This is a genomic window from Streptosporangium sp. NPDC004379 (assembly GCF_042873875.1).
In the GTDB taxonomy this organism is placed as follows: Bacteria; Actinomycetota; Actinomycetes; order Streptosporangiales; family Streptosporangiaceae; genus Streptosporangium.
Map to the genome: position 1 here is coordinate 115189 of NZ_JBIAMC010000012.1, position 57671 is coordinate 172859.

49 protein-coding genes and 1 riboswitch (2 of these 50 only partly in view) are annotated in these 57671 nt (G+C 73.5%); of the genes, 30 read left to right on the forward strand and 19 right to left on the reverse strand.

The features are described 5' to 3' along the window. The 3 genes from ACFYSC_RS25015 to ACFYSC_RS25025 form a co-directional block, all read right to left on the reverse strand. Positions 1-348: the 5' end (the start) of a glycosyltransferase family 39 protein gene (locus tag ACFYSC_RS25015; protein ID WP_389966148.1), read on the reverse strand. It extends 1110 nt beyond the left edge of the window; only the first 348 of its 1458 coding nucleotides appear in the window; its start codon is at positions 346-348; the stop codon falls past the left edge of the window. Positions 349-446: 98 nt separating this feature from the next. Continuing rightward, on the reverse strand, positions 447-1127 hold the full coding sequence (locus ACFYSC_RS25020; protein WP_389966151.1) for a TenA family protein: 681 nt from the start codon (positions 1125-1127) through the stop codon (positions 447-449). Between the two features lie 90 nt (positions 1128-1217). Beyond that, positions 1218-1313: riboswitch (TPP riboswitch) on the reverse strand. 15 nt (positions 1314-1328) lie between these two features. Then, entirely contained in the window at positions 1329-2234 is a 906-nt protein-coding gene (locus tag ACFYSC_RS25025; RefSeq protein ID WP_389966154.1) for a nitroreductase/quinone reductase family protein, read from the reverse strand. 584 nt (positions 2235-2818) lie between these two features. On the opposite strand from ACFYSC_RS25025, the gene ACFYSC_RS25030 reads away from it, so the two are divergent. Both ACFYSC_RS25030 and ACFYSC_RS25035 read left to right on the forward strand, forming a co-directional pair. Continuing rightward, on the forward strand, positions 2819-3310 hold the full coding sequence (locus ACFYSC_RS25030) for an NUDIX domain-containing protein (RefSeq protein ID WP_389966157.1): 492 nt from the start codon (positions 2819-2821) through the stop codon (positions 3308-3310). A gap of 207 nt (positions 3311-3517) precedes the next feature. Further along, positions 3518-4336 (forward strand): NAD-dependent protein deacetylase, encoded by an 819-nt coding sequence (locus ACFYSC_RS25035; RefSeq protein ID WP_362930330.1) that lies wholly within the window; start codon positions 3518-3520, stop codon positions 4334-4336. Positions 4337-4493: 157 nt separating this feature from the next. On the opposite strand, the gene ACFYSC_RS25040 is transcribed toward ACFYSC_RS25035, so the two are convergent. Next, the gene (locus ACFYSC_RS25040; RefSeq protein WP_389966160.1) at positions 4494-5543 is read right to left on the reverse strand and encodes a LacI family DNA-binding transcriptional regulator; all 1050 of its coding nucleotides are present in this window, start codon (positions 5541-5543) and stop codon (positions 4494-4496) included. Positions 5544-5804: 261 nt separating this feature from the next. On the opposite strand from ACFYSC_RS25040, the gene ACFYSC_RS25045 reads away from it, so the two are divergent. Then, on the forward strand, positions 5805-6716 hold the full coding sequence (locus tag ACFYSC_RS25045) for a phytanoyl-CoA dioxygenase family protein (protein WP_389966163.1): 912 nt from the start codon (positions 5805-5807) through the stop codon (positions 6714-6716). A 238-nt stretch (positions 6717-6954) separates the two neighbouring features. Here the strand turns inward: ACFYSC_RS25045 and ACFYSC_RS25050 are convergent, their stop codons facing one another. Together ACFYSC_RS25050 and ACFYSC_RS25055 are read right to left on the reverse strand one after the other, a co-directional pair. Next, entirely contained in the window at positions 6955-8289 is a 1335-nt protein-coding gene (locus tag ACFYSC_RS25050) for an acyltransferase (protein ID WP_389966166.1), read from the reverse strand. A 41-nt stretch (positions 8290-8330) separates the two neighbouring features. After that, a complete protein-coding gene (locus tag ACFYSC_RS25055; RefSeq protein WP_389966169.1) occupies positions 8331-10067 on the reverse strand; it encodes a serine/threonine protein kinase in 1737 nt (578 codons plus the stop codon). Positions 10068-10641: 574 nt separating this feature from the next. Between ACFYSC_RS25055 and ACFYSC_RS25060 the strand changes: the two genes are divergently transcribed. The 5 genes from ACFYSC_RS25060 to ACFYSC_RS25080 all read left to right on the forward strand — a co-directional run bounded on the left by ACFYSC_RS25060 (position 10642) and on the right by ACFYSC_RS25080 (position 22061). Beyond that, complete coding sequence (locus tag ACFYSC_RS25060) at positions 10642-11214, forward strand: EF-hand domain-containing protein (protein ID WP_362930181.1); 573 nt, start codon at positions 10642-10644, stop codon at positions 11212-11214. 247 nt (positions 11215-11461) lie between these two features. Further along, positions 11462-17791, forward strand: a complete 6330-nt coding sequence (locus ACFYSC_RS25065; protein ID WP_389966173.1) for a type I polyketide synthase — start codon at positions 11462-11464, stop codon at positions 17789-17791. 21 nt (positions 17792-17812) lie between these two features. After that, on the forward strand, positions 17813-19207 hold the full coding sequence (locus tag ACFYSC_RS25070; protein ID WP_389966176.1) for a hypothetical protein: 1395 nt from the start codon (positions 17813-17815) through the stop codon (positions 19205-19207). Next, positions 19207-20685 (forward strand): acyl-CoA reductase, encoded by a 1479-nt coding sequence (locus tag ACFYSC_RS25075; protein ID WP_389966179.1) that lies wholly within the window; start codon positions 19207-19209, stop codon positions 20683-20685. Before ACFYSC_RS25070 ends, ACFYSC_RS25075 begins: the two co-directional genes overlap by 1 nt. A 53-nt stretch (positions 20686-20738) precedes the next feature. Then, a complete protein-coding gene (locus ACFYSC_RS25080; protein WP_389966182.1) occupies positions 20739-22061 on the forward strand; it encodes a cytochrome P450 in 1323 nt (440 codons plus the stop codon). A gap of 138 nt (positions 22062-22199) precedes the next feature. Here the strand turns inward: ACFYSC_RS25080 and glpK are convergent, their stop codons facing one another. Both glpK and ACFYSC_RS25090 read right to left on the reverse strand, forming a co-directional pair. Continuing rightward, on the reverse strand, positions 22200-23717 hold the full coding sequence (gene glpK / locus ACFYSC_RS25085; RefSeq protein WP_389966185.1) for a glycerol kinase GlpK: 1518 nt from the start codon (positions 23715-23717) through the stop codon (positions 22200-22202). Between the two features lie 135 nt (positions 23718-23852). Beyond that, positions 23853-24710, reverse strand: coding sequence for an MIP/aquaporin family protein (locus ACFYSC_RS25090; RefSeq protein ID WP_389966188.1), 858 nt, complete (start codon positions 24708-24710; stop codon positions 23853-23855). 347 nt (positions 24711-25057) lie between these two features. On the opposite strand from ACFYSC_RS25090, the gene ACFYSC_RS25095 reads away from it, so the two are divergent. Then, complete coding sequence (locus ACFYSC_RS25095; protein WP_389966191.1) at positions 25058-26215, forward strand: cytochrome P450; 1158 nt, start codon at positions 25058-25060, stop codon at positions 26213-26215. A gap of 42 nt (positions 26216-26257) precedes the next feature. On the opposite strand, the gene ACFYSC_RS25100 is transcribed toward ACFYSC_RS25095, so the two are convergent. Next, positions 26258-26773: a 2'-5' RNA ligase family protein gene (locus ACFYSC_RS25100; protein ID WP_362930163.1), complete on the reverse strand. Its 516-nt coding sequence runs from the start codon at positions 26771-26773 to the stop codon at positions 26258-26260. Between the two features lie 105 nt (positions 26774-26878). Between ACFYSC_RS25100 and ACFYSC_RS25105 the strand changes: the two genes are divergently transcribed. Beyond that, entirely contained in the window at positions 26879-28102 is a 1224-nt protein-coding gene (locus tag ACFYSC_RS25105; protein WP_389966195.1) for an alpha/beta hydrolase family protein, read from the forward strand. A gap of 118 nt (positions 28103-28220) precedes the next feature. Here the strand turns inward: ACFYSC_RS25105 and ACFYSC_RS25110 are convergent, their stop codons facing one another. Beyond that, entirely contained in the window at positions 28221-29048 is an 828-nt protein-coding gene (locus ACFYSC_RS25110) for an SGNH/GDSL hydrolase family protein (RefSeq protein WP_362930159.1), read from the reverse strand. Positions 29049-29457: 409 nt separating this feature from the next. Here ACFYSC_RS25110 and ACFYSC_RS25115 point away from each other — a divergent pair, with 409 nt between their 5' ends. Further along, positions 29458-30720, forward strand: a complete 1263-nt coding sequence (locus tag ACFYSC_RS25115) for a hypothetical protein (RefSeq protein WP_389966198.1) — start codon at positions 29458-29460, stop codon at positions 30718-30720. A 112-nt stretch (positions 30721-30832) separates the two neighbouring features. Here ACFYSC_RS25115 and ACFYSC_RS25120 read toward each other — a convergent pair whose 3' ends face one another. Next, positions 30833-31471: a TetR/AcrR family transcriptional regulator gene (locus tag ACFYSC_RS25120; RefSeq protein ID WP_389966201.1), complete on the reverse strand. Its 639-nt coding sequence runs from the start codon at positions 31469-31471 to the stop codon at positions 30833-30835. 167 nt (positions 31472-31638) lie between these two features. Here ACFYSC_RS25120 and ACFYSC_RS25125 point away from each other — a divergent pair, with 167 nt between their 5' ends. From ACFYSC_RS25125 to ACFYSC_RS25140, 4 genes are all read left to right on the forward strand, one after another. Beyond that, positions 31639-33297 carry an ABC-F family ATP-binding cassette domain-containing protein gene (locus ACFYSC_RS25125; RefSeq protein ID WP_389966510.1) on the forward strand — a complete coding sequence of 553 codons (1659 nt, stop codon included), beginning with the start codon at positions 31639-31641 and terminating at the stop codon, positions 33295-33297. Between the two features lie 129 nt (positions 33298-33426). Further along, positions 33427-34335 (forward strand): virginiamycin B lyase, encoded by a 909-nt coding sequence (locus ACFYSC_RS25130; protein WP_389966204.1) that lies wholly within the window; start codon positions 33427-33429, stop codon positions 34333-34335. Positions 34336-34420: 85 nt separating this feature from the next. Next, positions 34421-34657 carry a hypothetical protein gene (locus ACFYSC_RS25135; protein ID WP_389966207.1) on the forward strand — a complete coding sequence of 79 codons (237 nt, stop codon included), beginning with the start codon at positions 34421-34423 and terminating at the stop codon, positions 34655-34657. Positions 34658-34796: 139 nt separating this feature from the next. Next, positions 34797-35090: a hypothetical protein gene (locus ACFYSC_RS25140; protein WP_362930149.1), complete on the forward strand. Its 294-nt coding sequence runs from the start codon at positions 34797-34799 to the stop codon at positions 35088-35090. A gap of 206 nt (positions 35091-35296) precedes the next feature. On the opposite strand, the gene ACFYSC_RS25145 is transcribed toward ACFYSC_RS25140, so the two are convergent. Further along, a complete protein-coding gene (locus ACFYSC_RS25145; RefSeq protein WP_389966210.1) occupies positions 35297-35926 on the reverse strand; it encodes a uridine kinase in 630 nt (209 codons plus the stop codon). A gap of 405 nt (positions 35927-36331) precedes the next feature. Here ACFYSC_RS25145 and ACFYSC_RS25150 point away from each other — a divergent pair, with 405 nt between their 5' ends. Beyond that, positions 36332-36649, forward strand: a complete 318-nt coding sequence (locus ACFYSC_RS25150; protein WP_362930145.1) for an isoamylase early set domain-containing protein — start codon at positions 36332-36334, stop codon at positions 36647-36649. 76 nt (positions 36650-36725) lie between these two features. On the opposite strand, the gene ACFYSC_RS25155 is transcribed toward ACFYSC_RS25150, so the two are convergent. Both ACFYSC_RS25155 and ACFYSC_RS25160 read right to left on the reverse strand, forming a co-directional pair. Beyond that, entirely contained in the window at positions 36726-37178 is a 453-nt protein-coding gene (locus ACFYSC_RS25155) for a DUF6789 family protein (protein ID WP_389966513.1), read from the reverse strand. A 2-nt stretch (positions 37179-37180) separates the two neighbouring features. Further along, positions 37181-38386 (reverse strand): acetate/propionate family kinase, encoded by a 1206-nt coding sequence (locus ACFYSC_RS25160; protein WP_389966213.1) that lies wholly within the window; start codon positions 38384-38386, stop codon positions 37181-37183. A 334-nt stretch (positions 38387-38720) separates the two neighbouring features. Between ACFYSC_RS25160 and ACFYSC_RS25165 the strand changes: the two genes are divergently transcribed. From ACFYSC_RS25165 to ACFYSC_RS25180, 4 genes are all read left to right on the forward strand, one after another. Further along, positions 38721-39089 (forward strand): STAS domain-containing protein, encoded by a 369-nt coding sequence (locus tag ACFYSC_RS25165; protein ID WP_389966216.1) that lies wholly within the window; start codon positions 38721-38723, stop codon positions 39087-39089. A gap of 262 nt (positions 39090-39351) precedes the next feature. Next, on the forward strand, positions 39352-40710 hold the full coding sequence (locus ACFYSC_RS25170) for an extracellular solute-binding protein (protein ID WP_389966219.1): 1359 nt from the start codon (positions 39352-39354) through the stop codon (positions 40708-40710). Between the two features lie 67 nt (positions 40711-40777). After that, positions 40778-41689, forward strand: coding sequence for a carbohydrate ABC transporter permease (locus ACFYSC_RS25175; protein WP_389966222.1), 912 nt, complete (start codon positions 40778-40780; stop codon positions 41687-41689). Continuing rightward, positions 41686-42579 carry a carbohydrate ABC transporter permease gene (locus ACFYSC_RS25180; RefSeq protein ID WP_389966225.1) on the forward strand — a complete coding sequence of 298 codons (894 nt, stop codon included), beginning with the start codon at positions 41686-41688 and terminating at the stop codon, positions 42577-42579. The genes ACFYSC_RS25175 and ACFYSC_RS25180 overlap by 4 nt, the downstream gene beginning before the upstream one ends. 206 nt (positions 42580-42785) lie before the next feature. Here the strand turns inward: ACFYSC_RS25180 and ACFYSC_RS25185 are convergent, their stop codons facing one another. The 3 genes from ACFYSC_RS25185 to ACFYSC_RS25195 form a co-directional block, all read right to left on the reverse strand. Continuing rightward, on the reverse strand, positions 42786-43367 hold the full coding sequence (locus ACFYSC_RS25185) for an HAD family hydrolase (RefSeq protein WP_389966228.1): 582 nt from the start codon (positions 43365-43367) through the stop codon (positions 42786-42788). A gap of 397 nt (positions 43368-43764) precedes the next feature. Further along, positions 43765-44163: an ATP-binding protein gene (locus tag ACFYSC_RS25190; protein WP_389966231.1), complete on the reverse strand. Its 399-nt coding sequence runs from the start codon at positions 44161-44163 to the stop codon at positions 43765-43767. Beyond that, positions 44153-44485, reverse strand: coding sequence for an STAS domain-containing protein (locus ACFYSC_RS25195; protein WP_389966234.1), 333 nt, complete (start codon positions 44483-44485; stop codon positions 44153-44155). Before ACFYSC_RS25195 ends, ACFYSC_RS25190 begins: the two co-directional genes overlap by 11 nt. A gap of 74 nt (positions 44486-44559) precedes the next feature. Here ACFYSC_RS25195 and ACFYSC_RS25200 point away from each other — a divergent pair, with 74 nt between their 5' ends. The 4 genes from ACFYSC_RS25200 (at position 44560) to ACFYSC_RS25215 (ending at position 50447) form a co-directional block, all read left to right on the forward strand. After that, complete coding sequence (locus ACFYSC_RS25200) at positions 44560-47877, forward strand: SpoIIE family protein phosphatase (RefSeq protein WP_389966237.1); 3318 nt, start codon at positions 44560-44562, stop codon at positions 47875-47877. A gap of 73 nt (positions 47878-47950) precedes the next feature. Beyond that, complete coding sequence (locus ACFYSC_RS25205; protein WP_389966240.1) at positions 47951-48436, forward strand: GNAT family N-acetyltransferase; 486 nt, start codon at positions 47951-47953, stop codon at positions 48434-48436. 235 nt (positions 48437-48671) lie between these two features. Then, on the forward strand, positions 48672-49778 hold the full coding sequence (locus ACFYSC_RS25210; RefSeq protein ID WP_389966243.1) for a lytic polysaccharide monooxygenase: 1107 nt from the start codon (positions 48672-48674) through the stop codon (positions 49776-49778). A gap of 138 nt (positions 49779-49916) precedes the next feature. Further along, on the forward strand, positions 49917-50447 hold the full coding sequence (locus ACFYSC_RS25215) for a cellulose binding domain-containing protein (RefSeq protein WP_389966246.1): 531 nt from the start codon (positions 49917-49919) through the stop codon (positions 50445-50447). Here the strand turns inward: ACFYSC_RS25215 and ACFYSC_RS25220 are convergent. After that, a complete protein-coding gene (locus ACFYSC_RS25220; RefSeq protein ID WP_389966249.1) occupies positions 50434-51744 on the reverse strand; it encodes an alpha-amylase family protein in 1311 nt (436 codons plus the stop codon). The genes ACFYSC_RS25215 and ACFYSC_RS25220 overlap by 14 nt on opposite strands. 233 nt (positions 51745-51977) lie before the next feature. Here ACFYSC_RS25220 and ACFYSC_RS25225 point away from each other — a divergent pair, with 233 nt between their 5' ends. Then, on the forward strand, positions 51978-52547 hold the full coding sequence (locus ACFYSC_RS25225) for a TetR/AcrR family transcriptional regulator (protein ID WP_389966252.1): 570 nt from the start codon (positions 51978-51980) through the stop codon (positions 52545-52547). A 106-nt stretch (positions 52548-52653) separates the two neighbouring features. On the opposite strand, the gene rpmG is transcribed toward ACFYSC_RS25225, so the two are convergent. Further along, positions 52654-52818 (reverse strand): 50S ribosomal protein L33, encoded by a 165-nt coding sequence (gene rpmG, locus ACFYSC_RS25230; RefSeq protein WP_355638788.1) that lies wholly within the window; start codon positions 52816-52818, stop codon positions 52654-52656. Between the two features lie 203 nt (positions 52819-53021). On the opposite strand from rpmG, the gene ACFYSC_RS25235 reads away from it, so the two are divergent. The 5 genes from ACFYSC_RS25235 to ACFYSC_RS25255 form a co-directional block, all read left to right on the forward strand. Next, on the forward strand, positions 53022-53564 hold the full coding sequence (locus tag ACFYSC_RS25235; RefSeq protein WP_389966256.1) for a GNAT family N-acetyltransferase: 543 nt from the start codon (positions 53022-53024) through the stop codon (positions 53562-53564). A 159-nt stretch (positions 53565-53723) separates the two neighbouring features. After that, positions 53724-54302 carry a toxin-antitoxin system HicB family antitoxin gene (locus ACFYSC_RS25240; protein WP_389966259.1) on the forward strand — a complete coding sequence of 193 codons (579 nt, stop codon included), beginning with the start codon at positions 53724-53726 and terminating at the stop codon, positions 54300-54302. Positions 54303-54466: 164 nt separating this feature from the next. After that, positions 54467-55372 carry a DUF4097 domain-containing protein gene (locus tag ACFYSC_RS25245; protein ID WP_389966262.1) on the forward strand — a complete coding sequence of 302 codons (906 nt, stop codon included), beginning with the start codon at positions 54467-54469 and terminating at the stop codon, positions 55370-55372. A 62-nt stretch (positions 55373-55434) separates the two neighbouring features. Beyond that, on the forward strand, positions 55435-55644 hold the full coding sequence (locus ACFYSC_RS25250; RefSeq protein ID WP_389966265.1) for a hypothetical protein: 210 nt from the start codon (positions 55435-55437) through the stop codon (positions 55642-55644). A gap of 294 nt (positions 55645-55938) precedes the next feature. Continuing rightward, on the forward strand, positions 55939-57671 hold the 5' portion of the coding sequence (locus tag ACFYSC_RS25255) for a Tex family protein (protein ID WP_389966268.1). It continues 658 nt past the right edge of the window; the window shows 1733 of its 2391 coding nt (coding positions 1-1733); the start codon lies at positions 55939-55941; its stop codon lies off the right edge, out of view.

Below are 57671 nucleotides of genomic sequence, written 5' to 3' on the forward strand. Positions count from 1 at the left end.
CGCGACCACTCCGGCGCGGACGCCTCCGAGCCGGCGGCCCAGATCGGCGAGCAGCCCGGTGGCGGCGGCCACCGCCAGCGCGGAGGGCAGCCGCAGCCACCAGTCGGCCGTGCCCGCCCGGGACCAGACGTACATCAGCAGGTAGTACGGCAGGAACACCGCGTCCCGTTCGCGGAGCGTCTCCCACAGCGTGTCCCAGGAGGTCACGGTCTGCGCGGTCGCCAGCTCGTCGGCCCACATCGAGGGGGCCCAGGAACCCGCGACCGTCAGCGCCAGCGCCACCGCCGCGAGGAGCAGCGGCAGCCACACCGGGGAGGCGGCCCGCCCGGCGCGGCCCCGGCGACCCACGCGATCCGCACTGTGCCCGCCGTCCGGACGGACCCGGTCTCCGGGGCGGGCGGGGTGACCCGTTCGGGGCTCGCCGTCCGGGCGAGGCTCCCGGCCGGCTATCCGAGCCACTGCCGGGTGGGCCAGGTCTCAAGCCGCCACGCGCTGTCCCAGAACATCCACTCGTACTCCGTCGCGCGGCGGAACGCCTCGTCCATGGCCTGGCGCGTCTCGGGGCCGGCGGCCCCGGCGAGCCGGTCGGTGATCGCCCTGATCTGCTCGACCGAGGCGGCGAAAGACTCGTCGGAGTAGGTGTCGATCCACGCCCGGTACGGGTGGCCGGCCACGCCCGCCGTACGGGCGAGGAGCGCGGTGCCGACGTCCTGGTACACCCAGAAGCACGGCAGCACCGCGGCGGCGAGCACGGGCAGGGGCTCCGCGAGGGCGGTCGCCTGGAGGAACGACGCGTAGGCCAGGCACGTCGGCGAGGTGGGGACCGCCGCCTCCTCCTCGGCGCTCACCCCGAACTCCTCCAGGTAGGAGGCGTGCAGGCCGCGCTCGACGGCCAGCGCCGTGTGCGCGCTCCGCGCGAAGAACATCGCGTCGCCGGGGTCGGCGGACCGCACCGAGGCCGCCGCCAGCGCCTTGGAGAACGCCGCCAGGTAACGGGCGTCCTGGACCATGTAGAACGCGAAACGCTCCCGGTCGAGGGTGCCGTCGCCGAGGGCGGCGTTGAACGGGTGGTCGTGGATCGCCTTGAGCAGCGTGGCGGTACGCGCCCAGATCTCCTCGCAGAACATCGTGTCCCCTCACTCACCGGGTCTCGGGGAGGGCGGGAGCCCGCGGGAGACCCGCGGGCGCCGCGCGCCGCGGCCGGCCGCGCCCGGGGACACGACCGGCGGTGACGTCCCTCCGCTAGTACGAACTAGGTCAGGTTCAACGGGTGTGATCTCAGCCCGGCGCACCGGGCACCCCGCGTCGCGGTAAACCGTAACAGAGCCTCAGGAGGCGGGCGGGACGGGAGGGAACGGCATCTCGGCCAGGACGGGGAGCAACGACTCCTCCTCATGGTCGAGGTGCGCGCTCAGCTCCTCCGACAGCCGGTCCAGCTCGGCGCGGAAACGGTCCGGGTCGTCGGCGGCGATGCCGTCCAGCAGGACGACCAGCTCGGCCTGGATGCGGGCGACCGTACGGTGCTCCTCGCGGAGCCGGTCGACGACGTCGCGCAGACGGGGGTGCCGGGCGGCGAGCATGGGGAGCATGTGCGCGTCCTCGTGGCCGTGGTGGGCCTCCAGGGACTGGCAGAACGCCAGGCAGTGCTGCCGCAGTTGCAGCCCCAGCCCCGGCGCGGGCGGCTCGCCCGGCCCCCGGTGGGCCGCCCGCGCGGCGAAGTGGGCGTCGGCCTCGGCGCGCACGTGCCGCAGCTGCGAGCGCAGCCAGGCGTGGATCCGCAGGAGCACGGCGGCGAGGTCGGTGACGTCGTGCGGGTCCTCGTCGGGCCCGGAGCGCCGCAGCATGACGACCGGCAGGGACCGCTCGACGCGGGCCTGGTAGTCGGCGTAGCCGGGGGCCGCGCGCACGGCGTGCTCGAACAACCGGTCCCGCTCCTCGCCCTCGGCGGGGACGGCGATCGCCCACTGCGTCTCGGTGCCGATCTCCACCCGCACCATGGGGTGGGCGAGCAGGTTGTGGTACCAGGCGGGGTGGCGGGGCGCGCCGCCGGCGGACGCGACGACCAGCAGCAGGTCGTCGTGGCGGACGTAGGCCAAGGGGACGGTGTGCTCGGCGCCGGACCGCGCGCCGGTGGTGGTCAGCAGGAGGAGGTCGCCACCCTCGAAGGGGCCGCCGACCTTCCCGCCGTTGGCCCGGAACTCCTCGATGATCGACTGGTTGAAGGACATGGGCATGCGGCGTGGGGGCCTTTCTCTCATGAGAACGCGAAGGTCGGGAACGCTGGGGTACTGCTGGGGTGCTGAGGACGCGCGGGTACGCGTGAGGAGACATGCGGAACCGCCCCGGACGACGTACGGGACCACCCCGGACGACATGCGGGACCTCGGCGGTCGCGGCGACGGCGTGCGGTGGAGGCCGGGGACGGCCGGAGTCACAGAGGCCGGAGGCGACCGGCGCACGGCAGGTGGCGCGCGGGGACGTCCGGTACGGCGCGGCGACGCCCGGTACGGCGCGCGGCGACGGTTACGTCAGATGCGGGACGCGGAGTGTGACCTCATGGCGGGATCCCTTCTGGAAGGTGCTCACCCGGCAGCCGACCGGCCCATCGCTCTTGGCCGGCGCCACGTGGCACGCCGACCATTACAACCATTCGGCGGTCGCCTGTCAACGGGACGATCACCTGAGCGGACTCCGGGTTCCCCGTGTCCGGGCGGCGGTCGTACGGCATCGGGCTCCCGGTCCGGCGACCGTGTCCGGGCGCGGCCGCACGGCATCGGGCTCCCGGTCCGGCGGCGGGACGGCCCGGTAGCCTCACCGCGTGACGACGACCAGGAACTCGCACTGCTCCTTCTGCGGCGCGGCCTACGCCCCCGGCCAGCCGTGGCCGCGGACCTGCCCGGCCTGCGGGAACACGAGCTACCTCAACCCGCTGCCGGTGGCGGTGATGCTGCTGCCGGTGGACGACGGACTCCTCGTGGTCCGCCGCGGCGTCGAGCCGCGCCTCGGGAGCCTCGCGCTGCCCGGCGGTTTCATCGACCTGGGCGAGTCGTGGCAGCAGGCGGCCGTCCGGGAGCTGCGGGAGGAGACGGGAGTCGTCGTCGACGCGGCCGATGTCCGGCTGTTCGACGTGCACAGCGCCCCGGACGGCACCGTGCTGGTCTTCGCCCTGGGGCCGCGGATCGGCGCGGCCGGGCTTCCGCCGGTCACACCCACCGCCGAGACCACGGAGTGGCTGGTCGCCGACGGCCCCCGGGAGCTGGCGTTCCCCCTGCACACGCGGGTCATGGCCGAGTACTTCGCCACCGGGTGACGCGCCGCCGGGCGATCCTGGCGGGTGCCGGGTGTGGTCCGGGCAGCCACGGGCGTGAGGCACCATGAAGGGGTGACGTGGAAGGTGGACGAGGGCCCCGGCGTCCCGACCGACGCCCTGCCCGGCACTCCGGGCGAGGCACCGGACGGCGACCGTAACCGCGGGCCGGCCGGTGCCCCGGACGGCGCGGCGAACCCCCGGTTCCGCATGCTCGCCGACCTCGTCGCCGACGGCGACGTGGTGGTGCTGAGCGGGGCCGGCCTGTCGACGGAGTCCGGCATCCCCGACTACCGCGGGGAGACCGGCCGCAGACGCCGGGCCGAGCCGATGACGTACCAGACGTTCGTCGGCAGCGCCGCGGCCCGGAGGCGATACTGGGCGCGCAGCCACCTGGGCTGGCGGCACATCGCCGACGCCCGCCCCAACGCCGGTCACCGGGCGGTCGCCGGTCTGCAGGAGCGCGGGCTGGTCGGCGGGATCATCACCCAGAACGTCGACGGCCTGCACCGCTCCGCCGGAGCGCGGGACGTGATCGAGCTGCACGGCGGCCTCGACCGCGTGCGCTGCCTGTCCTGCGGCCGGCGGACGTCCCGCCACGAGCTCGAACGACGCCTGGAAGAGGCCAACCCCGGCTGGTACGCGCACACCCGGACCGCCGTGATCAACCCCGACGGCGACGCCGTGCTCGACGACGACCTGATCGACGCCTTCCGGATCGTCGACTGCCGTGACTGCGGCGGCGTCCTCAAGCCCGACGTGGTGTTCTTCGGGGAGAACGTCCCCGCTCCCCGCGTCCAGGAGTGCTACGAACTGGTCGAGCGTGCGGGTCTCCTGCTGGTCCTCGGGTCCTCGCTGACCGTGATGTCGGGCTACCGGTTCGTACGGCGCGCCGCCGGGCACGGCATCCCCGTCGCGATCGTCAACCAGGGTCCGACCCGGGGCGACGGCGACGCCCTCCTGACGCTCGACGCGCCGCTCGGCCCCACCCTCACCGCTCTGGCCGCCGGGCTGGGCCCGGCACGGTGACACCCGGCCCGGCGTGTCCAAGCCCGGGCCGCCGTGTCCAAGCCCGGGCCGCCGTGTCCAAGCCCGGGTCGCCGTGTCCAAGCCCGGGTCGCCGTGTCCAAGCCCGGGTCGCCGTGTCCAAGCCCGGGTCGCCGTGTCCAAGCCCGGGTCGCCGTGTCTAGGCCCGGGTCGCCGCGCGGCGGCCGGCCGTACTCTCCCGGACCACGAGCCGGTGGGCCGCCACGATCCTGCGCGCCGGCCGCGGCTCCTCGGGCGCCGCGCCGCGCGCCGGTCGCCGCAGCCGGTCGGCCAGGCAGGACAGGGCCTGTCTGGCGATCTCCGGCTTGTCGGGGGCGATGGTGGTGAGGGACGGGGTGGCGTACCGGCCGTCCTCGATGTCGTCGAACCCGCAGACCGCGAGATCCCCCGGTACGGCCAGGCCGTGCTCCAGCGCCTCCCGCAGCGCGCCCAGCGCGAGCTGGTCGCTGAAGCAGAACACCGCGTCCGGGGCGTGCCCCTCCTCCAGCAGCCACCGCATCGCCCGCGCGCCGTCGGCGCGGTGCAGGGCGGTCACCGGCACCTCCAGCGCGGGGTCGCGGGGGATCCCGGCGGCGTCCAGCGCCTGCCGGTAGCCGGTCACCCGCTGCTCCGCCGTGCCGTTGGCCAGGTGCGGCTGCACGCCGACGGCCGCGATCCGGCGGCGGCCCAGTTCGATCAGGTGCCGGGTGGCGTCGGCGGCGGCCGCGACGGAGTCCACGCTCACGTGGTCGATCAGCCCGGCGGCGTCCTGCTCGCCGAGCAGGACCAGCGGCACGGCGTCGGCGCGCCGCCGCAGGTCGGCCGGGGACAGGCTCCAGGGGCTCATGATCAGTCCGTCGACGATCTGCCCCTGCATGTCGTCGAGCAGCCGCCGCTCGCGGTCGGGGTCGCCGTCGGTCTGGTCCACGAGCAGCGTCCAGGAGTGCTCCTGGGCCTCCTGGACCAGCAGGGACGCCAGCTCGCCGAAGTACGGCGAGTCGATCTCGGGGATGACCAGTCCGATCAGTCCCGACCGGCCGGCGCGCAGCTGACGCGCCGCCGCGTTGGGGCGGTACTGCAGCTCCTCCAGCGCCTGCCGCACCCGGCGGCGGGTCTCCGGGGCGACCAGCGGGAAGTCGTTGACCACGTTCGACACCGTGCGCACGGACACCCCGGCCCGCGCCGCCACGTCCTTCAGGCTCGCACCCACGGCTCCGCCTCCCCTCCCGCTCACCGGCCGCGCCCGCGCCGCCGTGTCCGGCCCGGTCCGGAACGGGCCGGTCCCGCTCCCGCGCGGCGCCGTCCCGGCGGTCCACCGCCGCGCCGCTCCCGTCGCCGCACGGCGCCGCTCCACCGCCGCGCACTTCCGGTACGGCGGGCCGCGACCGGACGACCTTGATCCAGCTAATCACTCTTGCAACGTTGCAAACAACGGGAGAGGATGATCCGGAACCGGCCGAGGAGGAGGACCATGGCGGAGACGACGAACCCCGTGCCCGCGCGGGATCGGGAATCGGCGGCGGACCGGCGGCCGGAGGCCGTCCCGGAGGGATGGCGGAACGCCGGGGTGAGCGAGGCCGACGTCGCGACCGCGCTCGGCGACCTCCACCGCGACGGGATCACCGCCCGCGCGGGCGCCTTCACCGCCGAGTGGGCCGACCGGATGCGGGAGGACATCGACACGGCGTTCCGCGAGGCGCTCGCCCGTCCGAGCGGCGCGGTGGGACGCGGCCCCAACCGCTACTACGTCGAGATCCACCCCGAGCAGATGCGCGGCTTCGTCGACCTGGTCACCCACCCGTGGGTCACCGCGGTCTGCGAGGCGGTGCTCGGCCCCCGGTACGAGATCGTCGAGCTGGGCTTCGACGTGCCCCTGCCCGGGGCGGTCGGCCAGCCCTGGCACCGCGACTTCCCGATGCCCGAGGAGACCAGGGCGCACCGGCGGCTCACCTCGCTGGCGTTCAACCTGACCGCCGTGGACACCGAACCGGACATGGGGCCGTTCGAGATCGCCCCGGGTACGCAGTGGGACCACGGCGAATCGTTCGAGCACGGCATGTTCCCGCCCCGTGACGCCTATCCCCGCTACCAGGAACGCGCGGTGCGGAAACATCCGCGGCGCGGCGACGTCTCGGCCCGCTCGGCGCTGACCGTCCACCGGGGCACGGCCAACCACTCGGCCAGGGACCGCCCGGTGCTCGTCCTGGGCGTCGACGCCCCCGGCGCGGGCAACGCCGAGCGCCACGACATGGCGGTCACCCGCGGCTACCGGGACGCCCTGCCCGCCCTGGTGCGCGACCATCTGCCCTGCCCCGTGGTGGACGAGCTGCGGCCGATCGTCCAGAAGCACACGATCGAGGGCCTGGTGATGGGCGAGGCCTGAACGCGGCCCCGGCCGGATCCGGCCCCGCCCGCGGAGCCGTACGGCGGCGGCGACCGCGTAGGCCCCACGGCCGCCGGATCCGGCGCCCCCGCCGGCCGTGTCCCGGGAGCCGCATTCCGGTGGCCTCGTCCTGGGGGCGCGTTCCGGGGGCCGCATTCCGGGGGCCGCATTCCGGGGGCCGCGTTCCAGGGGCCGCGTTCCAGGGGCCGCGTTCCAGGAGCAGCGTCCCGGTGGCCGGTCACGACCCCGGGCGTCTCCGGAGGAACCGGAGCAGGCCCGCCCCGGCGAGATACGCCAGGAGCATCGGGACGGGCAGGCGGGCCGGGAGCGTCACGGCGGCGCCGAGCAGTCCCCCGGCCGCCAGCGCCGCGCCGGCGACCGCCGCGACGGCGCGCGGGACCCCGCTCGCGGGCCCGTCCGCGCCGGGGACCGGCCCGGCGCGCCGTTCGACCCGGCCGAACACCGCGACGAGGACCGCCAGGACCACGAGCAGGCACGCGATCCAGGGCAGGCGGAGCAGCAGCCACGACGCCGAACCGGCGGGCGGCTGCGGCATCAGGCCCGCCGGGTAGAGCGCGACGGCCGCGACCACGACGGCGGTCAGGTGCCAGAGGAAGACGGTCATGATCACGGAGTTGACCCCCACCACGACCGCCCACGGGCGGGCGCGCCGGAGCCGGCGGTCGGCGGGACCGTGCAGGAGCAGGGCGAGCCCGGTCTGCGCGGTCGCCAGGGCCAGCAGGGCGAGGGTCGGCGGAGAGGTGTTCTGCAGCCGCTCGCCGGGGACCGCCACCATGCTGACCGGGTACGGCCCCACCGTGGTGAGCAGCACCAGGACCGCGAGCCCCCCGGCCGCCATCGGCAGGGCCACCGTACGGCGGGCCGGCAGCGCCCCCTCCCGCCAGGCGATGCCGAGCTGGTGGATCGCCAGCCAGGCGAAGACGAAGCCGGCCTGGCCGAGCAGCGGCGGGCCGGACCGGAGGCGGACGGCGTCGCCCAGCCCGACCAGCGCGGCGAGCACGACCGGCACGGCGAGCCCCGCCCGGCGGTGCAGCGCGAGCATCACCGGCGTCAGGAGGACCACCGCGAGGTAGGCGACGAGGAACCACAGCGGCATGACGGCGAGCCACACGCCCGTGGCGACCGTCCCCTCTCCGGCCCCGAGGAGGACGGCGAGGAGCGCCACGGCGCTCAGCGTGAGGAGGAACACCGTGGTGGGGCGGATCAGCCGGTCGGTGCGGCCGAGGAACCAGCCCGTGGCGGTGCCGCCCCGCCGCCGGTAGGAGTCGAGAGAGGCGGCGTTCACGAAGCCGCCCACCAGGAAGAACACCGGCATGACCTGGAACGCCCAGGTCAGCGGACGGGTCCAGGGGACGGCCGCCAGGACGGTGTCGCCGCCGAACCCGCCGTGGTAGGTCACCACGACGGCCAGCCAGTGGCCGAGCACCACCGCGAGGATCGCGACGGCGCGCAGCAGGTCGAGGTGGCGGTCGCGGTGCGGCGGCGTCCGCTCCGCGGCCAGTCGGATCGCCCGGACGACGGCCCGGGGGCCGCGCAGCAGCGCAACGCACACGGCCGGTCCTCCCGTCAGGTCGCCATCGGATCGCCGTCAGGTCACCCGGGAGCCTGGAGTGTGTAGCAGTAGTTGGACTTGTTCTTGAACCGGTGGAACGCGTCCGGTTTCCGGTATCGCCATCGGCAGCCCTCGTCGAGCCGGTCGCCGGTCAGGTACATGGTCCCGCCCTTCCTTTTGACGCAGTAGGCGCCCGGGCGGGGGGTCTCCCGGTACTCCACCCATTCCCAGCCCAGCTTGACGCAGTACTGCGTGAAGTGGCCGGGGCCGAGTTCGGCGTAACGGCGCTCGGGCGGCCGGGACAGCGACGGCTTCGGCGACTTCGGCGATTCCGATTCCGGCGGGGAGGGCGGGACGGTGGTCTCGGGCGGCCTCGGCCGGTCCCGGCCGCCCGGTGTGCGGGTGGCCGTGGGGTGATCACTCACCCGGGGCCGGGGGGCACGCGTCGGCGGGGGCGGTGAGGTCCGTGGGGACCTCTCCGGGGCGGTCGCGGAAGTCGCCGTGCTGTGGAACTCCTCGGCGGGAGAACCCGTACCGAGGTCGGCGGGCGCCTCCGGCGTGACCTCCGCGGCCGCGGCCCGTGAGGTCCGGACCGCGCCGGAACCCGCTCCGGCGGAGTCTCCGCGGGGCAGCAGTACGACGCCCGCGGCCCCGGCCGCCGCCGCCGCGGCCACCGCCGCCGCGGCCACCGCCGCGACGGCGACGGCCACGCGTGGCGCGCGCCGTCCTCCCCGCGTGGCCGGGGGCCGTGTGCCCGCCGTCCCCGCCGTGCCCGCCGTCCCGCCGGACGCGGTCGCGCCGTAAGGCGGGCCCGCCGGAACCGGCCCGCCCGGGACCGGGAGGCCGCCGGAGGCCGTCCCGTGCCCTCCAGGCCCCCGGCGCCCTCCCTGCCCTCCCGGTTCTCCGTGTCCTGCGTGCGCTTCGTGTCCTCCGTGTCCTCCGCGCACGAGGCGGGCGAGGATCTGCTGGGCCGTCGGCCGCCGCGCCGGATCCTTGGCGAGGCATTCGCGGAGGAGATCGAGCAGGGGCTGCTCGATCCCGTCCAGGACGGGCTCCTCGTTCAGGATCCGGTTGATGATCACGGGGATGGAGTCGTTGCCGAACGGCGGGCGGCCGATGGCGGCGAAGGCCATGGTGGAGGCCCAGGCGAACACGTCCAGGGGCAGACCCGGCTCGCTCGCGTCGAGTTGCTCGGGCGCCATGTAAGCGGGCGTTCCCACGATCCCGCTGGTCATCGTGCCGGTCGCGGCGAGGGAACGGGCGATGCCGAAGTCGATGACCCGCGGGCCGTCCGGGCCGAGGAGAACGTTCTGCGGTTTGAAGTCCCGGTGGACGACGCCCGCGTCGTGCAGGGCGACCAGCGCGGTGGCCGTGCCGACGGCGAGGCGTTCGAGGGCGCTGCCCGAGCGCGGTCCCTCGGTGACGACCACGTGCTGCAGCGACGGGCCCGGGACGTACTCGCTGACGAGGTAGGGGCGCATGCCGTACAGGCCGAAGTCCAGGACCTGCGCCGTGCAGAACCGGGCGACCCGCTTGGCGAGCTCCGCCTCGCGTACGAGGTCGTCGTGCACGGAGGGTTCCCCGCCCACCCGGGCGTGGTAGAGCTTGACCGCCACGCGGAGGCCGGAGCCCGTCCCCGGGGGATCCGCGGGCTCCGCGAGCTCCGCGAGCTCCGCGAGGTAGACGGCGCCCTGCCCGCCTTCGCCGATCCTGCCTATGACGCGGTAGGGGCCGAGCACCGTGGGATCGCCCGGCTCCGGGGGATGGACATCCGACATCTGCCTCCGGCACCTTTCCGTCGACCGGCGAACGTACGAATCGTAAAACCCCCGGCGGGAAGGAACAGCTCTCCCGCCGGGGCGGGCTTCACCCGCTGCGGCCGTGTTCGCCGGTCATGGCGGGTTTTACGGATATGACGGCGACGCGATGTCCGGCGTGGCTTCGAGGGCCCGGCCCGGTGGACGCGGCCCCGGCGAACCGGCCCGGTCCCCCTTCCGGCCTTCCGGCCTTCCGACGCGACGCGGACAGCGCAACGCGGACGACACGACACGGACGGCACCGCATGGACGGCGCGCCACGGCGCGGGCGACCCGCCGGGCGACATATACCTTATTGGGCCCATTTACCCTGAACACCTTAAGTGCTATATAAGAAATATGCCGGAAAAGCAATTGAGAACGCCCCCGAACATCAGATCAACCGCCGTTCCGCAATACTCCCCCGAGTTTCTCTTCTCTGGCCGCACGGCCAGAATTCCCCCTCTGCGCGGATGAAGAAATGACATCCGGATCACACAAGAATGTCAGAGCAATCATTTGGGGCAGGGGGTGCCCAGAAAAGAAGGAGAAACCGATGGAACTGAACGGCAACCAGCTCCTCAACCGCAAGATCGACGTCTGCTTCGGGCACGGCGACCAGAACGGCGACGGCATCCTGGAGCCGGCCGACGCCCTGGCCCTGGCGGCGCGCATCATCGCCTACCTGGGCGAGCCCTTCAATTCCCCCAAGGCGCAGGCGCTGCTGGACGCCTTCGAGAACTTCTGGAAGCACGTCTCCGCCCGCATGGACACCAACCAGGACGGCAAGGTCACTCCCCTGGAGTGGCGCACCGGGATGATCGGCGCGTTCGCCGGTGACTCCAAGGCGTTCGACGAGGGGTTCCGCCCCCTGGCCGAGGCCCTGTGGAGCATCTGCGACCGGGACGACGACGGGACGGTCGGCCCCAACGAGTTCGCTGCCTTCCAGCGAGCCTTCGGCACGTCGCCGGCCAACAGCAGGATCGCCTTCGACAAGCTCGACACGAACAAGAGCGGCACGCTCTCGGTGGAGGAGCTGCTGGCCGCCTGGCAGGAGTACTACACCAGCCCCGACCCACAGGCCGCCGGCAACTGGCTCTTCGGTGACATCTGGGGCGACGAGGCCTAGAACGGCCCGCGCGTGAAGCTCTGACCGGACCGGGACGGGTCCCCGGCGCGGCGCGCCCGCGCCGGGGACCGCTCCCGCGTTTCCGTCGGATCTCCGCCCATGAGCGAACGCGAGCTTGGAGAACCCAGTGACTCCTCCGCTTCCTGAAGAAAGCGGCTTCTCGCTTCCCTCTGACGAGGTAGGCGACGGACAAGCCCTGCCCGTTTTGAACACAGAAATCATATCAAGGAAGCAAATTCCCCGCCGGGTGAACCCAGCAGCCCCCTCACCAGGTCCGACGGAAAGCCGATGTGAGCCGATCGCGGTAATTGGGATGGGGTGTCGTTTCCCGTCCGGCATAGACTCCCCCGACTCGCTGTGGCGATTTCTCATCGAACGCGGTGACGCGTCGGGAACGGTTCCGGACGGCCGATGGTCCCCTTATTTCAACATAAGTCCGGAAAATTCCGCTGTGCTGCGGACGACCACCGCCCGCGGCTCCTTCATTCCCGACATCGCGGGGTTCGACGCGGAGTTCTTCGGGATATCCCCGCGCGAGGCCCGGCTGATGGACCCGCAGCAGCGGATGACACTGGAGGTCGCCTGGGAGGCCCTGGAGCACGCCGGCATCCCGCCGCACTCCCTCGCCGGCTCCGACACGGGCGTCTTCACCGGCGTCAGCGCCGACGACTACGGCCGGCGGCTGCTTTCCGACCTGCCCCGGATCGAGGCGTGGACCGGCATCGGCGCCTCCCCCTGCGGGGTGGCCAACCGCGTCTCCCACGCCCTCGACCTGCGCGGTCCCAGTGTGGCCGTGGACACCGCCTGCTCGGCCTCGCTGGTGGCGATCCACCAGGCGTGCCAGAGCCTGCGGCTCGGCGAGATCCCGCTGGCGCTGGCCGGCGGCGTGATGCTGATGGCCGGCCCCGAGCTGAGCGTGGTGCTCGACGCCGCCGGCGCCATCTCCCCGGACGGGCGGTCGAGGGCCTTCGACGCCGCGGCCACGGGTTACGGGCGCGGCGAGGGCTGCGGCGTCGTCGTCCTCAAACTCCTGCGCGACGCCGTCGCCGACCGCGACCGGGTGCTCGCGCTGATCATCGGGAGCGCGGTGCTGCAGGAGGGCAGGACCCCGGGCATCATGGCCCCCAGCCGCGAGGCCCAGGAGCACCTGCTGCGCCGGACGTACCGGACGGCGGGCGTCGACCCGGCCGGCGTCGGCTACGTCGAGGCCCACGGCACCGGGACCCGCGTGGGCGACCCGGTGGAGGCCGGCGCCCTGGCGTCGGTGCTGGGCGCCGGGCGTCCCGCCGGCCGCCCCTGCCTCATCGGCTCGCTCAAGCCCAACATCGGCCACCTGGAGGCGGCGGCGGGCGTGGCGGGGCTGATCAAGGCCGTGCTGTGCCTGGGACACGGGCTCATCCCGCCGACGCCGACCACCGCCGGGCCCACCCCGGCGATCCCCTGGGAGAGCTCCGGTCTGCGGCTGGTCACCGAGGCGACCCGGTGGCCGGAAGCCGGGCGTCCCCGGCGGGCCGGGGTCTCCGGCTTCGGGTACGGCGGCACGATCGCCCACCTCGTCCTCCAGGAGGCCCCGCCCGTCCCGGGTTCCGCACCCGGCCGATCCGGCCCTGCCGCCACGTCGGTCCCCGCCCCGGGTCTCCCGGCCGCGCCACCACCCCTCAGAGATCTCCCGGCCTCCACGTCGATCCCCGCCCCGGATCTCCCGGCCGCGCCACCACGTCCCATGGACCTCCTCCCGGCCTCCGCCGGTTCCCCGGACGACACGGACGACGCGGACGACGGGGTGGTCCGGCCGTACCCGCTGTCCGGCGCCACCGGAGAGGCCCTGCGGGCCAACGCCGCCCGGCTGGCCGCCTGGCTGTCGGAACACGAGGACCCGCCGCTCGCCGCGGTGGCCTCCACCCTCGCCCGCCGCCGCACCCACCTGGCCCGTCGCGCCGTCGTCGTCGCGGCCGGGCGGGCCGAGCTGGTCGAGCGGCTGCGTTCCCTGGCGTCGGGTGACCCGGCCGCCCCGGCCGACCGCACCCCGCCCGAAACCGTACGGCCCAGCCCGAAACCCGCACGACCCGGCCCCGTGGCCGGCCGCACCCCGCCCGAACCCGTACGGCCCGCCCCGGAACCCGCACGACCCGGCCCGCGCGCGGACGTCCGGCAGGTGCGGCGCGACCCGGTGTGGGTGTTCTCCGGGCACGGGGCGCAGTGGGCGGGGATGGGCGCGGACCTGCTCGCCGACGAACCGGCCTTCGCCGCCACGCTGGACCGCCTGGAGCCGGTGTACCGCGAGGAGCTCGGTTTCTCCCCCGCCGACGCGCTGCGCGCCGCCGACCTGGGCGGGACGGACCGGATCCAGGCGCTGACCTACGCACTGCAGACCGGACTGGCCGCCGTCTGGCGTTCGTACGGCGTACGGCCCGGCGCCGTCATCGGGCACTCCGTCGGCGAGATCGCGGCCGCGGTGGCCGCCGGGGTCCTGACCGAGTCCGACGGCGCGCGCCTGGCCTGCCGCCGTTCCCGGCTGCTGCGCCGGGTCGCGGGGGCCGGGGCGATGGTGATGGTCGGCCTGTCCCGCGAGGAGACGGCCGCCCTGCTCACCGGCGACGGGAGCCGGGGCGGGAACGGGGACGGGGAGCTGTGTCCGGCGGTGTGGGCCTCGCCGTACTCCACCGTCGTCGCCGGTGACCGGGAGGCGGTGGAGCGGGCGGCCCGCCGCTGGCGCGCCCGGGGGATCGCCGTCCGCGAGGTCGCCTCCGACGTGGCCTTCCACAGCCGCCACATGGACCCCCTGGTCGCCGACCTCGCCGCCGCGGTCAAGGACCTTCCGGCGGGCCCCGCCCCGGTCCCCCTCTACACGACCGCCCTGGCCGACCCGAGGGACCCGGCCGAGCGCGACGCGGCGTACTGGGCGCGAAACCTCCGCGACCCCGTCCGTTTCGCCGCGGCGGTGGGCGCCGCCGTGGAGGACGGCCACCGGACCTTCCTGGAGGTCTCGGCGCACCCGGTCGTGAGTCACTCGATCGGTGAGGTCCTCGCCGCGGCCGGGGCGACGGACGCCCTCGTCACGCACAGCCTGCGGCGTGGCCGGCCCGGACGGCGCGTCCTCCTCGGCGGCCTGGCCGACCTGCATTGCGACGGCGTGCCCGTCGACTGGCCGGTGCTCTGCCCGGGTGACGACCTGGTGGATCTGCCGCGATACGCCTGGCGGCACCGGACGCACTGGGCGGCCCCTCCGCCCGCGACGGCCGGCGGACCGGGCCACGACCCGGACCGCCACACGCTGCTGGGCGGACGGGAGACGGTGCACGGCGCCTCCCCGGCGCAGGTGTGGCGCACCCGGCTCCGGTACGGCAACCGTCCCTACCCCGGGGAGCACCCCGTGCGGGGGACCGAGGTGGTGCCGGCGGCCGTGCTGCTCAACACGCTGTTCGCGGCGGCCGGGGAGGTGTTCGGGGGGACGCCGGACCTGGCCGGGGTGTCGTTGCGGGTGCCCCTGTCCCCCGCCGTTCCCCGGGAGGTCCAGGTGGTCTGCCAGGACGGGACGTTGAGGTTGTCCTCCCGGCTGCTCCGTGACGCCCCCGCCGGACCGCCGCCGTCCACCGGCGCGGACGGGACCGGCCGGGGCGCGGACGGGTCCCGTCAAGGAGCGGACGGGCCGGGCGGACGCGGGGAGACGGCCGACGAGTGGCTCACCCACACGACGGCGGCCGTCGTCCCGCCGGGCGGCGAGGCCCTCGGGCCGTCGTCCCCGCCCGTCCGCCGGAAGGCATGCGGTGGGAAGACGCCCGGCGGGAAAGTGCTCGGTGGGAAGACGCCCGGCGGGAAGGCGCTCGACCCGGGTCTCGTGGTCGGCCGGCTCGCCTCGGTCGGGGTGGCGTCGATGGGCTTCCCCTGGCGGATCGAGGAACTGCGCCGGGCCGGCGGCACGCTCATCGCGACGGTCACCGTCGTCCCCGAGAAGCCGGGCACCCCTGAGAAGCCGGACGCACCCGGAAAGCCGGATATTTCCGAGAAGCCGGGTGTATCCGAGAAACCGGGACACGCCGGGGACACCCGCGTCGCGGCGGTCACCGACGGCGCGCGCACCGACGCGGTCACCGCCGCTCCCGGAGAGAGCCCGGACTCCCCTGCCTGGGCCGGTGTCCTGGACGCCGCGTTCTCCGTCGCCTCGGTGGCCCTTCCCGGCCCGGTGCGCCTGCGGATGCCCGCCCACGTGGACCACGCGGCTCTGACCGGCGAGCCGCCGTCCCGCGCGGTGATCGAGGTACGGCCGACCGGCACCGGCCGCACACCCGATGGGCAGCCGTCCGGCAGCAGCGTCACACCCGCCGCCGATACGGGCACCGGGTCCGGCAACGGCATCACGCTCGCCACCGACACCGACACCGACACCGACACCGACACCGATGGCGCGGCCGTCGGCGGCACGGGCACCGGATCCGGCGCCGCCGTGGACGTCGAGATCCTCGACGGGCGGGGCGTCCCCGTCGCCCGGCTGCTCGGGCTGCGGTTCGGCGAGCCGGACGCCGGCCCGTACCCCGGTTCCCACGGCGATGGTTCCCACCGTGACACGGAGGACGCGAAGGACACGGACGGCACGGACGGCACCGGCGGCACCGGCGGCACGGCGGGCCTCGTCCATGAAGTGGCCTGGCACCCCCTTGAGGTCACCGAGCGGCGTCTTCCGCGCACCGTCCTCCTGACCGGCGCCGACCCCGCCCTCCGCGAGGCGCTGGACGCCTTCCTGTCCGGCGCCGGATCGTCCCTGGAGGTCGCCGCCGGCCCGGACGACCTCGTACGGCGCGCCGGGCGGCTCTCCGCCGCCGACGCGGTGCTCCTCGCTCCTCGCCTGTCGCCGTCCGCGGCGCCGTACGACCTGGACGCGGTCCCGTCGCCGTACCGTCCCGGCCGGTCCGCGCCGCCGGGCGATCCCGATCCGTCCGCGTGGCCGGACGGCGCCGGTCGGTCCGCGCCGCCGGGCGGCGCCGATCCGTTCGCGTCACCGGACGGCGTCCGTCGGTCCGCGTGGCCGGACGGGCTCGATCCGGCGGAGGCGGCGGCGCGTCATGCGATCCTCCTCACCGGGACGGCGCGGCTGCTGGCCGCGACCGTGCCCGTCGGCGGCCCGCGCCTGTGGTGCGTCACCCGGGGCGCGCGCGAGGCGCGGGACGAGGCGGCGCTGGCGCAGACGTCCCTGTGGGGCCTGGGCAGGGTGGTCGCGGGCGAGTACCCCGACCTGTGGGGCGGCCTCGCCGACCTGCCCCCGCGCCCCGGAAGGGACGACGTCGCGGCCCTCGCACGGCTGCTGGGCGGCCGGTGGGACGAGGACGTCATCGGCGTCGACCGCGGCGCGGCCTCCACCACGCGGCTCGTCCCCGCCGCTCCGGCCGGCGCGGCCTCCGGCGTCCGGTGCCGGGCGGACGCCACCTACGTCGTCACCGGCGGGACGGGGGCGCTCGGGCTGCGGGTGGCCCGCCGGCTGGCCGAGCGGGGCGCCAGGCGGCTGGTCCTCATCGGCCGCACCCCCCTGCCTCCGCGCGCGCGGTGGAACGGCGACGGCCATCCCGCCGTCGCGGTGGTCCGCTCACTGGAGGCGACGGGAGTGACGGTCCGGACGATCGCCGCCGACGTCGCCGACCACGACCGGATGGCCGGCCTCCTCGCGCCCGACGCCCTCGGCATGCCTGCCGTACGGGGGGTCGTGCACGCCGCCGGGGTCGTCGACGACCGGTTGCTGCGCGACCTCGACGGCCCGGCGATCCGGGCGGCGATGCGGCCGAAGGTCGCCGGGGCGCTGATCCTGCACGATCTCTACCCGCCCGGCGGCCTGGACTTCCTGGTGCTGTTCTCCTCCGCCGGGCAGTTGCTGCGGTTGCCGGGGCAGGGCGCGTACGCGGCGGCGAACGCCTTCCTCGACGGCCTCGCACGGCACCGGCGGTGCCGGGGGGACCGCGACACCGTCTCGGTGGCGTGGACGAGCTGGCACGGGCTCGGCATGTCCGTGTCGTCCGCGGTCACCGACGCCGAGCTGCGCGTCCGGGGGACCGCGGGCATCACGGCCGAGGAGGCGCTGCGGGCGTGGGACCGCGCGGACCCGCGCGCGGCGGGGAACCTGGCGGTGCTGCGCGTCCTGCCCGGCGGGGCGCGCGCCGGGCGTCCCCGCGTCCTGGCGGCGATCCCCGACGCCACCGCGTCCGGCGCCACCGGGCCCGCCGGCGAGGCGGCGAAAGGCACCGGCACCGGCACCGGCACAGGCACAGGAGACGGGGCCGGAAGCGGGACCGGAGGGGGAGCCGGGGTCTCCTGGAGGGACCTCGACGGCCCCGAGCTGCGCGCGTTCCTGCTGGCGGAGACGGGACGGGCCGCCGCCGAGACCCTGCGCGCCGAGCCCGGCGCGCTGGACCCGCACCGGCCGCTCGCCGAGATGGGCGTCGACTCCCTCCTGGCGACGCTGCTGCGGTCCAGGCTCCAGGAGCGTCTGGGGCTCACCCTGCCGGCCACGCTGCTGTGGAACCGGCCCGCGATCTCCGACATCGCCGACTACCTGGCCGAACTGCGCGCGGCCGGCTCTTCCCTCCCCTGAGACAGGTTCTAGGAGCACATCATGATCACCGGCCCCGACGTCCGCCTCTTCGCGGACGACCCGATGGAGTTCTTCGGCGGTTCACGCCACGCCATGCACGCCCTGCCCCCGCACGACCTCGCCGCCCTCCAGCTCGCGGCGCTGCGGCTGCGCTTCGCCGAGCTGCGCGACCGGCTGCCGGTGCTCCGCGCGATGGCCGACGAGCAGGGCATCGACGGGATCACCCGGCTCGACGACGCGGCCCCGCTGCTGTTCCCGCACACGATCTACAAGTCGTACCCGGCGGCGCTGCTGCTGGAGGGCAGGTTCGACCGGCTGACGACCTGGCTGTCGCGGCTCGTCACCGTCGACCTGTCCGGCCTCGACGTCTCCGGGTGCGACTCCATCGACGGATGGCTCGGCCTGCTGGACGACCGGACCGAGCTGCGCCTGGCCCACTCCTCCGGCACCTCGGGCACGATGTCGTTCATCCCGCACACGCGCGAGCAGTACACCGGGCTCTACGACATCGTGCGGCTGGAGGTCCTCCCCGGCCCGGAGCGGCGCGAGGAGCGCCTCGACGTCGTCTGGCCCGGGTTCCGCACCGGCCGCAGCGGCATCGACCGGCACGCCGCCGCCATGGCGGAGCGGATCGCGGGGTCGCCGGACCGGTTCCACAGCGCCCACCCGGGGCCGCTCAGCGCCGACGTGATGTTCCTCGCCGCCCGGCTGCGGGCCGCGGCCGCCCGGGGCGAGGCGGGACGCGTGGAGATCCCGGCGGCGCTCCGGGAGCGCCGCGCGGAGTTCGAGGAGGCGCAGCGGGCCGCCGCGGCCGGGATGGGCCGGTACGTCGAGGAGCTGGCCGGGCGTCTCGCGGGCCGGCGGGTCGTCTCGCTCGGCCTCTGGGCCACCTACCACGAGATGGCCGCGGCGGGCCTCGCCCGCGGCATCGAGGGCGTCTTCGCGCCGGACTCGGTGATCTTCCCCGGCGGCGGCGCGAAGGGCACGGCCCTGCCCGCGGACTGGGCAGGGGACGTCGAGCGGTTCGCCGGGGTGCCGGCCCTGCGGTACTGCTACGCGATGGCGGAGGTCATCGCGCTCAACCTGATCTGCCCGCGCGGCCGCTACCACATCGAGCCGTGGGTGATCCTGTACGTCCTGGATCCGGACACCGGTGCCCCACTGCCCCGCGAGGGGACGCGGACCGGCCGGGCCGCGTTCTTCGACCTGCTGGCCGACGTCTGCTGGGGCGGCTTCGTCTCCGGCGACGAGGTCACCGTCGACTGGTCGCCGTGCGGCTGCGGGCGCACCACCCCCCACCTGTCCATGGACATCGGCCGCTACAGCGACCGGCGGGGGGACGACAAGATCACCTGCGCGGCGACCCCGGAGGCTCTCAACGACGCGCTGGACTTCCTCAACGGGGCGCTGCTCTGATGGGCGCGCCGACGATCCCGGCGTTCGTCCGGGGCGAGACGGTCTGGGACGACCCGGTCGGCTTCGGCGGGACCGGTGAGGCGTGCGCGTTCCGCGCGCCCGACCCGGTGACCCTGCTGGACCGGCTGCCGCTGACCGACCCGCTGCGCATGCGCGACCTGGCCGGGGTCACCACCTCCGACGTCGTCGACTACCTCGCCGAACTGGGGCCGCGGCTCCGCCTTTCGGTGAACGGTTTCCTGCGGGAGGCCCTGGAGCACTCGGCGGCGTGGTCCGACATGACGCCGCCGGTCCTCCTCGCCTGCTACGAGCAGCTCCCGTCGCTGTTCACACCCGAGGCCGTCCGGGCCGTCGCCGAGGGCACGGTCGGCTCCCGGTTCCTGGACGGCTGGCAGGAGGTGGCCTCGCCCGGCGGCGGGACCGCGGCGGTGCGGGCCGTGGGGGCCCGCGCGGTGCACGTCATCGCGGGCAACAGCCCGATCATCGCGGCCGTCACGATCATCAGGAACGCCCTCGTGCGCGGCGACGCCGTGATCAAGACCCCGGCGAACGACCCGCTCACCGCGGTGGCCATCGCCCGGACGATGGCGGAGACGGCGCCCGGCCACCCGCTCACCCGGCACCTGGCCGTCGCCTACTGGAAGGGCGGCAGCGCCGCCGTCGAGGACCGCCTCTACCAGCCGGGGAACATCGACAAGATCGTGGCGTGGGGCGGGCTCGCGTCCGTCCGGCACGTCACCCGCTACATCCAGCCCGGCGTGGAGCTGGTCACCCTCGACCCGAAGCTCAGCGCCACGATCGTCGGCGCGGAGGCGTTCGCCGACGAGGCGAGCATGGCCGAGACCGCCCGGCTGGCCGCCGTGGACGTCGGCGCGCTGAACCAGCTCGGCTGCTTCAACGCCCGCGTCGTCCACGTCGTCACCGGCCTCGACGCCGCGGGCCTGGAACGCGCCGAGCGCTGGGGAGAGCTGCTCCACCGGGAGATCCTGCGGCTGCCCGCCGCGGTGAGCACCCCGGCGCGGTGGTTCGACCCGGAGCTGCGGGCGTCGCTGCGGGCGCTGCGGACCAGCCCCGACTGGTACCGCGTCATCGGCGGCCGCGACGACGAGGGGGCGGTGGTCGTCTCCCGGGTGGCCGAGCCGGTCGACTTCCACACCGCGCTGTCGGGCCGGGTGGCCAACGTCGTGCCGGTGGCCTCGCCGCGGGACGCGCTGAAGGCCATGAACGCCTACACCCAGACGGTCGGCGTCTACCCCGAGTCGCTCAAGCGGCGGCTGCGCGACCTCCTCCCGTTGTACGGCGTGCAGCGCCTGGTCTCGCTCGGCTACGCCACCCGGTTCCGGCCGGACGTGCCCCAGGACGCCATGGAGCCGGTCCGCCGCATGGTCAAGTGGATCGTCGACGAGACCTGCTCCCCCGGCGACGTCCACCCCCTCGGTCACCTGGACCTTCGGGCGGAGCCCTGGGGGCGGTCGTGACGGGCGCGCGCGGCGTCCGGGGCGCGGGAGACGGCCCGGTGAACGGGGCCGCGGTGACCGGGACTCCGGCCGGCGGCGGGACGGCTGCCGGGGACACGGCGAACGAGGCTCCGGCGAACGGCGGGACGGTGGAGGACCCGCGGCGGACCGTCGAGCGGCTGGCCGCCGACTTCGACCACCACGACCCCGAACTCACGCCCGACCTGGCGCTCCTGGTCCACCGGGAGATCCGGGAGACGACGCCGGTCGCCTACTCCCGCGCCCACGGCGGGATGTGGATCCTGTCCCGCTACGACGACGTCCGCGCCGCACTCCGGGACCACGAGACGTTCAGCTCGGCCTCCGGGGTCTTCTTCCCGCGCGCCGAGGGCACCCCGCCGTTCGCGCCCCTGGAGTACGACCCGCCCGAGCACACCCGTTTCCGCGCCTTGATGAAGCCGCCGCTGCTGCTGCCCGAGGCCCGTCGGCTGGCGCCGGAGATCGCGGACCTGGTCGCCCGCGCCGTACGGCCCGTCGTCGAGCGGGGCGGCGGAGACCTGGTGCGTGAGCTGGCCGTGCCGCTGCCGCTGGCGGTGGTGTCGCTCGCCGTCGGCTTCTCGGCGGACGCCCGCGACCGCATCCGCGACCTGACCAGCAACACCTGGGCGCGGATGCCGAGGGACGGCGACGCGGGCGGCTTCTGGCCGGCGTTCGCCGAGCTGTTCCAGTCGGAGATCCGCCGGGCCCGCGCCCGGCCCGGCGGCGACCACCTGTCCGTCCTGGTCCGCGAGGAGATCGACGGCCGCCCGGTCACCGACGCCGAGCTGCACGTCATGCTGGTCGCCTACGCCATCGCCGGCCACGAGACCTCCATGAACACCCTGGCGCACCTGCTGCGGCACCTGGCGGAGCGCCCCGATCTGCAGGACCGGCTGCGCGCCGAGCCGTACCTGATGCCCGCGGCGGTGGAGGAGGCGCTGCGGCTGTGGACGCCGGTCGACCACGGCACCCGGCTGACCACGAGGGACGTCGTGGTCGGCGGGGTCGTCATCCCGCGCGGGTCACGGGTCGTCCTGCTGGCCGGCGCGGCCAACCGCGACCCGCGGGCCTTCCCCGGGCCGGAGGAGTTCCGGCTGGACCGGACGCCGAACCGGCACCTGACCTTCGGGCACGGCATCCACTTCTGCGTCGGCGCCCACCTGGCCCGCGTGGAGTTCCTCGCCGTCCTGCGCGAGCTCGCCCGGCACCCGGACTACGAGCTCGCGGGCGAGACCCGCCGCTACTACGAGAACGGCCGGCACATCTGCCTGGACCGGCTGCCGGTACGGTTCCGCACCGCCCAAACCGCCCGGCCGAACGGACGACCCGGGCGTCCTGCGACGTGCCAAGACGTTTAGGGACGTCCAGGGACGCTCAAAGATGGACTGGGACGCCCCAGGACGTCGCACATAGTGATCTGGGACGCCCCGGGACGTCTCAAGGTGTCCTCGGACGTCCCGGGGCGTTCTGTGACGGCGAGCGGGGAGCCTCGGCGGCTACGACACGTCCACCCAGTCGAGGGTGCGGTTCACCGCCTTCTTCCAGCCGGTGTAGCCCTCGGCCCGCTGCTCGTCGGACCACCGCGGCTCCCAGCGCCGGTCCTCGTTCCAGTTCTGCTTCAGCTCCTCGGTGGACTTCCAGAAGCCGACGGCGAGCCCGGCGGCGTAGGCGGCGCCCAGGGCGGTGGTCTCGGCGACGACCGGCTTGGAGACGGGCACGCCCAGCACGTCGGCCTGGATCTGCATGCACAGGTCGTTGGCGGTGACGCCGCCGTCGACCCGCAGCACGTCCAGGGTGACGCCGGAGTCCTGCCGCATCGCCTCGACCACGTCGCGGCTCTGGTAGCAGATCGCCTCCAGGGTGGCGCGGGCCAGGTGGGCGTTGGTGTTGTAGCGCGACAGGCCCACGATCGCGCCCCGGGCGTCGGAGCGCCAGTAGGGGGCGAACAGGCCGGAGAACGCCGGCACGAAGTAGATGCCGCCGTTGTCGGCCACCTGGCGGGCCAGCGCCTCGCTCTGTGCGGCCCCGGAGATGATGCCGAGCTGGTCGCGCAGCCACTGCACCGCCGAGCCGGTCACCGCGATCGACCCCTCCAGCGCGTACACCGGCCGCTCGTCGCCGAACCGGTAGCAGACGGTGGTCAGCAGGCCGCTCTTGGAGCGGACCGGCTCGTGGCCGGTGTTGAGCAGCAGGAAGTTGCCGGTGCCGTAGGTGTTCTTGGCCTCACCCGGGGCGAAGCAGACCTGCCCGACCGTCGCGGCCTGCTGGTCGCCCAGGTCACCGGAGAGCGGGACCTCCCCGCCGAACGGGCCGTCGGGCCGGGTCGTGCCGTACAGGCCCGGATGCGAGGAGGGGAGGATCTTCGGCAGCATGGCGCGGGGGATGCCGAAGAACGACAGCAGCTCGTCGTCCCACTCCAGCGTCTCGAGGTCCATCAGCATGGTGCGGCTGGCGTTGGTGGGATCGGTGACGTGGACCCCGCCGTCGACACCGCCGGTGAGATGCCACAGCAGCCAGGTGTCGGTGTTGCCGAAGATCGCCTCGCCGTCCTCGGCGGCCTGCCGGACCCCGTCGACGTTCTCCAGGATCCACTGGATCTTCCCGCCGGAGAAGTAGGTGGCCGGCGGCAGGCCCGCCTTACGGCGGATGACGTCGCCGCGGCCGTCGCGGTCCAGGGCCGAGGCGATGCGGTCGGTGCGGGTGTCCTGCCAGACGATCGCGTTGTGGTACGGCCGGCCGGTGCGCCGGTTCCACACCACCGCGGTCTCGCGCTGGTTGGTGATCCCGAGGGCGGCCAGGTCGGACGCGGACAGGTTCGCCCTGTTGAGAGCCGTCTGGACCACCGAGCGGGTGCGTTCCCAGATCTCCACGGGGTCGTGCTCGACCCAGCCGGCCCGGGGCAGGATCTGCTCGTGTTCGAGCTGGTGGCGGGCGATCTCGTTGCCGCCGTGGTCGAAGATCATGAATCGGGTGCTCGTCGTTCCCTGGTCGACTGCTCCGACGAAGTCAGGCATGAGGGTCGTGTCTCCTTCGGCACTCGGTCGGTCCGCCGTGGCCTCTCCCGGTCCGGCGGCTTACGGGGCGGCCTGCGCGCGGTCTCCCGGCCGTTCTCGTGTACGGTCCCCGGACGGACATGTCAGACGGACACGTCAGACGGGCTCGCTGCCGGCCCGCGCCCGGCCCGCCTCGGGCTCGTCGGCCGGCACCGGCACCCGGCCCGCCTCGGGCTCCTCGCCGGGCGGCAGGAACCGGGCCACCATGATCTGGTAGAGGCCCGCGCCGAGCAACCCTCCGATCAGCGGGCCCACGATCGGCACCCAGAAGTAGAGATGCCCGTGCTGATCCTGCCAGGCGGTCTCGTAGCCGGTGAGGAAGGACGCCAGGCGCGGCCCGAAGTCGCGGGCGGGGTTGATGGCGTAGCCGGCGTTCGTGCCCCAGGCCATGCCGATCGCCACCACGATCAGGCCCACCACGAAGGGCGCGAGGTTCGCCGCGGGCGCGGAGTTGCGCAGGTCGGAGACGGCGAGCACGAGCAGGAGCAGGATCGCGGTCCCGATCACCTGGTCACGCAGCGCACCCCAGGTGTCCACGGGCAGGGTGCCGTTGCCGGGCAGCGTGGAGAAGACGCCCTGCGTCTTGATCGTCAGTCCCGGGTCGGCGGCGTGCAGCACCTCGGTGTGGTTCCACCGCACGATCAGCGCGGCGACGAACGCGCCCGCGGTCTGCGCCAGCGAGTAGGGAAGCACCTTGCGCCAGGGAAAACCCTTGAACGCGGCGAGCGCGACGGTGACGGCGGGGTTGAGGTGCGCCCCGCTGATCCGGCCCGCCACGTAGACGCCGAGGGTGACGCCCAGGCCCCAGGCCCAGGCGATGCTGTCGTGATCGCCGATCCCGCCCGCGACGACCTGGGCGACGACCGCCGTTCCGAACAGGATAAGGACCAGGGTTCCCGCGAACTCGGCGGCCAGCTCGCCGAGCATGCCCCGGGCTCTCACAGATTCCGTCACTTCTCCTCCTCATCGTGCCGTGCTGCGGCGCGGGCCGTACCCGGCTCGATGCGGCTACCGGGGGGCCGGCGGACAGCCATGGAGGAAGGCCACCGAAATCCGGCGACCCTCGCACAATTCGGACGTTAAGGTCATGATGATCAACGGTCAACCGAAACAACAGAGAAATGTTCCGGTATTTCGGCCCGTCTCCGCCATGGCGGTACCGCCGATCGTGACGCGCGCACCGGGCCGTCACGCCCCCGGTGAACCGGGACGCGGCCCTTGCCGTACCCGGCCGGACGTGTAACGGTCGAAGAAGGTCCGATCGCGAGTATCAGGGGGATACGTTTCGCATGGAGAAAAGGATGCCGTTCGAGCGGGAGAACCTACTCGACCTGGCCGAGACGTACCGGGAGCTGCGCACGACCGAGCCGGTGGCGCGGGTCCGCACCTACGTGGGCGACCCCGCGTGGCTGGTCTCCGGTTATGAGGAGGCCAGGCAGGCCCTCTCCGACCCGCGCCTGGGCCGCTCGTCCCCGGATCCGGAGCGCTCCTCCCGGATCTCGGACTCGGTGCTGTTCGGCGGCCCGCGCGATGACATCGAGACCGAGAAGTCCCGGCACCAGCGGATGCGCCGGATGCTCACCCCGGCCTTCTCCGCGCGCCGGATGAGCGCCATGCGGCCGCGCGTCCAGGAGCTCGTCGACGACCTCCTCGACCGCCTGGCCGAGATGCCGAAGCCGGCCGACCTGCACGAGGCGCTCTCCGTCCCGCTGCCCATCCTGGTGATCTGCGAGCTGCTCGGCGTGCCGTACGGGGACCGCGACCACTTCAGGAGGCTGGCCGACGAGATGGGGATGCTGGGCGACCCCGTACGGGCCCAGGCGGCGATCGACGCCATGACCGACTACACCGGGAAGATCCTCGCCGAGAAGCGGGCGCACCCGGCCGAGGACGTCTTCTCCGACCTGGCCACCATGGACGCCTCCGACGACGAGGCCGCCAGGCTCGCGGGAGGGCTGCTGTTCGCGGGCCACGAGACCACGGTCAGCCGGATCGACTACGGCGTGCTCCTGCTGCTGTCCGACCCTGAGCAGCGGGACGCCCTGGTCGCCGACCCGTCGCTGGCGGACGCGGCGGTGGAGGAGATCCTGCGTCTGGCCGCGCCGAGCGACCACGGCCTGCCCCGCTACGCCCAGGAGCCGGTCACCGTCGGCGGCGTGGCCCTCGAACCCGGCGAGGCGGTGGTCGTCTCCATCCAGTCGGCGAACCGCGACGAACGGGCCTTCCCGGACCCCGACCGGTTCGACCTGCGCCGCCCCGCCGGGGAACCGCACGTCGGGTTCGGCTACGGCTCGCACTTCTGCATCGGGGCGAGCCTGGCCCGGGTGGAGCTGCGGGCGGTGTTCGGCACGCTGTTCCGGCGCTTCCCCGGCCTGGCCCTGGCGGTGCCCATGGAGGAGATCCAGGCGCGCCCGAACGCCCTGACCGGCGGGCTCATCGGCCTGCCCGTCACCTGGTAGCCCGGCCGCCCCGAAAAGGGAGCGACCGGGACCGGGGACGGCTCAGGGCAGGGGGATGAAGGAGTCGCGGGCGTGGTCGGCGACGGCGGCGCCGACCACGGTCGCCTCGATCGGCAGCACGTCCATACAAAGGCGGATCGCGTCCACGAGCATCGGGCTGGGAACCCGCATGGACAGCGTGCAGTGCGGCACCCAGCGACCGGGCCGGTAGACGTCGAAGCCGCCGATCCCGGCCCGGCCGAGCCGCTCGTGCACCGCCGCGTGGTGGGCGAGCAGCTCCGGCGTCGGGATCGGGCCGAGCCAGAGCACCCGGCCCAGGAACTGCCCGACGAAGTCGAAGCGCAGCTCGAACGGCGCCGCCACCCGCATGTCCCGCAGCGCCGCGACGACCCCGGGGCCGTCGAGCCGGGGAGCGCCGATGAGCGAGACGTGGGGACGGTGCCGGCCGCTGAGCAGGTCGCGCATCGACGGCACCTCCGCCCGCGCCAGCGCGTCCCACAGCGTCCTGATGCGTTTCTCCGCGGCGGGATCGAGATAGAGCTCCAGGGCGGCGACCATGAGGGAAGGGTAGAGCCTTTCCCGCCGGCCCCCACCCCGCCGGGTCACCGACGAGTCCGACCACTTATACCCCGAGTGTATATACTTGGCGTATAGTCGCTCGGCATGAGTCAGATGAACGATCACCGGATCCAGGCCGAGCCCCGTGAACCGCGCGGGCCTCGGCGGCGAGGCCGACTGGCCGCCGTCGCCGGGCTCGTCGCCGTCATGGCCGCCACCGGCCTCGGCCAGGCCGGGCCCGCCTTCGCCGCCGGCGCCGCCGAGCCGTACCTGCCCGCGCCCACCGGCTCACGACCGGTCGGCACCACGTCCCTGTACCTCAAGGACACCTCGCGCCCGGATCCCTGGGTGCCCGGCGTCGAGGCCCGCGAGCTCATGGTCTCGCTGTGGTATCCGGCCAAGGCTCCGGGCCGTCATCGGGCGCGGTACATGACGCCCAAGGAGTCCGAACTGCTGCTCAAGGACGGGGACATCACCAGCGTCCCGGCCGACACGCTGAGCAGGGTGCGCACCAACGCCTTCACCGACGCCCGCCCCGCGGGAGGCGCGCACAGCCTGCCCCTCATCGTGCTCTCCCCCGGGCACGGCAAGCCCAGATCCGAGCTCACGGCCCTGGCCGAGGAGCTGGCGAGCCGGGGATACGCGGTGGCCGCCATCGACCACACCTACGAGAACGTCGCCCAGACCTTTCCCGACGGGCGGGTCACGACCTGCGTCACGTGTGAGATGAAGAAGGACCCGACCGTGTGGGAGAAGCTGGAGAAGGGCCGGGCCGCCGACGTCTCCTTCGTGCTCGACGAGCTGACCGGCGCGCACCCGAGGTGGAAGGGTGCGCGTCTGATCGACACCTCCAGGATCGCCATGTCCGGTCAGTCCGCCGGCGGCGCGAGCACGCTCGCGGCCATGGCCGCCGACCCCCGGCTGCGTGCCGGCGTCGACGTGGACGGCATCGTGGAGACCGCCCTCCCCGAGGCCGGGCTGTCCCGGCCGTTCCTCCTGCTGGGCAAACCCGCCACGTACACGCCCGGCCGGCTCGGCGGCGTCAACTGGGAGGACGTCTGGGCGGGGCTGCACGGCTGGAAGCGCTGGCTGCTCGTGACCGGGGCCGCGCACACATCCTTCACCGACCTCGGTGTGCTGGTGGACCAGCTCGGCATCGAGGACGGCGCCGACATCCCCGGCGCCCGCGCCATGGCCATCACCCGCAGGTACATCGCGGCCTTCTTCGACCAGCACCTGCGCGGGAAGCCGCAGCCCTTGCTGAACGGGCCGTCGGCGGACCACCCGGAGGTCGAGTTCTGCACCCCGGAGAAGAAGACCTGCGCGTAGCGTCATCCCCCGGCCCGTTCGGCACGTCCGGCCGGCTGCGCGCCTGAGCGAACGCCGGGTGAGCGACCGCCCCTGGATCCCTTGGCCCGGCGGGGGACGTTCGCCTACATCCTCACCGTCAGAGCAGGAAGCCGGTCGCCCCGTAGGTGACCTCGGCCAGGACGGCCTGGCCGCCGGTGTTGGGGTGGAAGTAGTCCCAGGTGCTCAGCTGCGACAGCGTGAAGGGGTAGGAGAAGACGGCGCCCCCGTCGTGCCGGCAGTTGACCTGCTCGGAGCAGACGCGCGTCAGGACGTCGTTGAAGTCGACGACGCGCTGCCGTACCCGGTCGCGCCGGTCGGCGTCGGCCTGGGCGGTGGACAGGGGGTTGGCCAGCATCGACTTGCAGATGCCGAAGGCCGACCACGCCGTCCGGGCGGACGAGCTGCCCTTGCCCGCCTCCCACAGCCGCTTGAGGTCGGGGATCGTGGCGACGAAGATCGACGCGTTGGGCAGGCCGGTGACGAGGGTCTGCATCGCCGTACGGAACCTCGCCTCGAAGTCGGCGACCGACGTCATCGTGGACTCCGACGACGTGCAGGCGTCGTTGGCCCCGATGAGGATCGTCACGTAGCCGGCGTTCTGGGAGACGGCCTTCTGGGCCTGCCCGGCCATGTCGGCGACCTTGGCTCCCGTCTTGGCGTCGTTGTAGGCGACGAGGGACGGGTTGGCGGCGCGCAGGCGCAGGTAGTGACTGTTGACGGACGTGCTGGATCCGGTGGACCAGGATCTGGCCGTGCAGTCGAGGTAGTAGCCGCAGGCGTTGAAACCGCGGGTGATGGAGTCGCCCATCGAGGCCATGACGTCGGGGACCTGGGCGGCCTGCGAGGTGTTCGCGAGGGCCAGGGCCGGGACGAACGCGAACATCACGGCCGTGAGGAGGGTGAGGGCGCGACGGAGGGTGTTCATCTGCTCTCCTGGGGGGGTGCTCCCCTGTCGGGGGTCGTGCTCAGAATGTCAGGCCGTCCTCCCGCTTTGACAAGTGGATCTGACGGATCAGTTACCTTTTCTTGACTTTCACCTCCGCGTCGCCGTGAGACCTCCGCACCGCGATGGGGTCGGGCGGGCGCGGGGGACCGGGCGGGCGCGGGAGGACCGGGCGGGCGCGGGAGGACCGAGCGGGCGCGGGAGGACCGGGCGGAACGCCGCGCCCCGCCCGGCCGGCGTCCGCTCCCGGGAGACCCAAGACACGCCCAAGCACGTTTCCGGAGTTATTGAGATTCCGGGGGCAACGCGGTGACCTGCGGCGGAGGAGAATGGGAACGGTCGTCCGGGAGCGAACGGGGCGCGAGCGCCCACACGCCGAGAGGACACGGCAATGATCACCATCGACACTCCCCTCTGGGCCGCCCGGCTGCGCGCGAGACGGCGGGCCAGCCTGTGGAGCCGGAGAGAGCTCGGGGAACGGGTCGCCGAGGCCGCGGGCGACGCCGGTCGCGACCGGCTGCCCCTCCCGGACGGGCCGGGCGGGCGGCCCGGGACGGCGGGGACGGCCGGGACGACCGGGACGACGGGCATGGCCCGGATGGTCGCCTCCTGGGAGGCCGGGGAGCGGCCGGACGAGATGTGCGCGGAATGGCTGTGCCGGGCGTTCGGCGCCGGCGAGACCGGCGAGCAGGGCCTGTTCGGCGGGGAGGCGGCCGGTACGACGCTCTGGCACCACCTGACGGGCGTGCCGCTGATGCCCGAGCGGTTCTCACCCGACGACGAGGAACGGACCGGCCGGGCGATCGAGGACCCGGCGCGGGCCGACGACCGTACGGTCGCCTACTTCGAGGCCGTTCTCGACGCCTACACCCGCACGGACACGCGCCCCGCGACCCTGGCCGGCGTCCTGGCCCCGGTCTTCGGCACGATCCAGGGGTTGCGCCGCGACGCCCGTCCGGCCGTCCGCCGCTCCCTGCTGCGGCTCAGCTCCCAGGACGCCGACCTGATCAGCCGGATGTGCTGCGAGGCCGGTGATCCGGAGGCGGCGCTGGCCTGGTCGGACCGCGCCCTGCGCGCCGCGCGGGAGGCCGGTGACGAGCGGCTGGTGGCCTATGCGCTCGCCCACCGGGCCGGGCTGGCGGAGTCCCTCGGCGACCCCGGAGAGGTGATCGGCCTCGCCGCCGCCGTGTGCGAGCACGTCGCGCCGGCCGAGCCGCCGGCCGCGACGGCCCGCGGGCACGAGGCGCGGGGGCACGCCATGGCGGGCGAGGGGGACATGTGCCACCGCTGCCTGGAGGAGTGCGCGGAGGCGGCGGCCATGGGAAAGCCGGAGGAACGGGAATCCCCGGGGACGCCGGCGACGGCCGGGGTGGCCGGGGCGGAGCTGGCCGCCGACTGCCTCATCGATCTGCACCGTCCCGCCGACGCGATCGAGATGCTGGAGCGGGAGCTGCCCGGCGCCCCGGCCGGGTACATGACGGCGTACGCCATGGCGCGCCTGGCCCACGCCTACGCCGACGCGCACGAGGACGAGCGGTCGGCCGCGACGGCCCGTGCGGCGCTCGCGCTGTCCCGGCGGACCGGCGCGGCCCGCGCGATGCGGGAGCTGCTCCTGATCCACGGTGACGCGCCCCGCTGGATGTTCGCGGACTGACATCCGGGTCCTCCGGACGCCCGCGGACCGGACACCGCGCCCCGGCGCGGCGGACGGACCACTGCCGCTCCGCCCGCCGCGCCGGCCCCGAAGACGCTCCGCGGCCGGGATCTCAGGCAGGGTCCCCCGGGCCCCTCGGGTCCCCCGGCCCCCGGACGCGGAGGATACCGGCACGGGCGGCGGCGAGGGCGGCGTCGGCCGCCCGGTCCGCGATCGCCTCGTCCACCGGCTCGCCGCTGACGAACAACCGGTAGTACAGCGGTGCGACGGCGATCCGCACCACCTCGGCGGGGTCGGTGCCGACCGGCAGCTCGCCGCGCCCGACCGCCCGGGTGACGAGGACGGCCGACTGCTCGTGGCGGCCGGCGAAGAAGGCGTGCAGCGCCCGCGCCGTGGCCGTGTTGCGCATGGCGGCCGCGATGAACGCGGTCGAGACGGGGCCCAGCTCCGGATCGGCGAACCCGGCCGCCACCAGGCGGTTGAGGGCCCGCAGGTCGCCCTGGATCGAGCCGGTGTCGGGGACCGGCCAGGGCTCGCCGCCCGCGATGTCGAGGGCGTCGGCGGCGAGCCCCTCCACCCCGCCCCATCGCCGGTAGACCGTCGTCTTGTGGACGCCGGCGCGCGCGGCGACGCCCTCCACGGTCAGCCCGTCGAACCCCTTCTCGCCCAGCTCGGCGAGGGTCGCCTGCCGTACGGCCTCGCGCACTCTTGCGCTGCGCCCGCCCGGCCGGGCCGTCCCACCGGAATCCACGGTCCCTCCCTTTATCCGTTTGCCCGTTCCGCGCCGCGTCGGGCATACTCCAGATTAACGCAACTAGTTGCATTAAGACTCGCCACCGCGACCAGGGAGCGCAGCAGCCATGGGCATCTCACCGGACACCGCGACGACCCGTTCATCCCGTCCTCCGGAGGAAAACCCTGTCCACCCAGCTCTCCCTTCGCGACGTTTCCAAGGCGTACGGCGACCGGCCGGTTCTTGACCATGTCTCCTTCACCGTCCGGCCCGGCGAGCGCGCCGGGCTCGTCGGAGAGAACGGCTCCGGCAAGTCCACCCTGCTGCGGCTGATCGCGGGCGCCGAGTCCCCCGACGACGGTGAGATCACCGTCGTCGCCGACGGCGGGATCGGCCACCTCACCCAGACCCTCGACCTGCCGGACGACCACACCGTCCAGGACGCCGTCGACGCCGCGCTCGCCGACCTGCGGGACCTGGAGCGGCGGATGCGCGAGCTGGCCGCCGACCTCACCGAGGACCGGCTGGCCGAGTACGGTGACCTGCTCGACGCCTACGAGGCGCGCGGCGGCTACGAGGCCGACGCCCGGGTGGACAAGTCCCTGCACGGCCTCGGCCTCGGCCCCGTCGGGCGTGACCGGCGGCTGGGCGGCCTGTCCGGCGGCGAGCGGGCCCGCCTCGCCCTGGCCTGCCTGCTGGCGGCCTCCCCGGAGGTCCTGCTGCTCGACGAGCCGACCAACCACCTCGACGCCGCCGCCACGCACTGGCTGGAGGAGCGGCTGCGGTCCCACCGGGGCACGGTCGTCGCCGTGTCGCACGACCGTCTCTTCCTCGACCGGGTGGCCACCGCGATCCTGGAGGTCGAGGACGGCGGGGTGACCCGCTTCGGGAACGGATACACCGGGTTCCTGGCCGAACAGGCCGCGGCCCGGCGCCGCTGGGAGCAGGCGTACGCCGACTGGTGCGAGGAGGTACGGCGGACCGAGGAGTTCGCGTCCGTCACCGCCCACCGCGTCGCCCACGGCCGCGCCATGAAGGACAACAACAAGCCGGCCTACGACCGCGACGCCGGGCGGGTGCAGAGCTCGATCGCCGGCCGGGTCCGCCAGGGCGCCGAGCGCCTGCGGCGGCTCCACGAGAACGCGGTGCCCAGACCGCCCGAGCCCCTGCGCTTCGGGGGCGTCCCCACCCCGGGCGCGACGACGGGTGCGACGGACGGTGCCGGTCCCGTCGCCGACGTGGCGGGCGACGGGGCGACGGGTGCGGCGGGCGACGCGATCGCCGAGCTGCGGGCCATACGGGTGGCCGACCGGCTCCACGTCGGCTCCCTGACCGTCGAGCCGGGACGGCGGCTGCTGGTCCACGGCCCGAACGGTGCGGGCAAGTCCACGCTCCTGCGGGTGCTGGCCGGCGTCACCGAACCCGACGAGGGCACCGTACGGCGCCGCGGCCGGATCGGCCACCTGCCGCAGGAGTCGTCCTTCGACAGGCCGGAGCGCCCGCTCCTCGCCGCTTTCGCCGAGGGACGGCCCGGCCACCCCGAGGAGCACCGGGCGAGGCTGCTGTCGATGGGGTTGTTCCGGCCCGAGCAGCTGCCGACACCGGTCGGGGCGCTCTCGGTCGGCCAGCGGCGCCGGCTCGGCCTGGCGCGCCTGCTGACGGAGGAGGCGGACCTGCTGCTGCTGGACGAGCCCACCAATCACCTGTCGCTCAGGCTCGTCGAGGAGCTGGAGGAGGCGCTCGCCGCCTATCCCGGCGCCCTCGTCCTGGTCTCCCACGACCGGGCGCTGCGCGGCCGGTTCACCGGTGAGGAGATCGAGCTCTGCGACGGCCACCTCCGTTGACCTCCGCGGCCCGCCGCTTCCCCGAGCCCATCCCCGTGGCCTCCGCGGCCCGTCCCTTCCCCGAGCCCACTTCCGGGACCTCCGCGGGCCGCCCTTCCCCGAGTCCACCCTCGAACGAGAGGAACCCCCATGTCATCCGCCCCGACCTTCTCCGTGACGGAGATCCGCGTGTCCGGCCCGGACGCCGGGCCGTACGGCATCACCGCCGGGCCCGACGGCGCGCTGTGGTTCACCCTGGTCCACCAGGGCCGGATCGGCCGGATCACCCCCGGCGGCGAGCTCACCTCCCACCCGCTCGACCCGGCGACGGGCGGGCCGACGACCATCACCGCCGGCCCTGACGGCGCGCTGTGGTTCACCGAGTACCGCGGTCACCGGATCGGGCGCCTCACCACCGATGGGGAGGCCACCGCGTTCCCGCTGCCCACCCCGGAGGCGGGGCCGTTCGGGATCGCGGCGGGACCCGACGACGCGATGTGGTTCACCGAGACCGGCGCCGACCGGGTCGGCCGCGTCACGACGGACGGGAAGATCACCGAGTTCCCGCTGCCGGAACGCGGAACCTTCCCGTCGGCCATCGCCGCCGGACCCGACGACGCGATGTGGTTCACGATGAACCAGGCGGACGCGATCGGCAGGATCGGCATGGACGGCGACGTCACCGTCCACCGGCTGCCGGCCGGGGGCTCGGCCCCGGTGGGCATCACCGCCGGGACGGACGGCGCGATGTGGTTCGTGGAGATCGGAGCGGGTCATATCGGGCGGATCACCACGGACGGGCGGATCGAGGAGTTCCCGCTCCCCGACCGTTCCGCCCGCCCGCACGCCATCGTCGCCGGACCGGACGGAGACTGCTGGTTCACCGAGTGGGGCGCCGATCGCGTCGGCAGGATCACCCCCGGCGGGCGGATCGACGAGTACGGCCTGCCGACCCCGTCGTCGGAGCCGCACGGCATCGCGGCCGGGCCGGACGGCGCGCTGTGGGTGGCGTTGGAGATCGGTGCGCTGGCCCGCCTCTCCCCGGAGCCCGCGGGCTGACCACCCGGCCGGCCGGATCGCCCGGTCCCCCACGGCGTATGGAGGGACAGGGAATTCAGTCCCGAAGCGCGGGTATGGACAGCGAATGAGCATCAACGACGAACTTCACGAGGTCGAAGAGGAAATCGCGCGACTGCGTTCCGAGGCGGCCGACCTTCGCGAGCAGGTGAACGACCTCGGCCCGACCGACGCGGTCGAGCGGTCGACGCTGATCACCATGGCCGAGCAGCAGGAGTCCCTGGCCGAGGACCTGGAGGTCAGACGCGAAGGGCTGAACCGGAAGCTCGGCGAGGCGGGCCAGACGGAGACGCGGGAGTCCTGAACCGGCGCGGCACGTATCTCCACGGGCGCGGCGCGTCTCTCCGGGGCGTGGCACGGCACATCGCACGACGGTCGGTTACATGACACCTCGAAGGGTAACCATAAGAACGAACCGTCATCGGGGGGACGAAATGATCAAAATGCTGCACAAGATGGGCGTGAAGTCCGGCGCGATGTACACGGCCGGCCTCGCGTCCATCGGCCTGTCGTTCGCGGTCTGGTACATGTCGCTCTCGCAAGAGAAGGCCGGACTGGACCGGGCGGACCGCTGGGGCATCTTCATCGGCGAGTGGGCGCCCACCTTCTTCGCGATGGGTGTCGCGCTGCGGATCGAGGAGACCCACCAGGGCATGGAGCAGGGCCGGGGGCACGGCATGGAGATGACCGAGGAGACCTACGCCGAAGGCATCATGCCCTCGCGCGCCGGGGTCTAGATTCCTCCCGGATCCCCGCACGGGGATCCGCACGGAGGTTCACGGCGACGACCGCGAGCGGGCCGCGCCCGGAGTGCGGCCCGCTCTCGGCCATGACCGTCCGCCCGGCCGGGCGCCACGCGAACCACCGCCCTGCCGGGGATCTCGGACCGCCCGGGGTCCGCGAGGGCGGATCGCCGCCCGGCCCGCCCTCACGGGCCCCGGGCTCACGACCGCTCGACCACCGCCGGATGCCGGGGATCGTCGGCGCGTACGACGACGTCGGCGTTCTTCACCGGTCCGGCCTCGTCCTCGTAGCGCGCGTAGGCGGGCAGCGTCCACCGCAGTGCGGGGTCGGTCAGCCGGGCCAGCGCGCCCGGCGACAGCCACAGGTGCACGGTCAGGTCGAACGGCAGGCCCCGGCCCAGCAGCAGCTCGCCGTCCAGCAGCAGCACCCCGCCCGGCGGCACGGTGACGTACGGCGCGCGGGTGGCCCGGTCGGTGACGCTGTCCCACAGCGTGGGGACGACCCGCCCCGAGGACCCGGGACCGAGCGGGCCGAGGACCTCGCGGACCAGGCCCTTCAGGTCGAGCCAGTCGTCGTAGTAGGCGTCCGGGTCGGTACGGCCGTGCTCCAGGCGCAGTGAGGCCGGGCGCAGGAAGTCTCGCGCCGAGACCCTCATCACCTCCCGGCCGCGCAGGCGGAGCGGGCCGACCAGCGCGTCCGCGAGATCCTCCGGCCGCGCGGCGGGGGCTCCGTCGAGCGCCACCCGGGTCCAGGCGCCGGGGGGAGCCGCGGAGATCCGGTCGGCGAGCTCCTCCACCAGCAGCGACGGGGTGATGGGCCGTATCCTCACCGGGACATCCTCTCCCAGGCATCCGCCCGGAAACTCCCGCTTCACCCGGAAACTCCTGTGCACCCACCGGGACACTCCGCCACCGGGGCGAAATCTGCACCCCGCGGGACGCTCCGCCATCGGGGCGAAACCGCGCCCACCCCCCGAGGCCCGGCCAACCGCCATCATCCAGTCAAAGTCGGACATGATCCCGCTCAAAAATCAGCACGTCCGGGTTGTCGATCGGTCACTCGCGGTAACGATCCTGATGGATCGTACCGGCTCGGCCGTGACTGGGCGCCGGTCTCCCTGGCGGCGCCGCCCTCTGGCGGGGGCGGCGACGGGAGGCCGACGTGACCTTCGTGTCTCACCGTCACCGCGCTCGCGGCCGGCTACTCATGGAGACCGCGAGTCAGGAGAACTTCAATGATCAAGCGTAGCAAGCCGACCAAGAACGGGCAGATCAAGCTCACCTTCAGCGTGCCGGCCGACCATGCCGCAGGCGGCGTCTCGCTGGTCGGCGACTTCAACGGCTGGGATCCCTACGCCCACCCGATGCAGCGCAGGAACGGCACCTACCAGGTGAGCCTCACCGTGCCCTCGGAGCGGCCCATCCGCTTCCGCTACCTCGCCGACGGCGGCGTGTGGTTCGACGACGCCGACGCCGACCACTGCGACGAGCACGGCTGTCAGCTGAACCCGAGGGGCCACGAGGACTCCTCCACGGCCCCTTCCCCGGCCTGACGCCCGGCGCCCGGCCGCACCCGGCACCACCCGGGGCGGGCCCCGGCCGTACGCACCGGCCGTCCACCGGGACGGCCTACGCCTCGCGCTCCGGACCGCGGCGGAGACGGTTCAGCAGGACGGCGAGCACCGTGCCGTACACCACGTGGCCGGCGGCCATCACCGCCGGCCGACCGGGCCGGTCGCCGGAGGCCGGAGGCAGGATGCCGAAGCCCGGCACCCAGCCCTGGTAGCTGACGAGCCATATGGCCAGGCCGTAGCCGACGCCCAGCGTGACCGGCACGCGCCGTTCCCGGCGGAGCAGCGCGAGCAGGGAACCGCAGGCGGCGCCGAACCCGAAGTGCGCGACCGTGCCGAGCGCCCTCTCCCCCGGCTTGGGACGGTGCCGGTGGCCCGGCAGGACGGCGCGGGCGATCCGCTTGGGAGGCTGGTCGGGCATCAGCCCCGCCCGTTGCCCGGCGAGCGTCACCACGCTCATCATCACCGTCGCGCCCGCCCCGGCGACCGCGCCGCGTACGAGACTCCTCATCGTCACCTGATCTCTCCCGTCTGCTTCCCGTCTCCGCCGAGCGCCTGTTCCCCGTCCCCGCCGGACGCCCGCCTCCCGTCCCCGCCGGACGTCCTCTCCCCGTCTCCGCCGAGCGCGGCGAGGGTGTCGCGGGCGAGCTGGAGCTCCTCGCGCGGCTGGACCACCAGGACCGGTACGGCCGCGCCCGGCGCGCTCACCGCCCCGTCCTCCTCCACGGCGGCGCGGACCGGCGGTTCGACGCCCAGCAGGCCGAGCCGGGCGCAGACCGCCTCGCGGACCTCCGGCTGGTCCCAGCCGATCTCCCCGGTGAACACCAGCGCGTCCAGCCGGTCCAGGCTCGTCGCGACGGCGCCGATCTCCCTGGCCACCCGATGGGCGAACACCTCGAGGGCCAGCGCGGAGGCGGGGTCGGCGGCCTTCACCAGCTCCCGCGTGTCGCCGGACCTGCCTCCCGACAGCCCGAGCAGCCCGGAACGGTGCTCCAGGCCGTCGCGCAGCTCCTCCAGGGTCAGCCGGGAGTCCGACAGCAGCCACAGCAGCATGCCGGGATCGACGCTGCCCGACCGCTTGCTCATCGGGACGCCCTCCAGCGGCGTGAAGCCCATCGAGGTGTCCAGGCTGCGGCCCTCGCGGACCGCGCACACCGAGGAACCGCCGCCGAGGTGGGCGAGGACGAGCCGCAGCGTCCCGGCGGGCCGCTCCAGCAGCTCCGCCGCCCGGCCCAGCGCCCAGGAGTAGGACAGGCCGTGGAAGCCGTAGCGGTGCAGGCCGTACTTCTCGCGCCACTCGGCGGGCAGCGGGTAGGTCGCGGCGCTCTCCGGCAGGCCGGAGTGGAAGGCGGTGTCGGGGCAGAGCACGTGCGGGACGCCGGGCAGCAGCCTGCGGCACGCCTCGACGAGCGCCAGCGCGGGCGGCACGTGCAGCGGGGCGAGGTCGGCGTACCCGCGCACCGCGGCCACCACGCCGTCGTCGGCCACCGTCGGACGCCGCACGGCCTCACCGCCGTGCACCAGGCGGTGCCCGACGGCCGTGATCTCGCAGTCACCGGCGGCGTCCAGGAAGTCCGCCACGGTCCGCTCGACCTCCGCCGGGTCCGGGCTCCGCTCGCTGTGCTCGACGCGCAGCACCTCGCCGTCGCGGACGAGGTGGAGCTGGAGGCTCGACGAGCCGGCGTTGACGGTGAGCACCGCCCGGTCTGTGGTGGCCATGGTCTCCGGGTGCCCGGCCCCGACTCGGGCAAACGCCGGCCCGGGGGCGCGGCGGGTCGGGCGCCGAGAGCATTGAACTGTGCCCGGCCTGGGCGTACGGTGGTCGCAACGGTCAACCGTCCCCGCCCGCTCCGTGCGGAGCCGTCAGGCGTGGTGAGAGAACGCCGGGTCCGCCCGGCGGGAAGGCGCCTCGCTGATATGGTTCCCGTGATCGAAACGGGCAGGGATGTCCGTCGCCCACCTCGACCGGGGGAAGCGAGCAACCGCTCTCTCCAGAGGGCGGAGGAGTCGCGAGGGCACTGCCTCCAACAGCTGTGGACAGCGGGGCACATTGATGAACCGGCTCTCCATCGCCGTGAACGACCGGCCGCGGTTCACCGTGGTCTCACTGGCCGGCGATCTCGACAAACTGTCCGCCTCCGCCCTGGAGGAGACCCTCTCCACGCTACTGGCGCGAGGTCGGGTCCACATCATCGTCGACGTGCGTGAGCTGAGGTTCTGCGACTCCACCGGCGTCTGGGCGCTGCTCAGCGGCCTGCGCCGCGTCTACGAGCGCAACGGCTGGCTACGACTGGCCGGGGTGCACGGTTTCCTGGGCCGCCTGCTCGACCTCACCCGGCTCAGGGACGCCTTCCCCATCGACGCGAGCGTGGACGAGTCCGTCCTGCGGGCCTTCGAAGGAAGCGTCCCACTGCCCCTCTGACCCGGGCCTTCCCCCGGGACGATCGGATCTTCCGTGAGATGCCGGGAGACCGCCGGTTCCGCCCGATCCGCGATGATCCTCCGTCCCGGCTTCCCCGTGCGGGCGCCCCGTACGGCCCGTTCGCCGTTCCCGGAGCCCCGCCCGGGACGCCCGCCGGATGGTGACCGGAAAGCGGATTCGGAGGCTCCTTACCGACGAGGCCACGTTTAACCGTCCCTTTGCGGGAAGACGCCTGTTGCACAAGTGAACCGAGGAGGCGTGGATGCCCAAGCACCTTTCGGGCCGCATCCCGGCCGTGGCCCTTCTGGTCGCGGCCCTCAGCGCCTGCGGCGGGGTCGGAGCGAACAACGGCGGCGGAGGCGGGACGGGCAGCGGAGCGGGATCGTCGCTGACCACGATGGGATTCGGTTTCCCCGACGAGATCGCCACCGTCCGGGTCGACGCGTTCAAGAAGGCGTATCCCGACGTGAAGGTCGCTATCAACGAGGGTCAGTTCGACGAGCAGGCGTTCCTGTCTGCGGTGGCGAGCGGCAACCCGCCCGACGTCGTCTACCTCGCCCGCGAGCGCATCGGCAGCTACGCCGCACGCGGGGCCATCCAGCCGCTGGACGACTGCGTCTCCCGCGAGAAGATCGCCACCGGCGACTTCTACCCGGCGGCGCAGCAGCAGTCGAAGTACGACGGCAAGTGGTACGCCGTCCCCGAGTTCTACAACTCGGTCGTCCTGCTGGTGAACAACAAGGCGGCCAAGGACGCCGGGGTCGACCCGGCGGACATCGACACCTCCGACTGGGACGCGCTGGCCGGGCTCGCGAAGAAGATGAACCGCGTCCGGGGCGGCAAGATCGAACGGTTCGGCTTCTACCCCAAGCTGCCGGAGTTCCTGCCGCTGTGGGCCAAGGCCAACGGCGCCGACATCCTGTCCGCGGACGGCCGCACCGCCAGGCTCGACGACCCGAAGGTGGCCGAGGCCCTCGACTACGCCGACCGGCTGGTGGAGTCGCAGGGCGGCTGGAAGAAGCTGAAGGCGTTCACCGAGACCTTCGACTACTTCGGCGAGGAGAACCCGTTCGCCACCGACAAGCTCGGCGCCATGCTGACCGAGCAGTTCGTGGTGAGCGCCATGGCGGGCGCGACGCCGGACGCCGACATCACCGTGGTGCCGTTCAGGGACCGCCAGGGGAACCCGGTCAACAACGTGGGCGGCAACGCGTGGGTGATGCCCAAGGGCGCCAAGCATCCCGACGTCGCCTGCCGCTGGATGAAGACCATGACCTCCGCCGACACCTGGATCGCGGCGGCCAAGGCCCGTGCCGACAAGCGCGCCAAGGAGGGCAAGGTCAACATCGGCACCTACACCGGCAACGCCAAGGCCGACGACGTCATCTTCTCCCAGATCGTGAAGCCCAGCGGGCACAAGGCCTACGACGACGCGGTCAAGACGATCCGCTCGGTGCAGCAGGCCGGGTTCGTGGTGCCGCCGTCGGCGGCCGCGGCCGAGTTCACCAAGGCGTGGCAGGACGGGGCCAACCGGGTGCTGCTCGGCGAGAGGAAGCCGGCCGACGCCATGAAGCAGGCGCAACAGCAGGCGCAACAGGCCATCGACGAGGCGACCCGGTGACCGACCCGGCGATCCGCTCTTCGGTCCGCCCGGTGATCCGCCTCACCGCGGTCCTCGGGGGGCCGCGGTGAGGCGGATCCGCCCGGAGACCCGGTGGGCGTACGTCTTCCTGCTGCCGTGGCTGGTCGGCCTGGTGGTCTTCCAGCTCGGCCCGATGGCCGCCAGCCTGGTGCTGTCGTTCACCGACTTCGACCTGATCGGCAGCCCGGAGTTCGCCGGCCTCGGCAACTACACCAAGATGGCCCAGGACCCGAAGGTCCTCCGGGCCATCGGCAACACCGTCTACTACACGGCGCTGCACGTGCCGCTGTCCATCGCGCTCGCGCTCGCGCTGGCGCTCATGCTCAACCGGATCACCGGACGGGCCGCGGGCGTGTTCCGCACGGTCTTCTACCTGCCGTCCATGACCCCGTACGTGGCCGTGGGCGTGCTCTTCCTGTTCCTGCTGAACGGCCAGGCCGGAATGGTCAACCAGTTCCTCGGCCTGTTCGGGATCGAGGGTCCGCAGTGGACGACCGACCCGGACTGGATCCTGCCGGGCATCGTGCTGATGTCGCTGTGGAACCTGGGCTCGACCACGATCATCCTGTTCGCGGCGCTGCGCAACGTGCCGCGCGAGCTGGCCGAGGCGGCGATGATCGACGGGGCCGGCCCGTGGCAGCGGTTCCGGTCGGTCACGCTGCCGATGATCAGCTCGGCGGTCTTCTTCGTGGTGATCATCAACACGATCTCCGCGCTGCAGATGTTCGACCAGGTCTACGCGATGTTCTTCGGCAACCAGATCGCCCAGCAGTCGTACGGCGACGCGGCCCTGTTCTACGTCGTCTACCTGTTCCAGCAGGCCTTCCAGTTCCTGCACATGGGATACGCGTCGGCCCTGGCCTGGGTGCTGTTCCTGGTGATCATGGGGATCACCCTCATCCAGGTGAAGGTGGGCAACCGGTTGGTCTACTACGAAGCCGAGGAGCACGCCGGATGACCACCACGCTGGACCACGCACGGCCCCGGGTGGTGACCGGCGGCCCGGCCGACGACGCGGGACGCGGGACACGGAAGGTCTTCTTCCTGGTCATGCTGGCCGCGGCGTCGGTCCTGTTCCTGTACCCGTTCGTCTGGCTCGTGGTCGCGTCGCTCAAGCCGCGGTCCCGGACGTTCGCCGACCCGTTCGTCCCGTGGCCCCACCCGTTCGCGCCGGAGAACTACCTGGCGGTCTGGGACGCGGCGCCCATGCTGACGTGGCTGGTCAACACGTTGATCGTCGGCGTCGTCGCGGCGGGCGCGGCCACCCTGTCGAGTGCCTTCGTCGCCTTCGGGTTCGCCTACTTCCGCTTTCCCGGCCGCAACCTGCTCTTCGGCAGCGTGCTGGCGACGATGATGCTGCCCGCGGCGGTCACGCTGGTGCCGACCTACCTCATCTGGAACTCGGTGGGGCTGACCGGCACGCAGGTGCCGCTGTGGGCGGGCAACCTCTTCGGCTCGGCGTTCTACATCTTCCTGCTGCGCCAGTTCCTGCTGGGCGTGCCGCGGTACGTCTTCGAGGCCGCCCGGGTGGACGGGGCATCCTACCTGGACCTGTTCTGGCGGATCGCCGTGCCGTTGTCCAGGCCGGCGCTGATCATCGCCTTCGTCTTCGAGCTCAAGGCGAGCTGGTTCGACCTGATGAAGCCGCTGATCTATCTCCAGGACCCGGCGCTCTACACGCTGCCCCGCGGCCTGAAGGCGGTCGTCGACCAGTTCTACCAGGGCGGTGATCCCAAGTGGGAGATCGTCCTGGCGGCGAGCGTCATCACCACACTCCCCCTGGTCGTGATCTTCTTCATCGGCCAGCGCCACTTCGTCCAGGGCATCGCCACCACCGGACGCCGCTGAGGGACCGGGGCGCCGCCGGGCCGCCGGGGGTGCCGCCGGGCCACCGGGCCGGCGGATCGGCGGGCCACCGGGTCGGCGGGTCGGCGACCCGGTCCGTCCGGCGGCCGGGCTTCCACCGTCGCTTTTCGCCATCGCTTTCGCCGCCGCTTTCGCCGCCACCCGGACACCGGCGCCGTGGCGTCAGGCTCACGGGCCCGGCGGCCCGGTCAGCCCGGCCGCCGCTCCAGAGGCGTGCCGGGCCGGTACAGGACGGCGTCGATGCCGACCGCCGCCGCGGCCTCGACGTTGACCTCCCGGTCGTCGAAGAAGGTGACCTCGCCGGGCTCCGCGCCGAGCCCGTGCAGGACCTTCTCGAAGATCTCGGGATCGGGCTTGGCCAGGCCGAGACGGCAGCTGTAGAAGAGGTGGTCGAACGCCCGCGCCCACGGCGCCCGGTCGATGGCCGCGGCCAGCGGTTCGGGGGCGTTGGACAGCAGTGCGAGCCGGTGGCGGCCGGCGAGGGCCCGGAGGGCGTCCAGGCTCGCCGGGTTGAGGCGCGACCAGCTCGCGGTGTCGGCCGCGTCGAGCGCGGCCACCAGCGGGTCCCCCTCGGAGAACCTGCGGTCCAGCACGTCGCCCCAGTAGGCGTGGGAGGGCCTCCCCCTGTCGTAGAGGTCCCGGTGGCGCCAGTAGCGGTCGAGGAACGTCTCGGTGTCGAGATCGGCGAGGACCGCCATGGCCGTCACGTCCTCGGCGGGCTGCGGCAGCGAGATGACCTCGCCGTAGTCGAGCAGCGTCCAGGTGGTCACGCCTCTCCTCCGTCTCATGACGAACTTCGTCTCCGCACCGGAGCCGGTTGCGGCGGCCCGCCGTACCCGGCCGGCCGCCAGGGCGGACCACCGGAGACCGCCCCGGCGGCTCGCCGTACGGAGGACCGCCGAAGCCGATACGCAAGCCTCGCCGGTTCATTTGAACATCTCACATGTTCGAAGGCAAGTGCGGCCGGAGCATCCGGCACCGGGGAGGCGAGCTTTCACGACGCCGGACGGCGGACGGCGACGGACGGTGGACGGCGACGGCGGCGCGGTGGACGGCGAGATGGTGGAGGGCGACGGCGCGGCACCGGACCGTGACGGCGGCGCGGTATGGGACCGTGAACGGCGGAGCGGCGCCGGACGGTGAACGGCGGAGCGGCGACGGCGGCGGTCAGTCGCGGCGCATGACGAGCCGGACCGTCGAACCGGCCGGCCCGGACACGATCTCCACCTCGTCGCACATCTGGCGCATCAGCCAGAGCCCGTAGCCGCGGCGGGACCCGACCTCGGGCGCGATCATGCCCGCCAGGGGATCGGTGAGCGTCCCCGCCTCGTCGCTGACCTCGGCCACGACACGGTCGGCGCACCGCCGCAGGACGAGGACGCCCGAGGTGCGGGCGTGGTCCAGGACGTTGTTGGCGGCCTCGCTTATGGCGAGGATGAAGTTCGACTCCTGCCTCTCGCCCAGCTTCGCGGGGGTCAGGAACTCCCGGGCGCGCTCACGCAGCTCCGACAGGTCCCCTCCGATCGGGAAGCTCGCCACCGCGTCCCCACAGGCGTCACCGGCCATGGGACGGCTCCTCGACGATCGGGACGACCCGGTCGAGCGCGGAGAGCCGGAAGAGGCCCCGCAGATGCTCTCCCACATCGGCGAGGACGAGCTGGACGCCCCGGCCCGTCGCGTCGGTGTGGGCGTCGAGCAGCATGACGATCCCCGAGGAGTCGCAGAACGGGACGTGGGTCATCCGGATCACCAGGCGGGCGGGACGTCCGGCGAGTTCCTCGCCCACCGCGGCGCTCAACGGCTCCACGGCGTCCCGGTCGAGGTCACCGATCGGGATGAGGACCCGAGCGCCTTCTCGATCCGTCTGCCTATCCAGACGAATGCCCATATGTCCCCACGGTGGAATAGATCGATCGACCAGGTATCGTCACACTACCCAATGGATGGAAGGCAAACTTCGAGGTGAGGCCCCACGGCGGCGAGATGGGCGAGCGGGTCCGCGAGCACGACTGGGCGCGCACCCCGCTCGGCCCGATGGAGCGGTGGCCGGCGGTGCTGCGGACCACCGTCGACATCGTCCTGTCATCGCGCACCCAGATCATCCTGTTCTGGGGACCCGAGCACATCAGCGTCTACAACGACGCCTACATCACCGCGCTCGGCGCCAAGCACCCGGCCGCCCTCGGCCGGCCCGGCGCGGAGGCCTGGCCCGAGATCTGGGACACGCTGGGTCCGCTGCTCGAACGGGTACGCGAGTCGGGAGAGTCGTTCTGGGACCGTGACCGCCCCTTCCTGCTGGCACGGCACGGCTTCCCGGAGCAGACCTACTTCGACCTCTCCTACGACCCCGTCCGGCTGCCCGACGGCACCGTCGGCGGGGTCCTCTGCCTGGTCAGCGAGACGACCGGCCGGGTGCTCGGAGAACGCAGGATCCGCACCCTGAGCCGCGTCGGCCTGGCCGCGAGCGGGATGACGACGCGACCGGACGTGGCGGCGGCCGTGGTCGCCGCTCTGGCCGGACACGGCCGCGAGGACGTGCCGTCCGCCCTCGTCTACCTTCTCGGCGACGACGGCGGCCTCCGGCTCGCCACACCCCGGGACACGGCCCCCGGGCGGATCGCCGCCGGTGACGAGCAGGCGGCCGCCGCCCGCCGGGCACCGGTCATCGCGGCGTCCGGCGGGCGCTTCGGCGTGCCCGGCCCCGTCGTCGTCCTGCCGCTGGGCTCCGGGACCGGGTTCCAGGGCCTGTTGGTGTGCGGGATGAACCCCCTGCTGCCCGTGGACGAGGCCCACCGGGAGTTCTTCCAGGTGCTCGCCGAGAGCGTGTCACGGGCGCTGACCGCCGCCGAGGCCCACGAGCGGGAACGCGACCAGACGCGCGCGCTCGCCGAACTCGACAGCGCCAAGACGGCGTTCTTCGCCAACGTCAGCCACGAGCTGCGCACGCCGCTGGCCCTGATCCTGGGACCGCTGGAGGAACTGCTCGGCGACCCCTCCCTCGAACCCGCGCGGCGCGCCGTCCTCGCCACGGCCCGCCGCAACGCGACACGGCTGCTCACCCTGGTCAACGACGTGCTCACCCTCACCGGCGCCGGATCCGGCCGGCTGCGCGCCCGCTACCAGGCGACCGACCTGACCACGCAGACCGCCGGGCTGGCCGGGGCGTTCCGCTCGGCGGTGGAGAGCGCCGGGCTCACCCTGCGGATGGAGGGCTCCCCCCTTCCGCGGCCGGTCCACGTCGACCGGAACCTGTGGGAGCGGGTCGTCTTCAACCTGCTGTCCAACGCCCTGCGGCACACCTTCACCGGCGGGATCACGGTCGGCGTGCGGGACGGCGGCGAGCACGCCCTGGTCACGGTCACCGACACCGGGGCGGGCATCCCCGCCGAAGAGCTGCCCGGCCTGTTCGAACGCTTCTACCGCGTGCCCGGCGCGCCCTCCCGCAGCCACGAGGGCGTGGGCATCGGCCTGGCCCTGGTCCGGGAGCTGGTCGCCATGCACGGCGGCCGGATCGAGGTGACCAGCCGCGTCGGCGCCGGCACCACCTTCGCGATCAGCCTGCCGTACGGCTCGGCCCACCTCCCCCCGGAGCAGGTCGCCGAGGCGGCGACGCCGTACGAGATGGAGCCGGCCGACGCGTGGCCTCCGCCGCCGGAGCCCGGCGCCCCCTTCCCCGCGGCGCCCGCGGCCCCCGCGGTCGTTCCCGACCGGCGGGGCCCGGACGGACGGGACGCGACGGACGACCCTCTCCCGGACGACGCGGACCATCCGCTACCGGGGAACGCGGACCATCCGCTCCCGGACGGCGTGGACGGTCCCCCTCCGGGGCGGATCGTCGTGGCGGACGACAACGACGACATGCGCGACTACCTCGTCCGTCTGCTGAGACCGTACTGGACGGTGACCGCGGTGGCCGACGGGGCCGCCGCCCTGGAGGCGGCGCGGACGTGGGCGCCCGACCTGGTCGTCAGCGACGTCATGATGCCCGGCATGGACGGGCTGGAGCTGGTACGGCGGCTGCGTGCCGACCCGGCCACCCGCACCGTTCCGATCGTCCTGCTGTCGGCCCGGGGCAGCCGGGAGGAGGCGTTCGCCGGGCTGGCCGCGGGCGCCGACGAGTATCTCGTGAAGCCGTTCCCGGCCCGTGAACTGCTCGGCCGGGTCCGTGGAATCCTGCGGCTGGCCGAGGCACGGTCCCGGCACAACCGCCGGCTGCGCGAGCTGACCGAGGCCGCGCTGGCGATCAACGAGGCGTCGACGGCCCACGAGGTGCTCGCCCTGACGGAGCGGTACGGCCGGCTGCTGGCCGACTCCCCCGGGGCGGCGGTGAAGCTCACCTCCGGCGGTCTCACGGTCACCCCACCGGACGTGACCGTCGCGAACGAGACCGCCCCGGACGGGACCACCGCGGATGGAACCGTCATGAGCGGGGCCACCGCGATTGGAACCGTCATGGACGGGACCACCGCGGATGGAACCGTCATGGGCGGAGCCGCCGTCACCGGCGAACCGGCGCTGGACCGGCTCGCCCAACTCGCCCTCGCGCGCCTGGCGAACCTGGAGCGGCTGGAACTGGAGCACCGGATCGCGACCACGCTGCAACTCGCCCTGCTGCCCGAGGTCCCCTCCGACGGCGACCTGCGGATCGCCGGTCGCTACCTGCCGGGCAGCGACGAGGCGGGGGTGGGCGGCGACTGGTACGACGTCATCCAGATCTCCGGGAACGAGCTGATGCTGGTGATCGGCGACGTCGTCGGCAAGGGCGTCGAGGCCGCCGCCACGATGGGCCGGGTGCGCAACGCGCTGCGGGCCTACGCCATGGAGGACCCCGAGCCCGGCCGCGTCCTCGCCCGTCTCAACCGGATGGCCTGCGGCCCGGGCGAGCGCATGCGCTCCACGGTCCTGTGCGTACGGATCTCCCGGGCCACCGGGCACGTGCGGTACGCCGGTGCCGGGCATCCGCCGCCCCTGGTCTGCCGGGCGGACGGGGAGCCCGAGTATCTCGACGGGGCGCTCGCCCCGCTGATCGGGGTGCTGCCCTCGGTCGACTTCCCCACCTCCGAGGTACGCCTGGAGCGCGGAGACCGGCTGCTGCTCTACACCGACGGCATCGTGGAGAGGCGGCCGACGGGCATCCTCACCGGCATGGACCGGCTCCTCGCCGAGGCCGCGCGGACGGCCGGCCTCGACCTGGAGGCTCAGCTGGAGTCGCTGCTCTCGCTCGTCGAGGGCATGGACAACCGGGACGACGTGGCCCTCCTCGGCTTCGTCCATCCGTAGGACCGAACCGGGACTCCCAGGTCAGGGCCGCGAGGCCGGGACGACGAAGCTGGAAACAGCCTAAACTTCACCCATGATTCGCCCCGCAACGCCGGATGACGTCCCCGCCGTCATCGGTATGATCCGCGACCTCGCCGACTACGAGAAGGAACTGGACAAGGTCCAGACCACCCCCGAGGAACTGCGCGAAGCGCTCTTCTGCGACTCCCCCGCGGTGTTCTGCCACCTCGCCACCGAGCGCGACGAGCTGGGTGAGGAGAAGCCCGTTGGGTTCGCGCTCTGGTTCCTCACCTACTCCACCTGGGTGGGCAGGCACGGGATCCACCTCGAAGACCTCTTCGTCCACCCCGACCACCGGGGCGGGGGGCACGGCAGGCGACTGCTCGCCGAGCTGGCGCGCATCTGCGTGGAGCGCGGCTACGGCCGCCTGGAGTGGGCGGTCCTCGACTGGAACACCCCCTCCATCGAGTTCTACCGGTCGCTGGGGGCCGTGCACCTCGACGAGTGGGACATGTACCGGCTCACCGGCGCGGAACTGGAGAAGCTCGCCACCCGGTAAGACCCCTGGGGGAGCGGCCCCGGCGGGATGCCCGGCACGTCCCGGTGATGAACCTTTCATTCGTCCTCTCGCCCCCGCGATTCTCTGACCTGCGTCGATGACGCCTGCCTCCCTCTCCGCGACCGCACCGCGTTCACTCCCCGGGAACGACGGCCTAAAGTCCGTTTCGCGTGAGCGCTTCACTGCCATGCCATGAACCAGCGGTTCGTCATCCCCGGAAGGGGGAGGTAATCCCGTGAAGAAATGGCCAGGCGCCGTCGCCGCGGGCGCGGTAGCCCTCCTGTCCGCGTTACTCGCGGTCATCCTCGTCCCCGGTCCGGCGTCGGCGCACGGCGCGATGATGGTGCCGGGCAGCCGTACGTACTTCTGCTGGCAGGACGGCCTGTCGCAGACGGGGCAGATCGTCCCCATCAACCCCGCCTGCGCGGCGGCGGTCGCGAAGAGCGGCCCCAACTCCCTGTACAACTGGTTCGGCGTGCTCCGCTCCGACGGCGCCGGGCGTACCCGCGGGTTCATCCCCGACGGGCAGCTGTGCAGCGGCGGCAACTCCACCTACAGCGGGTTCGACCTGCCGAGCGCCGACTGGCCCGTGACCCACCTGACCGCCGGAAGCTCCATCCAGTTCCGGTACAACAAGTGGGCCGCGCACCCCGGCTGGTTCTACGTCTACGTCTCCAAGGACAGCTGGGACCCCACCCGGCCGCTGACCTGGGACGACCTTGAGGCGGAGCCCTTCTACACGGCCGACCACCCGCCGAGCGTCGGCGCGGTGGGCACCGCGGACGCCTACTACTACTGGGACGCCCGGCTGCCCTCGGGCAAGTCCGGCCGGCACGTCGTCTACTCGGTGTGGAAGCGGTCCGACAGCGCGGAGACCTTCTACAACTGCTCCGACGTCGTCTTCGACGGCGGAAAGGGCGAGGTGACCGGTGTGGGCCGTCCCGGCTCGACGCCGACCGCGACCCCCACGGTGACGCCGACCTCGACCCCCACCTCGACCCCGACGTCCACGCCCACCTCCACCCCGACCTCGACGCCGGGCAACGGCGCCTGCACCGCCACCTACCGGACGGTCAGCACCTGGGGAGGCGGGTTCCAGGGCGAGGTGACCGTGACCAACCCGGGCTCCTCCCCGCTCAACGGCTGGACGGTGAGCTGGACTCCGGGCAGCGGCACCACGATCAACAGCGTCTGGAACGGCACCTACACGGCGTCCGGATCGGTCGCCGTGGTCAGGAACGCCGACTGGAACCGGACCATCGCGGCGAACGGATCGACCACCTTCGGGTTCGTCGCCAACGGCACCAGCGGCTCTCCCGCTCCGACCTGCACCAGTCCCTGACGGATCCCGCTGAGAGGCGGCCCCGGCCTGCGCCCGCATCCCGCGCCGGCCGGGGCCGCCGCACTCCTCCCGGCAGGTGCTCCCGGAGCGCCGCGGGAGGCCGCGGCCACGGAAGCGATCACGGAAGGAGGCCCCGCGGTGGCGACCCGGAGGATCGCGCCCCTGCTCGGCGTCGTCTCGCTGGGGGCCGCGGCGGCGCTGCTCGCGGTGTCCTGCGCCGGCCGTACGGCGGACACCCGGCACGCCGCCGGGCACACCGCCGGGCACACCGGGGAGATCCGGGGCACCGCCGGGGACGCCGCGACCCCCGGGGGCTCCACCGCAACCGCGGCGAAGACCCCGGACGCCGCCGGGACCGCGACGGCGTCCGCCGCCGGCTGCACCGCCACCGTCACCCTCGTCGAGTCCTGGCCCGGCGGCTACCGGGGAGCCGCGACGATCAGCAACGTCTCCGGCCGGCCGATGCGTGACTGGTACATCCAGTGGCTGCTCCCCCAGGGGGCGAAGCTCACCCAGGCGTGGAACGGCACGCCCATGCAGAGCGGCCCCATCGCGATGATCCACGCGCCCGAGGGGGCCGTCCTCGCCCCGGGGGCCACCGTCTCCGAAGTGGGCTTCGTGGGCTCGGCCGCCGCTCCCCCGGCCTTCACCGAGATCACCTGCGGCTGACCGACCAGCCGTGCGGGGCGACGACCCCGTCGAGCCCGCGTGAGGCGGGGTCCGCGTCCAGCACGGTCGCGGGGCCGACGGGCAGCTCGGCGTCGTCGAGGTTGAGGGCGAGGTCGAGCGCCTCGCCGTCCGCTTCGAGCGTGATGACGTACTGCCGGTTGCTCAGCACCCGCGTTCTCGAACAGGCGCGGTGCAGCCACGGATGCCGGCGGCGCAGCCCGATGAGCCTCTGGTGGAGGCGGAGCGTCTCCGTGCCGGAGTGGTCCGGCGCGGCGGGCCCGCGCGGCGGGAACTCGGGCCTGATCGCGTCGTCACCGCCGGCCCGGTCCTCCTTGACGGCCCGGAAGCCGAACTCGTCGCCCGCGTAGACGGCGGGGGTGCCGCCGACGAGCGCGAGGAGGGCGACGGCGTGCGGAAGGTGCCGGGGGTCGGTGATCCGGCTGGCGATGCGGGTCACATCGTGGTTGCCGACGAACGTGGCGGGCGCGAAGGCGCCGAGCATGTCGTTGTGCCGGCGGAGCGACCAGTCGAGCTCGTAGAAGTTGCCGTGCTCGATGCTCGACCAGATCGCCTTCCACAGCTCGTACTGGGTGACGGTGTCGGCGGTGCTCTCGGCGACGAACGCCGCGTAGTCGCCGTGGATGACCTCGGCCTCGAACCAGGCGCCGGGGTGGGTGTGGCGCACCTGGGGCAGCACGTCCGCCCAGAAGGCGGTGGGGACGCGGTAGGCGGCGTCCAGCCGCCACGCGTCGGCGCCCCGGTCGAGCCAGTGCCGCATGACGTCCACGACGTACCCGCGTACGGCGGGCTCGTCGTGGTCGAGCGCGACGAGCTGCTCGTGTCCCTCGAAGGTGTCGAGCCGTACCCGCCCGTCCTCGTCGGAGGCCGGCCTGAACCACCGCATCGCCTCACTGCCGAGTCCGTCCCGCAGCGCGGCCTGGACCCGGGGGTGACCGCGGCCGACGTGGTTGAACACGCCGTCGAGCTGGATCCGGAGCCCGCGGGCGCGTGCCGCGGCGACGAGCGCGTCGAAGTCGGAGTCGTCGCCGAGGCGCGGGTCGAGCCGGAAGTGGTCGAGCGTGTCGTAGCCGTGCGTCTCCGACAGGAAGATCGGGCCGAGCGCGATCCCCGAGGCGCCGAGGGAGACGGCGTGGTCCAGCCAGTCGATCACGCGCAGCAGCCGGTGCTCGCCGGGGCGCACGGGGCCGGAGGGCGGCTCGGGAAAGGCTCCGACGAAGCCGAGCGGGTAGAGCCGCCACCAGATCGCGTGCCGGACCCAGCCGGGCTCAGGCGTCATGGGGCCTTCCGATCCGGTCGGGGATCCGGGCGGCGTCCGTGGGATCGGGTGCTCGCCGCGGAGCGGGTTTGCGCGGGAACCATAGCGCTGGTGCTGCCCGCTTTCCGGTCGATGACACGGTCGCGCGTCTGCCGGTGCACCCATCGGCGCCGCCCGGCACGGCGTCGACGGAGCAGGTTGCCTAAATGCTTTAGGAAATCACATAATCCTTTCAGGCGACTGGGAGGAGAGCCGTGGCGCGCGCGGGGCTGTCGACGGAACGCCTGGTCCAGGCGGGGGCGGAACTCGCCGACGAGGTCGGCTTCGACCAGGTGACCGTCTCGGCGCTCGCCAGGAGGTTCGACGTCAAGGTCGCGAGCCTGTACTCACATCTGAAGGGCTCCCAGGATCTCAAGACCCGGATCGCCCTGCTCGCACTGGAGGAGCTCGCCGACCGGGCCGCCACCGCCCTGGCCGGACGGGCGGGCCGGGACGCCCTGGCAGCGCTGGGAAACGTCTACCGTGACTACGCCCGGGAGCACCCCGGCCGCTACGACGCGACGCGCCTCCGGCTCAACCCGGAGACCGCGGCCGCGAGCGCCGGAGGCAGGCACTCGCAGATGACACGGGCGATCCTGCGCGGCTACGACCTGGCGGAAGCCGACCGGACGCACGCCGTACGGCTGCTGGGCAGTGTCTTTCACGGCTACATCAGCCTGGAGGCGGCCGGCGGCTTCAGCCACAGCGAACCCGGCACGCAGGAGACCTGGGAGTGGATCCTGGACCACCTCGACGGCCTGTTGCGAAGCCGGCCCACGCCCTGAGACGCGTCGGGCGGTCGGCTCGCCCGCGGCCCGGGACGGCCCCGGGACGGGCCGCACCGGGGCCGTCCCGGGATCCCGGGACGGCGGGAAGCCGCGGAACGGGGCCTCAGCGGTCCTCGCGGAACTCCACGTGCCGCCGGGCGATCGGGTCGTACTTGGCGAGCGTGAGCCGGTCGGGGGAGTTCCGCCGGTTCTTGCGCGTCACGTAGGTGTAGCCGGTGCCCGCGGTCGAGCGCAGCTTGATCACGGGACGGAGCTCGTTTCCAGCCATGGCCCTCTCCTCTTCCGGCCGATCTCTCCGACCGACCCCTCCGGTCGATCTCTCCGACCGACGGGACGCACAACACGACGACAACGATTTCCATTCCTTTCAAGTGAGGGCTTTTCGCTCCGCCTCCGGCCCGACAACCGGATAACCGGTTGAGGAGCGGGATCGCGACTGCTAGACATGCCGAGATTCCGATGAGAGCGAGCATGAGGAGCGGATCCGTGCTGACCGGAGAACTGGTGCGGCTGCGGCCGATGGAGCCGTCCGAGGCGGAACACCTGTGGCGCTGGAACAGCGACCCGGAGGTGATGCGCTGGATGGACGAGGGCTACCCGCAGACGCTCGCCCAGGTCGCCCGGCGCTGCGAGGACCGCCCGGTCAACTCCTACGACGACGTCCTCCTCGGAGTCGAGACCCTCGACGGGGGCCGCCTCATCGGGCTCGTCCGTCTGAGCGACGCCCAGCCGGAGATCGGCCGTGCCACATTCGACGTCTACATCGGCGAGAAGGACTGCTGGGGGCGCGGCTACGCCACCGATGCCACCCGGGAGATGTGCCGGTACGGCTTCGGCAGGATGCGGCTGCACTCGATCGAGCTGAGCGTGGTCACCGAGAACGTCTCCGCGATCCACGTCTACGAGAAGGTCGGGTTCGTCAGGGAGGGCCGGCTCCGTGAGGTGTTCCGCCGCGACGGCCGGTGGTACGACATGTTCCTGATGAGCATGCTGGAGGGCGAACTGCGCGACTGACCCGTCCCGGTACGACACCGAACGGAGATCCGTACGACCGGACGTGCCCGCGGGGTGAAGCCGTCGACATCATCTTGACGTCATATGACATCAAGTGAACGCCATGAATGACGTCATTTCGCTTGACATGACGTCACCTGTGGCGTCATAGTGATACCCATGGACGTCACGCCCTTCGTCGAGAATCTCCGCCGCGCACTGGCCGCTTCGGCGGCGGTCGCCGACGCCGAGACCCGGGCCGCCGTGGAGAACCTCACCACCTCGCTCGACTCCGCCGTCAGGCTCACCCTCATCGAGGTGCTGTCGGCGGCGGCCGACGAGGTCACCCGCGAACTCGCGCCCGGCTCGGTCGAGGTGCGGATCCGCAACCGCGAACCCGAGTTCGTGGTGACACCGCCGGACTTCGGGGAGGCCGCGGACTTCGCGCCACCGCCCGGGGCGCCCGGAACGTTCACGCCGCCCGGCGCCCCGTACCCGCCGGGGCCGCCCGGCCTCCCCGTGCCGCCCTTCCCCCCGGCCCCGCCGTCGCCCCCGCCGCCGGCGGGCGAGGAGGGCACGGCCAGGATGACCCTGCGCCTGCCCGAGTCGCTCAAGAGCCGCATCGAGGAGGCGGCCGGCGCCGAGGGCGTGTCGGTCAACGCGTGGCTGGTCCGCGTGCTGTCCACCGCCCTGCGGGACGGCCCGCCGGAGCCGCGCTCCCGCGGGGGCGGCAAGCGCCTCAGCGGCTGGGCGCGCTGAGACGCCCGTACCCGCCCGCCCGCGCCTGAGCCGCGGGCACCCACGTCCCGGGCCTTCCGGCCCCCGCGCCCGTCCGTCCGCGCCTGAGCCGCAGGCACCCACCCCCGGGCATTCCGGCCCCCACACCGTTCCTGGTCCTCCGCCCCCGAAAGGGAGATCTCGCCATGCCCTCGTTCCCCTCCCCCGAACCCGTCACCCTGCGGGTCAAGCTGCCCGCCGGCCTCCTGGAGGTCACCGCCGCCCCACGTGAGGACGCCGTCGTCGAGGTCCGGCCCTCCCGCTCCTCAAGCTCCGCCGACGCCGAGGCCGCGAGCGGGACCCGCGTCGAGCGGCTGGCCGACGGCACGATCCTGGTCGAGGCGCCCGAGCAGCGCACGATGCTGGGACGTCAGGCGCGCGTGGACGTGCTCGTCGCCCTTCCCGAGGGGTCGGCCGTCACCCTCCAGACCGCCTCCGCGGACATCCGGACCTCCGGCCCGCTGGGGGACGTCGCGGTCGGCTCGGCCTCCGGCGACGTCCGGATCGAGCACTGCGCCCGCCTTGAGGTCAGGACGGCGAGTGGTGACGTCACATGTGACGTCACCGGCGCCGAAGCCGGCGTCAGAACCTCCTCCGGTGACATCCGGCTGCCCGAGCTGCGCGGCGGGGCGGAGATCACCACCTCCAGCGGGCGCGTCGAACTGGGCGCCGTCAACGGTGACATCACCGTCAGGAGCGGCTCCGGCGACATCACCGTCGAGGCGGCCGGCGCGTCCTTCCGGACGATCAGCGCCTCCGGGGACGTCACGATCGGGACGGCCGGCGACCTCGTGGAGACCCGCACCTCCTCCGGTGACGTCGGGATCGGGGCGGTCACCCGCGGCCGGGTGTCGGTCAACAGCGTGTCGGGCGACGTCAGGATCGGCGTCGCCGACGGGGTCAGCGCCTGGCTCGACGTCTCCACGATCTCCGGCGACCTCCGTTCCGGCCTGGAGGAGGCGGAACGGCCCGGTGACGAGGCCCCGCGAGCCGAGATCCGCGTCAAGACCGTGAGCGGTGACATCTCCCTGGTGCGCACCCCCCACCCGTAGGACCCGCGCCCGGATCCCACCGTGCCCCCCGCAGCCCCCGCAGCCCCCGGAAGGGAAGAGCCGTGAACAACGATTTCCAGATCACCGCCCTGTACCGGACGACGCACGCCGAGGCGATCGCCGAAGCCGAGCTCTCGCGCCTGACCCCCCGGCGTCCCGGTCCCGCCCGCCGGTGGACCGCCCGCGCCATGCGCCGGCTCGCCGACCGGATCAGCCCCGAGCCCACCGGAGTACGCCCCGGCCCCGCCCGCCACCGCCCGACCACCATCTGACCACCGCCTGACCACCGTTCGTCATCGCCCGGCCCCGCCCGGCCCCGCCCGGCCCCGCCCGGCCCCGCCCGGCCCCGTCCGCCATCGCGCGACCACCGTCCGGTCCCGTCCCACCGCCGCGCGACCACCGTCCGGTCCCGTCCCGCCGCCGCCTCCCGCCCCTCACCCCGTTCCCGGACCCCGGGGCACCGATCTCCCCCGGATCTCACCCGGACCCTGTCGGGGTCGCGCGGTAACTTTGGGGCTGCCCACAGGGCCGCCCGCCCCGGCTGCCCGTCCGAGGAAAGAGAGATCGTGACCACGTCAATTCATCAGCGGATCGCCGACGAGCTGGGTGTGCGCGAGCGGCAGGTACAGGCGGCCGTGGAGTTGCTCGACGGCGGCTCCACGGTTCCGTTCATCGCCCGTTACCGCAAGGAGGTCACGGGAGCGCTCGACGACACGCAGCTGCGCACGCTGGAGGAGCGGCTGCGTTACCTGCGGGAGCTGGAGGACCGGCGGGCCGCGATCCTGGAGTCGATCCGTTCCCAGGGCAAGCTCGACGACGCCCTCGAGGCGCAGATCGCCGCGGCCGACTCCAAGGCCCGCCTGGAGGACATCTACCTCCCCTACAAGCCCAAGCGGCGGACCAAGGCGCAGATCGCCCGCGAGGCCGGTCTCGAACCGCTCGCCGACGGCCTGCTCGCCGACCCGTCCGTCGACCCGCAGGCCGCCGCCGCGGCCTTCGTCGGCGAGGGGGTGCCCGACGCCGCCGCCGCGCTGGACGGGGCGCGGGCGATCCTCGTCGAGCGGTTCGCCGAGGACGCCGACCTCGTCGGCGGGCTGCGCGAGCGGATGTGGAACAAGGGCCGTGTGGTCTCCGCGGTCCGCGAGGGCAAGGAGGAGCAGGGGGCGAAGTTCTCCGACTACTTCGACTTCGCCGAGCCGTTCACCAAGCTGCCCTCCCACCGGATCCTGGCGATGTTCCGCGGGGAGAAGGAGGAGATCCTCACCCTCACCCTGGAGCCCGAGCCGGAGCCCACCGGTTCCTACGAGGCGAGCATCGCGCACCGCTTCGGCGTCACCGACCGGGGCCGTCCGGCCGACAAGTGGCTTGCCGACACCGTCCGCTGGGCCTGGCGCACCCGTATCCTCGTCCACCTCGGCATCGACCTGCGGACCCGGCTGTGGCAGGCGGCCGAGGACGAGGCGGTGCGCGTGTTCGCCGCCAACCTCCGTGACCTGCTGCTCGCCGCGCCCGCCGGCACCCGCGCCACCATGGGCCTGGACCCTGGTCTGCGCACCGGTGTGAAGGTCGCGGTGGTCGACGCCACCGGCAAGGTGCTGGAGACCGCCACGATCTACCCGCACGAACCGCGCCGCCAGTGGGACCAGTCGCTCGCCACGCTGGCCGCGCTGGCGAAGAAGCACGACGTGGAGCTGGTATCGATCGGCAACGGCACCGCCTCCCGCGAGACCGACAAGCTCGCCGGCGATCTCGTGAAGCTGGTACCCGGGCTGACCAAGGTCATGGTGTCGGAGGCCGGCGCGTCCGTCTACTCCGCCTCCGCCTACGCCTCCCAGGAGCTGCCCGGCATGGACGTGTCGCTGCGCGGCGCGGTGTCGATCGCCCGGCGCCTCCAGGACCCGCTGGCCGAGCTGGTCAAGATCGATCCCAAGTCGATCGGCGTGGGCCAGTACCAGCACGACCTCGCCGAGACCAAACTGTCCCGTTCGCTCGACGCGGTCGTCGAGGACTGCGTGAACGCGGTGGGGGTCGACGTGAACACCGCCTCGGCGCCGCTGCTGGCGCGCGTGTCGGGCATCACGGCGGGCCTGGCCGACAACATCGTCGCCCACCGCGACGCGTCCGGCCCGTTCCGGTCGCGCCGGGCGCTCAAGGAGGTGCCCCGCCTCGGCCCCAAGGCGTTCGAGCAGTGCGCGGGCTTCCTGCGTATCCCGGACGGCGACGACCCCCTCGACTCCTCCAGCGTCCACCCCGAGGCGTACCCGGTGGTGCGCCGCATCCTGTCGGCCACCGGCGGCGG

Excerpts from the sequence above, each read along its gene's own strand:
- ACFYSC_RS25060 (WP_362930181.1), top strand. The coding sequence starts at position 10,642 with ATGGAACTGAACGGCAACCAGCTCCTCAACCGCAAGATCGACGTCTGC.
- ACFYSC_RS25100 (WP_362930163.1), bottom strand. The coding sequence starts at position 26,773 with ATGGTCGCCGCCCTGGAGCTCTATCTCGATCCCGCCGCGGAGAAACGC.
- ACFYSC_RS25045 (WP_389966163.1), top strand. The coding sequence starts at position 5,805 with ATGGCGGAGACGACGAACCCCGTGCCCGCGCGGGATCGGGAATCGGCG.
- ACFYSC_RS25195 (WP_389966234.1), bottom strand. The coding sequence starts at position 44,485 with ATGGGCATTCGTCTGGATAGGCAGACGGATCGAGAAGGCGCTCGGGTC.
- ACFYSC_RS25155 (WP_389966513.1), bottom strand. The coding sequence starts at position 37,178 with ATGAGGAGTCTCGTACGCGGCGCGGTCGCCGGGGCGGGCGCGACGGTG.
- ACFYSC_RS25190 (WP_389966231.1), bottom strand. The coding sequence starts at position 44,163 with ATGGCCGGTGACGCCTGTGGGGACGCGGTGGCGAGCTTCCCGATCGGA.
- ACFYSC_RS25035 (WP_362930330.1), top strand. The coding sequence starts at position 3,518 with ATGCTCGCCGACCTCGTCGCCGACGGCGACGTGGTGGTGCTGAGCGGG.
- ACFYSC_RS25130 (WP_389966204.1), top strand. The coding sequence starts at position 33,427 with ATGTCATCCGCCCCGACCTTCTCCGTGACGGAGATCCGCGTGTCCGGC.
- ACFYSC_RS25150 (WP_362930145.1), top strand. The coding sequence starts at position 36,332 with ATGATCAAGCGTAGCAAGCCGACCAAGAACGGGCAGATCAAGCTCACC.
- ACFYSC_RS25110 (WP_362930159.1), bottom strand. The coding sequence starts at position 29,048 with ATGAACACCCTCCGTCGCGCCCTCACCCTCCTCACGGCCGTGATGTTC.
- ACFYSC_RS25070 (WP_389966176.1), top strand. The coding sequence starts at position 17,813 with ATGATCACCGGCCCCGACGTCCGCCTCTTCGCGGACGACCCGATGGAG.
- ACFYSC_RS25055 (WP_389966169.1), bottom strand. The coding sequence starts at position 10,067 with ATGTCGGATGTCCATCCCCCGGAGCCGGGCGATCCCACGGTGCTCGGC.
- rpmG (WP_355638788.1), bottom strand. The coding sequence starts at position 52,818 with ATGGCTGGAAACGAGCTCCGTCCCGTGATCAAGCTGCGCTCGACCGCG.
- ACFYSC_RS25115 (WP_389966198.1), top strand. The coding sequence starts at position 29,458 with ATGATCACCATCGACACTCCCCTCTGGGCCGCCCGGCTGCGCGCGAGA.
- ACFYSC_RS25220 (WP_389966249.1), bottom strand. The coding sequence starts at position 51,744 with ATGACGCCTGAGCCCGGCTGGGTCCGGCACGCGATCTGGTGGCGGCTC.
- ACFYSC_RS25235 (WP_389966256.1), top strand. The coding sequence starts at position 53,022 with ATGAGGAGCGGATCCGTGCTGACCGGAGAACTGGTGCGGCTGCGGCCG.
- ACFYSC_RS25170 (WP_389966219.1), top strand. The coding sequence starts at position 39,352 with ATGCCCAAGCACCTTTCGGGCCGCATCCCGGCCGTGGCCCTTCTGGTC.
- ACFYSC_RS25160 (WP_389966213.1), bottom strand. The coding sequence starts at position 38,386 with ATGGCCACCACAGACCGGGCGGTGCTCACCGTCAACGCCGGCTCGTCG.
- ACFYSC_RS25205 (WP_389966240.1), top strand. The coding sequence starts at position 47,951 with ATGATTCGCCCCGCAACGCCGGATGACGTCCCCGCCGTCATCGGTATG.
- ACFYSC_RS25245 (WP_389966262.1), top strand. The coding sequence starts at position 54,467 with ATGCCCTCGTTCCCCTCCCCCGAACCCGTCACCCTGCGGGTCAAGCTG.
- ACFYSC_RS25105 (WP_389966195.1), top strand. The coding sequence starts at position 26,879 with ATGAGTCAGATGAACGATCACCGGATCCAGGCCGAGCCCCGTGAACCG.
- glpK (WP_389966185.1), bottom strand. The coding sequence starts at position 23,717 with ATGCCTGACTTCGTCGGAGCAGTCGACCAGGGAACGACGAGCACCCGA.
- ACFYSC_RS25025 (WP_389966154.1), bottom strand. The coding sequence starts at position 2,234 with ATGCCCATGTCCTTCAACCAGTCGATCATCGAGGAGTTCCGGGCCAAC.
- ACFYSC_RS25240 (WP_389966259.1), top strand. The coding sequence starts at position 53,724 with ATGGACGTCACGCCCTTCGTCGAGAATCTCCGCCGCGCACTGGCCGCT.
- ACFYSC_RS25165 (WP_389966216.1), top strand. The coding sequence starts at position 38,721 with ATGAACCGGCTCTCCATCGCCGTGAACGACCGGCCGCGGTTCACCGTG.
- ACFYSC_RS25140 (WP_362930149.1), top strand. The coding sequence starts at position 34,797 with ATGCTGCACAAGATGGGCGTGAAGTCCGGCGCGATGTACACGGCCGGC.
- ACFYSC_RS25180 (WP_389966225.1), top strand. The coding sequence starts at position 41,686 with ATGACCACCACGCTGGACCACGCACGGCCCCGGGTGGTGACCGGCGGC.
- ACFYSC_RS25095 (WP_389966191.1), top strand. The coding sequence starts at position 25,058 with ATGCCGTTCGAGCGGGAGAACCTACTCGACCTGGCCGAGACGTACCGG.
- ACFYSC_RS25020 (WP_389966151.1), bottom strand. The coding sequence starts at position 1,127 with ATGTTCTGCGAGGAGATCTGGGCGCGTACCGCCACGCTGCTCAAGGCG.
- ACFYSC_RS25075 (WP_389966179.1), top strand. The coding sequence starts at position 19,207 with ATGGGCGCGCCGACGATCCCGGCGTTCGTCCGGGGCGAGACGGTCTGG.
- ACFYSC_RS25135 (WP_389966207.1), top strand. The coding sequence starts at position 34,421 with ATGAGCATCAACGACGAACTTCACGAGGTCGAAGAGGAAATCGCGCGA.